The sequence below is a fragment of the Anabaena lutea FACHB-196 genome (assembly GCF_014698305.1).
Taxonomy (GTDB): Bacteria; Cyanobacteriota; Cyanobacteriia; order Cyanobacteriales; family Nostocaceae; genus Anabaena; species Anabaena lutea.
Genome location: NZ_JACJST010000011.1, coordinates 57,672 through 115,342 on the forward strand (window position 1 = coordinate 57,672; position 57,671 = coordinate 115,342).

Here is a 57,671-nt window from a genome sequence, read left to right on the forward strand (position 1 = left end):
TCTGTTCCAGTCCTTGCTGCAAGCGACCTTGGTCTTGAAACATCCGTTTTTGCATTGGGATGTCACCTTTTTTTAAACCAGCATAATCACTGGCAAAGGACACAGGTGATTGTTGGAGAAGTTGAGCAACTTTTTCATAAACTTCTGCTGGCTTTGTCTGGACTGCATACATGATATCTAACCAGGCAGACAAAAACTTAATTAGTTCTGTTTTCTTAGCCTGGACGTTTGCTTTACGAGTCAGCAGTGTATCAATTACCAGGCTGTCCACTTCCTTGGTTGTATAAATAATATTTCCCTGAGCTTTCTTCGCTGTCTCACCCAAAAGTGGTTGCCAAATCACGGCCGCATCAAGCTGTTTTTTTTCTACCAGTTGAGCCGCTGTTTCATTAGCAACATCTGCTATTTGTACATCCGTGGGTAACATTTTATGTTGCTGGAGGGCTTCCAACAAAATTAAATGGTTAACCGTACCCAGTTTGGCTCCAACTCGTTTTCCTTTTAAATCTTTTACCGTTTTGATGGGGGCTTGGGCGACAATACCATCAGCCCCATAGGAAATATTGGTGACCAGGACAATCACGGGTTTATCGTCTCCCGCATCGACCTGTACTGCATCCCAGAGAGCCACAAATGCAGCATCTAGTGAGCCTCGCATGACTGCCCTGGAAGAATCTTGCTGATTTTCAAACCGGACTAGATTTACATCCAAACCCCGACCCTTGAAGATGCCGGTGGCTTTGGCATAGAGAACAATATCAAATCCAGGCCAGGTTGTGATTCCTATCGTTAGTGGTTGTAGTTGGGTTTTGGGAATCAGGAAGCAACTATGCAATATTAAACTGAGACATAAAGTCACACCAAAGATGACACCGAGGGATTTTTGCACTTGTTGTCTAATGTCAAAGATATTAGTTAAAGCAGGAAACAGAAGTATCAATTCCAAAAAAGCCTTGCCCAGCGATGCTTACGGCGTATCTTTCCGGTGAATTAAGCTACGCGTAGCCTCCGTCTACGACACCCTCCGGGAACGTAGAGAAGAGAGCGGTGCGATCGCACCTACTTTACCCATAAGAGAATTGCCATTGTGATCATTATATAGTAATCCGAAACCATTTCTGATTAAATACGGAGATGAAAGTCCTTGGTTGACAAGCATAATGATTCCTATGGCTGATATAGTTCCTTTGGATCTGATTGAGGCCGCAGATCAAGCCCTTGATCAAGCAAAAGCACAGGGGCGTAATCGTTCGTTTGTTAACCCGATTCAATTTTTCAATACCTTTGCCATTTTTTTTAGATTGGGGTGAGCGTAGCAAAACCCAAAGCATTTGTTGGGTTATGGCTGATGCCGACTGCACGCTACCGTGCCTCAACCCAACCTACGAATCAAGGCTTTTTCAATTTGGCAAAGGTATTGATTTTTATAAATTCATTGTTTAGCAACCTTTGGGAGAATTTCATTCAAATGGAGAACTCAACAGGATTACCGCCTATTTATGCTAATACCCCAGTGGAATTAGTACCAGCCCAAGTTATTGCTTCATTCCCAGTTAACACCTTCCTAGAAAATCTTGTCATTGCTCCAGATGGAACTATCTTGGTGACGAATCATGAAATAGGTAAGATTGTACGTATTTTACCGGATGGTAGCCAAGATATTCATGCTAGTGTTGATGGCAAAGTTAGTGGACTGGCTTTCACTACTAATGGTGATTTGATAGCAACTGGATGGAATGCTGATTCTGTATCGGCAATTTTTCAGGTGAGTGCAGATGGCATTGTGGAAACTTTAATGACATTGCCAGATGCAATTTTCCCTAATGGCATTACACCACTCTCCGATACACAGTATTTAATGGCAGATTCCTATCGAGGTGCAATCTGGCTGATTGATATTGCCCAACGCAGTGCCTCAATTTGGCTAGAACATCCTTTGTTGGCTCGCAACAGTCCAGAAAGCATAATTCCGGCTGTAAATGGCTTGAAGTGGTTTAATGACCAGCTTTATGTTTCCAATACTGATAAACAGCTACTGTTGCGGATTGCGATTGACACAGCAAATAAACCCAGTGAGCCGGAAATCTTCGTTGAGCAGACTAATATTGACGATTTTGCCTTTGATGTGGAGGGCAATCTTTACGGGGCAACTCACGTTTATAACAGTGTAGTCAAAATTGCGCCCGATGGAACTACAACTATTATTGCTCAATCGGAGCAGAACGTAATTGGTAGTACAGCAGTTGCTTTTGGTCAACTAGAGAGCGATGCCTTCGGCGAGCGCAGCTATCGCACTGCCATTTATGTTGTCACAAATGGGGGGATGTTTTTACCTCCTCCCACTGGTGTTGTAGCCGCAACGGTTGTTCGGCTTGAGGTTGGGAAAGCTGGATATCTACGGTGATAGGCAAAAAGGAAATTAATGGATGGAAACGGCACAAGAGGATCAATTGGTAACGGTTGTAATTTCGCAACTTGTCAAACCAGGCAATGAAGTAGCTTATGAGGCTTGGGTGAAAGATATTACAACTGTAGCCAGAACTTATGCAGGTCATCTGGGTACAAATGTGATTCGTCCCCAACCGGGTGTCAGAAATGAATATGTGATTATCTTGCGATTTGACGGTTATGAAAATTTGAAAACATGGATGACATCACGCGATCGCCAATACTGGCTCACTCAAGCTGAATCTTTGGTGGAATCTGAACCTCATGTCCAGCAAATGAGTGGATTAGAAGCTTGGTTTTCTATTCCTGGTCAACCTTTAAAAACACCACCACGCTATAAAACTGCATTACTTACCTGGGCAGTTGTGTACACATTAATTAATCTTTTGAGTATCTTTCTTAGTCCTCTACTCCGTAGTTTACCTCCGTTGATTATTTCGTTGATCACTTCTGGTATTATGGTGGGACTGCTAACTTACGTGATTATGCCAAGAATTACCCGTCTATTTAGTTTTTGGCTATATGCCAAATCACGAGTTTAGAATAATTAAAAATTTTCTAGGGTGGTCATCGGCTTACCCTAGAGAATTATTCATAAATTTATAATTGCAACTTGTTATGGTCTTTCAAGAAATTAAGTTTTTTATATGTAATTTCATAAATTCTGATATTTTAAACTAAGGAACAATGCAAACCAACATTTATTCAGATTCATCTATCATCGGTTTTTGAGCAGCGTGTCTCACAAAAAGAATCTGAACATTATCATCAACAATTGTAAAAATAATCCGATAGGAGGTTCTTCCTTTACCATATATAAGTTGTCGAAGTTCTTGTTCAAAAAACTCATTTTCAAATGCTAGAGAACAACGATAAGGCATTTTTCTAGGGATAATATAGATTTATATAATCCCTCTATCCATGTTCTAGCCTTATAAGGAGAAATATTACTAAACCAGAAATAAGCTTCTTCTAGAGAAAATACAGACATTCCCACAGTTATCAACGCACCTCAACTAAAAAGCAAAATTCCCCAAATTAAAAAGCATCTGCAAACAGAAAATATTGCTTTAATTATCAACAACTGCGAACCAAATCAAGAAATGATCAAATTCTGCAATAAACTAACAGATGTGTTAAAAATTGTCTTTATCACAGAACAACCATTAGACGCACCATTGAAAGGTTTTCCACAAAATCAACCAAACTTACTCAGTGCAATTCAAAGCTGGATTAATGAGATAGGGTAAAAAACTAAAATTCAATTACAAGTATTTTTCCATTAAATAGTTTGTAAATAAAACGCCTCGACGTTCTACTTGTTGTTCCTTAACTATGGTGAATCCATGATGTTGAAAAAATGATTTTGCGGTAATACTAACCTCTGCATATAGTCGCTTAATTTCTCGTGATTTAGCTATATTTTCTATGTGCTTTAAAAGTTTTGAACCAATCCCCTTTCTTTGGTATTGACTGTGACAATAAAAACAATCAATATGTCCATCGGGGTCTAATTCTCCAAATCCAACGATTTCACCGTTATTTTCCGCAATATATGGTGATTTGTTCTGTAACCTTTTATGCCAAAATTCGTAATCCATAGTTTCCGCAGCCCAAGCTTTAACTTGTTCTTGAGTGTAATCACGAATATTGATTTCATGAACTGTATCATAAAACAATTTCATGATCATCTCGGTGTCAGATGGTTTATATTCTCTGATGTGGAGATTAAATGTACTTGATTCATAAATTTCTAATGGCAAATTGTCAGGGTCTTTAAAAAAGGTAAATTTTTTACCTGTAATTTCATCAATTCTAATATTTTCAACTTCGATATGATGCGATTTTAAGTAATTAACACTTTCCTCAATATTCTCAACTGCAAAAGCTAAATGTCTTAAACCACAGGCTTCAGGATTACTAAATCTTTGGGGAGGATTAGGAAAAGAGAATAATTCAATTTGGATATTTCCTACTTGTAAATCTAATTTATAGGAATTTCTAGCGCTGCGGAATGTCTCGTGAATAATCTCAAATCCTAAAACTTCAACATAAAAATGTTTAGATTTTTGGTAATTAGAACAAATAATAGCAACATGATGAACACCGGAAATTTTCATAAAAGTATCTCTCTTATTTTATTACTTTTTAAGTTTCTCTAATAATTTTTTGATTTTTTCTGCATACTTCAAAGCTTTTTTTGCATTAGCACTCAACGAATGGAAAGGTATTTCATCTTCATAATCAACTTTATTTCTCAAATTTCGCAGACTACGTAAATCCTTACCTAAATTGATAAAATTAGTATCTTGACTAATTAATAGTATTTTGTTAATTATATGATTATGTACATCATGCTTGAGATTAATTAACTCACTATATCCCTCAACATCACGTAAGTAGTTTCTCACTAGACAAAAAGATGAATAATACGCCCTACTAATACAAGAGCGTATTTTAGCTTCATTGATTGATGCACTATTTGCCTGATTTGAGGTACTAATTACTTCATTATATAAAGTTTGTGCAACCTCTAAATAACTTAACCAGTCGAATTTCATTCAAACTCCAAATCTATAGAGAGGTTTACAGCAACTCCCAATGAAGCATTTATCCACCAATTTTCATCAAATTCATTTTGTTTATTTAAAGCTTCATCTACAGATTCTGGACTCACGCAGATAGAAATAATCAGATATTCCCATTGAGAAGATTCAGGATCAACATACAACTTCAATCGTAATTTCTCTGTTGGGAAATACTTTCTTATTTGTGGATAAGCTTCCAGAATTACATCTATCAGATTTGAATGATTTTGCAAAAATCTGTTGACATCAAGAATGTTTTCTATTGTGTAGAATTTAGAAATTCTGCTGAACTTATAAGATTGTTTACTATCTTCTGTTAGCCAGTTATTTTCTGTATGTTGAAACCAATCATCGGTACAAAGTTTTTTATGTTTAACAAATGTATGAACCAAAAAACTAGTTTTTAGTAAATTGTGTTTTTCTTGATTTTTGAGAGCCATTTTTACTCCTTACTTGGAACTAGAGTTAGGATCTAAATAAATGACATCGGCTTTATTTAGCATAGCCTGAATAACTTCAACTTCTAGTAGAGATTGAGATAATTGTTCTTGTAACTTTTGCACATCCGTTGAATCTAAAGCCACATAAAACTCTCTTGAACCACTTGCATCTTGGTACGCAATTTTTAAGGTGTGAACTACTAAAGCACCTGCAATTCCTTCGTTTTTTTCTGCTTTGAAAACGGGTCTTACATCGGTAAGTATCCGGGAATTTAAGAAAATACTATCATACTCTTGTAACAAACTTATCGCTTGAGAAGAAATACTAATAGAGCCATCAATTGCCAATAACTTCGTTAGTCTTTGTTTAAAATGTGCTAATTCTTCAGAAGATAATTCTGAAAAGGTGTCATTACTAGAAACAGCATTAACTAACCCTGTAATTATTTCAGTATTTTTAAGATTTTCTTGGATACGAAGAGAGTAAATTGAACGAATAGCTTTTAAAATTTCTTGTAGATCATTAATAGAGACTTCCTCTATTTTTGGAGAAATTTCCAATACTAAACTATCTATATCTACAAAAGGATGAACTTCTGTTATTGCACTTAGTAGGCGATTAAATAGAGATTCATCAATTTTTATAATTAATGTAATACCTAATTGATATTGTTCTGGAATTTTTAGACTTTTCATTGCCATTAAAGTTGATATTTTGGCTTTTCCAAATTAATCTATATTTAGACTAGCATCAAAACCATTGATTTTTGACCTTCTTAAGGGCAGGCTTTTTAGCCCACCCTAATTTATTCCCGTAAAATTGTCTTTGATACAATCCTGGTTTTTTTGCGATCGCTCTCCGTTAGTTCTTCACCAGCTTGCAAGCGAGTGGCAGAGACTTGTAACACCGTAGCTGCATTGGTGTCACCGATTTGCAAAGCAGTTTTAGCGGCTGTTTGCAGCATTGTCACCGCACCAGCGCGATCGCCCTGTGACAATTTTGCCTCTGCTATTTGAGTTTGGCGATACTTAGCTAATACCAAAATCGACTGTAACACCTGGGGATTCACAGCCGGTTGATAAGTCTTGGAGATATGGGCATATATCGGTAACAGAGGGGAAAATAAACCCTCTTTGTTTTCAGCAGGATCATCATAGCGAACTTGGATATGTCCAATTACTTGTTCTCCTTCTGGTAACTGTCCCAGATAAATATTCGCCAAAACTACCCGTTCTACATCCTTCATTAAATCTCCCAACCGAACAATAAAGCTACCATTGGCTTCTATTTCCACTGGTAACTCAATGGTTTCTGGGGCGACTTGGGCGATGGGTTTCAGTTCTGCTAGTCGCACACCCGGTACTAGAGATATCAACAGATGGGCATTGGTTAACCCCACAGACTGAATGCGCTTAAACAAGCGGCTAAATTGGTTTACGGCTTGTTCTGGACGCTCAATATAAGCGAGAGTACCACCACCAGCATCGGCAATTTTTTCCAGCAAATCCTGATTCCAGTCATTACCAAAGCCGAAGGTGTTGATTGTGAGGTTCACTCTAGTGGCTTTTTGGGCAAGTTCTAGACAGCGCTTGTGGTCATTGGGGCCAATTTGCCATTTCCAGATTTTTAACCCGTTGTCACCGCGCCCATCTGTGAGTAGAAAGGCTTGGGAAACAGCGCCTTTTGTGCCTTTGAGTAATTCTGTGATTCCCAGAGATAACCCTTCAGCAATGACTGTGCCACCACCAGCTTTCAGTTTTTTGTGTAGCTGAGATTTGATGCTTTCGGGGTCTTTGACGATTTGGTTGGGGATAATCACCTCAGCAGTCCCCGCAAAAGCGACAATGGAGATGCGATCGCCTGGATTAAGTTGAGCTAATAATTGTTCTACTGCCTGAATTACGGTTTTCATCGGTTCCCCATGCATGGAACCACTTTTATCCAGCATCAGGCATAAATTCAGCGGTAAACTTTGGTCAAGCTCATTGGCAAGGGACGAAATGGAAATTGCTAGTTGACGTTGGTTACTCGATTGAGCGGCATCAACATTAGTATCATTTAGTGCCGACAGTAATTCAACTTTCATTTAGGAGGAGCATCCTGCAACACGGTTTTTGAGACAATTCTGGTTTTTTTGCGATCGCTTTCGGATAACTCTTCCCCAGCCTGTAAGCGCGTGGCGTTGGTTTGCAATACCGTTGCTGCACCTTTATCTCCCATTTGCAAAGCCGTTTTCGCTGCTGTTTGTAGCATTGTCGCTGCCCCAGCCCGATCACCCTGTTGTAATTTTGCTTCGGCTAACTGGGTTTGACGATACTTGGCTAAAGCCAAAATCGACTGTTGAACTTGGGGATTGGCAGTTGGTTGGTAAAGCTGGTTAACATCGGCATAAACTGGCATATTTAGGGAAAATAATCCGGTTTGGTTTTGGGCGGGGTCATCGTAGCGGACTTGCACATTAGCGATCGCCTGTTTACCTTCTGGCAACTGTCCCAAATAAATATTAGCCAAAATCACCCGTTCTACATCTTTCATTAAATCTCCCAATCGCACTAAAAACCGTCCATCAGTGTCTGGTTGCACTGGTAATTCAATGGTGTCTGGAGCTACTTGGGCAATTGGTTTGAGTTCAGCTAAACGCACATTCGGTAACAGTGAAAATATCAGATAAGCGTTAGTCAATCCCACTGTTTGCATCCGGCTAAACAAGCGACCGAACTTATCCATAGCTTGATCTGGTTGTTCAATATGAGACAAATTCCCCAGTCCAGCATCAGCTATTTTTTCTAAAATATCCTGATTCCAATTGTCACCAAAACCCAATGTATTCAAAGTCAAATTATAGCTGGCTGCTAATTGGGCGAATTTCAAACAGCGATCGTTATCACCATGTTCATTTTCCCCATCCGTTAACAAAAAGGCTTGGGAAATAGTATCTTTTTTACCCTTGGCTAATTCCTCAATCCCTAAACGCAAGCCTTCATCAATCGCTGTACCACCATCAGCTGTGAGAAGATTAATTTGCTTTTTGATCTGGTTTCGATCAGAAATCACCTGATTTGGGACTAAAACCTTAGCACGGTGATCAAAAACGACGATACTCAGACGATCCTCCGAACTAAGTCTATCAACCAACAAACAGGCTGCTTTTTTCACAGTTTCAAGCGATCGCCCCTTCATCGAACCGCTATGATCAAGAATTAAGCATAAATTTAGTGGTACAGTCCGATCCAGCGTTTCCCCAATTGCGGAAATCGAAATTGCTAACTGGCGTTGACTGCTTAGTTGATGCGCGTCTACATTAGCATCATTAAGAGTAAGCTGCAAATTAACCTTCATAAGCCAAGTTTCCTATCAAAGATATCTATATCTATTTATAAATAACTTCAAAAGGTAGCTTCCGGGCTACGGAAAACAGTTTTCTCAAGGTTGTCAGCAGAAAACAGGGTGCAGGAACTTCTTCACTTACACCCTTTGACTACAGCTATTTTTTGCTACTTTGCTAGTTATCTAGTTGAGACTGGTATATTCAAAACAGCTAAGATTTGAACTTTTTAGGACTTACGCAAGATGTAACTGAAAACCTGATTCTTGCGTAGTGGTAATTCATGAATTACCGCTACTTTCATTCGGTTGTGCGTAAGTCCTGCTTTTATTAAGATTACGGAAAATCCGAGACTTGTAGGGGTTTAGCAGTGCTAAACCCCTACCTATAAACTCAAACAATTAAATTATTTGAGTATAATTGCTAATCAGTAATTGGGGGAAAATTCAAAGACTCCTTTTCCCCAATCCCCATCAACAGACTACACAACTAAACTAAAATCCCTAGAACTGAGAGTGATATCAGCATTACCTAAACGAGCAGACTCAAACACTCCCACTTCACCGAAAATATTACTATTTTGGTTGTAAGATAAACTACTAGCGCCTTGATTAAAGACAATGCGGGCATTATTAGCAACAAACCCATCATCAGTAACCAGAGCAAAATCTGTCAACCCTTGTCCCGCTGCAAACAGAGAGATAGAGTCAGCACCTAGCACACTAGTAAATAACCCATCACTCAAGGCGTTATCCAGTGAATTGATACTGGGAGCGGGCGTTACCGCATTAGTAATTGTTCCCGTTACAGGCGCAGTTGTGCCAATGATGTAATTACTAGCAGGAGCTAAAGTTAAAGCCACAGTTTCATCACTTTCAATGATGCTATCTGCGGTGGGGTCAATAGTCAGAATTGCTGTTGCAGAACCCGCAGCAAAGGTAATTTTTCCACCTGTACGCGAGAAAGCGGCGGCACCAGTTTGAGTGTAGTCGGCGTTAAAGGTGGCTGTACCTCCAACTTTATAGCTCACGCTGAGGGCAGAGGTGGTGATACCTGTACGAGTGAAAGTGTAAACTAAATTGGTTGTTCCATCTTCAGTGACACTGCTGGGAGCTACCGCTAGGGTAATGGATGGAAAATCATCATTGATAATAGTTCCCACAACAGCAGTGGCCGTACCAACGTTATAACCAAATCCATTCGCTAGTCTTAAAGAAACAGTTTCATTACTTTCAATGGTAGTGTCTGCTGTGGGGTTAATAGTCAGGTTTGCTGTATTTGCACCAGCAGCGAAAGTAATGGTACCTCTTGGGGTCGTGAAAGTTGATGTGGAAATTTGTCCACCAGTTTGGGTATAGTCGGTATTGAAGGTAGCTGTACCCCCAACTATATAGTTCACGCTGAGGGCATTGGTAGTGTCTCCTGTACGGGTGAAGGTATAAACCAGGTTAGGCACTCCATCTTCTAGTACACTGTTAGGACCTACCGCTAGGGTGACGGATGTCGCCAAAGAATCATTATCAGCAATGGTGGCAGTCGCACTGGTTGAACCACTGATAGTGTAGCCAGTGGGAGCCGTGATGGTGGCGATGATGGTTTCGTTAGGATCGACAACAGCATCATCAATAGTTGGTAAGGTGATGGTAGCTGTAGCTGAACCTGCGGCAAACGTGGCTGTTCCTGCACCAGAGTTGGTATAGTCGGAACCAACTGTAGCTGTACCACCCAGACTATAATTGACGTTTAAAGCTGCTGTCAGATCGCCTGTGCGAGTGAGGGTAAAGACGCTACTAACAGATCCTGTTTCTGCACCATCTGTGGTTTTGACGATGGATAGTGTTCCAATATCATTATCAGCAATGGTGGCAGTAGCTGTATTGGAACCAGTCGTGAAGTTAGTTCCAAAAATATTCAAGCGCCAAGAATTCCATGTTCCTACATCTTGAATGAATCGGTCAGAAACATTAAGAGTCCAATTACCGAGCGAGGATTCATCCCAATCACGTTTCGTGGTGAATTTCCAGCTTGAATAATTATCATTGGAGTCATTACGATCTTCAGCCAGGCGAGAAACTGTCCCACTTGGCGAAGTTAAGCTGATAACTAAATCTCCACGGTAGGTGTGAGTTGCATCAAAAACAATTTCTACTGCTTCTACCTTGAGATTTTGTGTTATGTTTACGGTTCTGGAAATACCTGTTACATTATTATCTGGAATTGCCGCACCCACAGTTTGAGTGCCGGATGTAGTTGATATTTCTGGACCAACATTGACCCAAGTTTTTGCCAAGTTCACAGCAGCTAAGGCATCAATTTGCCCAAAACCATAGTTATGATTGACATCATGACCTGCACTATTCACAGACCAATCGGAGTTAGTAGGGTCATTTTTCTCAGCACTCCGAACTAGAATATGCTGTACATCTCGCCAAGTTAGGTTAGGGTTCGCTTGTAGCATCAGCGCAACTACACCGGAAACCAAAGGAGTAGCTGAGGAAGTACCACCAAAATTATTTGTGTAGTTTTGATCAGCAAGACCGTTATAGCCATCTGCACCAGTAAGATCGGTGGTGACAATACCCAAGGTACCACCATTGGAAGGTGCTGTCACCAATAGATTTGCACCTGGCTCGCTGTACGAAGAAAAAGCACCATTGGCATCATTTCTATTGGCAGCAACAGCAATTACATATCTGGAGTTGGCATAACCGTCATAATTTGAATTGTCATTATTTGCTCGGCCATTTCCGCCTGCCCAAGTATAAATGCTGCCTTTCCCTCCTCGACCTGTAGTCACTCCAGTTTGAAGGGCTGCCAGAGTTAGAGGACCTGGACTTGCAAGTGAGGTACCAGTGTCTGAAGGCCCCCAACTGTTGTTGTAGATATAATTTCCTTGGGACTGATAGGTTAAGGCATTTGCTTCTTGTTGGTCTGTAGTAGCGGCAGCAGTTAGGCGAATTCCAGATAGATTAGCACCAGGAGCAGCACCGGAGACACCAATGCTATTATTTCCTCTGGCAGCAGCAACACCTCCAACAGAAGTCCCATGTCCATCTGTTGAAGATGGTGTCGGATCGCTATCATTGGAATTAAAATCATAACTCAAGGATGCCTGATAACCAGGGCTGATATCTGGGTGTGAGATTTGCAATCCATCATCAACAACTGCAATCGTTACTCCAGTACCACGAATAGGTGTGTTTAAAGTATCAAGAACATCCCAAGCGGGGATTATATTGGCATCAACTCCCAGTGTGCCTCCACCTTGTCCTGTGTTGTTTAAATGCCATTGCTGGGAGAATAGAGGATCGTTGGGGATAAAGCGTGCTTGCTGCTGACGAGCCACAAGAGGAAAGAAAAAGTCTAAGGTAGTACCTATTTTACTTTTAAGGATTTGGGCAATCTCTTGAGATGATTTGGTATTAGAAAATTCAAAAACATAAGTTCCAGGAATAAATCCTGTCAAACCTTTATTTGTTGCACCTAAAAGAGTAGCTAAGTTTTCTGGAGATTGTGTTCCAGATATTCCTATTGCCCACTGTCTAGTTTGGGACAATTCTTCCACTGAATAGCTACTCAAAATTGTTGCTCTTTCAATGGATTGCTTGATATCATCAGATAAATTTCTGGCTGCTCCACTGATAGCATCTTGACTAACAATGGGAACAGAAGAAAGAGAAGAGGTATTCGACTGGTTGAGTTTGGTAATGTTAGTGCTGAAGGTGGGAGTTTCTCCAGAGGTTACTCCATTGATAGTCTGTGCTGTTTGATTAGGAATAGCAATGGTTGAACCACTGATAGTGTAGCCAGTAGGAGGAGTAATGGTGACGGTGATAGTTTCGTTAGGATCGACGACGCCATCATCAATGGTTGGTAAGGTGATGGTAGCTGTAGCTGAACCTGCCGCAAAGGTGGCTATGCCTGCACCAGAGTCGGTATAGTCGGAACCAACTGTAGCTGTACCACCCAGACTATAACTGACGTTTAAAGCTGCTGTCAGATCGCCTGTGCGAGTGAGGGTAAAGACGCTACTAGCAGGTCCTGTTTCTGCACCATCTGTGGTTTTGACGATGGATAGTGTTCCAATATCATTATTAGCAATGGTGGCAGTCGCATTGGTTGAACCACTGATAGTGTAGCCAGTGGGAGCCGTGATGGTGGCGATGATGGTTTCGTTAGGGTCAACAACAGCATCATCAATGGTTGGTAAGGTGATGGTAGCTGTAGCTGAACCTGCTGCAAAGGTAGCTATGCCTGCACCAGAGTCGGTATAGTCGGAACCAACTGTAGCTGTACCACCCAGACTATAACTGACATTTAAAGCTGCTGCGGTGTTTGTGCGAGTGAGGGTAAATACGCTGGCAGTGCCTGATTCAGCACCATCTGTGGTTTTGACGATGGATATAGTAGATAGAGAAGCGATCGCAGCATCTACTCTAATTAATCCACTCCCGGTGAGAAAGTCATACCCAGGAGTATTCATGTCTAATGCTGTATTCTTCAAGGCGTTGTAAATCTGGGTATTAGTTACGCCTGGAATTGCCTGACGGATTAAAGCTGCTGCTGCGGCTGCTGATGGTGCGGCTGCTGATGTACCGCTGAAATTGGGTTTACCATTACCATCTCTATCTTGCCCAAAGAATGTAGTATCAACACCATCTGGTGCTGTAATAGCAGGCTGATTGCGAATAACTGGTGTTGCCAGTCTATTTCCTGCTGTATCGAATAGGATAGGAGTACCACCTAAAGAGGTGAATGACTCAGCAACAGGCGGCGTTACCCCAAATGCTGGTGTTTGTTGATAATATGCAGCCGCTACACCTTGACCGTTAGCAGATTGATTGTGTCCAAAGGAAGTTGAACTATTGGTGGCAAATTGAAATGTATTATTAGCAGAACCAAAATCAATATATTTGATTATGGATGGGTCTGGTCCGCCGACTGCGTTACGTTTGCCGATCGCTAGGTATCCTGTTCCAGTTCCAGTTACGCCCAAAAATTCAAATGGATCGGCATTTAAGTTATTGTTTGTACTAGAGGCAAAGATAGTGCTTGTAAAGCTAGGAGCCGCGAACAAAAACAGATCCAAATCGCTTTGAGAACCTGCCCCGCCAATGCTGGCAGAAGCAAAGGGCTGATCCCATTGGAAAGCAGCTCTAAATGAACCGTTGATAGTAATTGCTTGGAAATTATTTACTGTCCCACTGGGATCAAAATCCTGAAAGGTGTAGGATCGTCCGCCAACAGTGGCAGTGCTACCTACCACGAATGGGCTTTCATAGGAACGACGGGCTTGATTACTTGCCGAAGAAAAATAGGCAACGCCAGTTGCAGCTACTTGGTCTACTGCTTGGGTGACAATACCATCCTGAAAAAATGGCTCGGCGAAATAAACTACATCATCGACAATCACACTTGCCCCTGCCCCACCATTAGCTACGGGTTTTGCCAGATTCACAATTCCATTGGCAAAGCCAGCTTGTCCACCAACGGAGGCAGTATTGAAAGCGAGTGTCGCTCCTGGGGCTACGTCAGCGACAATTTGCAACATTGCCCGACCTTCGTCAGTACCACCGGAAGCTAAATCTTGCAGTACAATTACCCCTGATGGCAAATCCCCGGAAGTAACATCAGTAGCAGCACCACCTAAGTTATTGTAACTATCCGAGAGAACACCAATGGTGATACCCGCTCCATTGACACCATATAGTGAACGAGCAATGTCTGAACGTTGAGCTACGTCGCCCTGACTAGTAACGGAACCAACATTTGTCACAACTTCGTCAGACGGACTGCTGACCAAGCCGACATTTGTTGCCGGGGTGTCAGTATTATTTGTGATTGGCTCGTAAGCGGGACGAACTAAACGCAAGCTAGACAATGCAGCTACTTTATCTAGTTCTGATATGGGAATCAACCCGGAAACTACACGCCCAAAAGCAGAAACTTGTTGTAGTCCTAGTGCTTGTAAGTCAGACAATAATTGAGCGGGGTCACTATCTGCTGTGGCTTCAATGGCAATATTGTCACCGATTATCTGTAGTGATGACTGATTCGCAACAAGACCACCAGTTAAGCCATTTACCTGTAAAGATGACGGATTAATGCCTGTAAATAGGGTTGCGAGATCTGAGCTAAGTTTTGCTAGTGGTCCATTTGTCACCGCAAATAAGTTAGACAAGTTTTGCTGTGTAAGTGGAACTACTGACAGTTCTGAATCTGCTGATGAGGTGTTTTCGACGTTGGTGAGTTCGTCATTGGTCAAATCGGACAATGGGTTGATGTTGCTATCCATAGAATTGATTAATTAGGGTAAATGGTTGTCTGAAGTTTTTAGTTGTTACTCAGAGGTTGTCTGAGAAGTTCAATTGCAATCAACTAGTACCGCTTTCTCGGAATTAAAAATTAGGCTTTTTCGGTATTTTTAATGGTTGCTTAACTTCCGCCGCGTTGTACTAGTGTTAAGACGGTAGGAGGGAAGAAATCCTGAATAGTAAGCTTTGTTAAGCTTTTTTAACTGGATAGTTACACCAACCACCAAGGTAGTTAGGACATTAACTGTAGTGCTAACGCCAACGTCTCAACGTATCGTAGGTATTGATAAAATTTAGACACAAAAAGACTTTCAACCCTGTCTCCTGCTATATTTCCGCCGTGCCGCACTAGTGTTGATTTGAAAAGTATTACCAGCAAGAACTGATATCAAAAGCTCAAGAATATTAATTTTGTCGTATAATATACAAAAAATAATTCTTGCATACTGTAGCACTGATGTCAGATCCAGATTCTGGATACAGATTTTCCATTTATGTACATTTGATCTAGAAGAAGTTACCCAACCTAGCTCACTTCAGTAAAGCAAACAGCAGAAATCGGTAAGGGCTTTGGGTCATGTGAGTGTTTAATTCCTACTTATCGTGTTTTTACCCATACGTATATTGGTACTTCCAATTCATCATAGTCACAGAATCATTTATGAGTAAATACAGAAAATTCAGGCATTAATATATATATTTGTATAAAATTAATATCAACAACAGATTTCTGCACAGGGTAAAAGTTTAGCTATGAATAGTGAAGAAGCATTAAGCTTAGTATGCAAACTATTTGCTACTAAGTACGAGATACCCTTGACTCCTCTTGAACAAGAGATTATTCGTCAAAGCTGGGAGGGTAAGGAATATAAAGATATGAAAATTGCTGGCTATTCTTCTGCTTACGTTAAAACTAATATTGCACCAGAATTGTGGAAAAAAATCTCTAAGGTTTTAGGAGTGACTGTAGGGAAAAAGAATTTACGGGTAGTGTTACATAATTTACAACGGGAGAAGTTGTCAACTAAATTAGAAACTCCCAGGGAATTTTTTCATAAACTAGAAGCAGTTAATAGTATTTCTGCACAAAATTGGCAAAATATGTCCGATTTAGAAATATTTGGACGTGGTGAGGAATTGGCAATTTTGCAAAAGTGGATTTTACAAGATCAATGTCGCTTGGTGGCAATTTCTGGAATGGGAGGAATGGGTAAAACCACATTAACTGGTAATCTTTTGAAACATTTAGTGAGTAATCAAGCGACTAGATTTGCAAATATTATTTGGCTTTCGTTGGAAAATGCGCCAACATTAGAAAGTATTTTGAGAGAAATTATTGATTTGATTTCATCTCAACAGCATTTAGTTCCATCTATTGAAAATCTGCTGGACAATTTGCGTTCAGAACGCTATTTAATTATTTTTGATGCTCTAGAAAATATATTTTCTAAAGATAGTTTAGCAGGTAAATATCGTCAGGGTTATGAATCATATAGCAATTTATTCAAACAAATAAGTACATCTCAACATCAAAGTTGTTTATTATTAACGAGTGTTGAAATTCCTAGAGAAATTAGTATTTTAGTAGGCAAGAATAGTCTTGTACGCTTATTGCCACTTCAAGGTTTAGCAATTCAGCCAGCTAAACAACTACTCCGCAACAAAGGATTAACTGAAGAAGAAGATTGGGAAAGGCTAATCAACTTATATCGCGGTAATCCTTTAGCATTAAAAATAGTGGCGACAATGATTTTAGAATTATTTAATGGTAAGGTCAGTGCTTTTTTGGCAGAGAATACTATATTTATTGGTCAAATTGCTGAAATTTTAGATAAACAATTAGTGCGATTATCTGATTTAGAAATCCAACTACTTTACTGTTTAGCTAGTATAAAAGAACCAGTGAAATTTGCTCACTTATGTGTATATTTTGAGCAAAAAAATATATCTAAGTCCCAAATAATAACAGTTCTGGAGTCTTTAATCATGCGATCGCTCATCGAGAAAAATATTGAACACGGCGAATTTATGTTTACTCTTCAGCCTCTAATTCAAAAGTATGTTCAAAAGTATTACACTAAGTAATATATCGGTAACAAAATTAACAAATACGTGCATTTTTAGGTCGAGTATGGATTGATTAAAGATCCATTACCCACCCCTTATTCGCCTAAAACATAGCATAATATTCAAAATATCCATCCTAGCAACCTAGCTTTCTTGACCATAAGAGAGAAATCCACACCCTAAATCACCCAAGCATCGCGTTAGGATGTAGTACATTAACGGCATAGTTTCAGGCGATCAGTTGCTATGGACATTTCCCCCATCAAGGCTGTTCAATCCCCTTATTACGGCGATAATTTCTATCGGACACCTCCACCAGATTTACCTTCCCTACTTTTGAAGGAGCGAATTGTCTATCTAGGAATGCCACTGGTTCCTTCTGTTACGGAATTGATCGTCGCCGAATTGCTTTATTTACAATCCGACGATCCCGAAAAGCCAATTAAAATCTACATCAACTCCACAGGAACTTCTGGTTACAGTGGCGATCCTATCGGTTTTGAAACCGAAGCCTTCGCTATCTATGACACCATGAAATACATCAAGCCTCCCATCCACACCATCTGTATCGGTTCGGCGATGGGTATGGCGGCAATGCTTCTTAGTGCTGGTACACCCGGTTGCCGTGCTAGTTTACCTAATTCCAGCATTATCTTACATCAGCCCAAGAGCTACGCTCAAGGACAAGCCACCGATATTCAAATTCGGGCTAAGGAAGTTCTGGTCAACAAAGCAGCAATGGTTGATATTCTGTCTTTCACCACTAAACAGTCATCAGAAAAAATTAGCAAAGACATGGATCGCCTTCTCTACATGACACCCTACCAAGCCAAAGAATACGGTTTGATTGACCGAGTTTTTGAAAAAGAAGAACTTGCTAATCCCCCACTCCCTGCAAGTGTGCTTTAAGGAGGCAGGAGGCAGGAGTCAGGAGTCAGGAGGTTATTCTCCCTATCTCCCCAATCCCCAATCTCCAGTCCCCAGATTAATAACTAATTACAAAAGGAGTACCGAAAATGCCTATAGGCGTTCCTAAAGTTCCTTACCGGATGCCCGGAGGACAGTATACAGATTGGATTAGCATTTATGACCGCCTCTACCGGGAAAGAATTATTTTTCTGGGACGGGATGTTGATGACGAAATCGCTAACCAAATTATTGCGGTCATGCTTTATTTGGATTCAGATGATCCAGGTAAGGATATTTACTTGTACATCAATTCCCCTGGTGGCATGGTTACGTCTGGATTGGCGATTTATGATACCATGCAACACATCAAATCTGATGTTGTCACCATTTGCGTTGGGCTAGCGGCTTCAATGGGGTCGTTCCTGTTAGCAGCTGGGACTAAGGGTAAGCGGATGGCTCTACCTCACTCCCGGATTATGATTCACCAACCTTCCGGTGGTACTCGTGGCCAAGCCTCTGATATCGAAATTGAAGCCAGGGAGATTCTGCGGATTCGCCACCAACTCAATCAGATTTATGCTAACAATACTGGTCAAGCTTTAGCCAAAATTGAAAAAGACATGGATCGTGACTTTTTTATGTCTGCTCAAGAAGCTAAGGAATACGGCTTAATTGACCGTGTGATTGAAGAAAGGATCTAAATAGGGCAAAATAAATTCAAAATTTGAAGTTGAAAATTCAAAAGTAGAAATTCTTCATTTTGAATTTTTAATTTTGAATTTTGAATTGGAGCAAAGCAACATGGATTTGGGAGATTGTTACCGTTTATTGGGATTAAGGTCGGGAGCCTCTTTTGCTGATATCAAGGCATCTTACCGCCGACTGGTGCAGCAATATCATCCCGATATGAACCCCAATGATGAAAAAGCTAAAGATAAATTTATTGCTTTGACAGAGGCTTATCGATTCCTGCAAACGGTAGTACCATCTGAGGAAATAGCCCTAAAATCAAATAGTTCATCTAGTTCATCAAATTCTGTAAGTAGTTACACGGAGGTAAAAGCCCAAAGTTCAGCAACGGCAACTACTGTAATGCCTCACCCACCGACCTTGGAAGATATAGAACAACGGTTAAAGTGGAAGACTTATGAACAGTTACAGCGGTTTTTGCAAGAAAGACGTTTTCCTCAAGCGATCGCTCTCGTGGAAGCTTTAGCTGCTAGATTACCAGAAGATATAGAAGTACGCCAATGGCAAGCGATCGCTTATCAAATCTGGGGAAGGGCGCTAATTGCTGAAAAACAACTGCCTAAAGCCAGAATTTATCTCAAAAAAGCTTTAAAGACAGATCCCCACAATAAAACTCTTTTGATTGAAGTTCAGCGGGATTTCCAGCGCTTGGGTCAAAAATTCTAACAGTTATCAGTTATACTCAAAACGGCTGAGATTTGAACTTTTATAAGATTACCGAAAAAATGGGTTTAAAGCCATTTTTTCGGTAAAGCTGGTAAAATCAGATTATTCAAATTTTTATTTTTCCGCATGGACATAGTCCACAAAATAAAATTTAGGGACGAGCCAAAATTTCAGCCAAGAATAAGCTCCCAGTCCCAAAAGTGCTGTAATTACTAGTGGTAGTCCTAGCTGGATACGTAAAGCATCAGGCAGAATCGCCACACCAGAAATGCTGATCACAAAATATGCTAAAAGTGCTATTTGCAAACGTCGTATATTTTTCAGTGCATTGCGACAACTACTACAATGCTGGGTATGTTGTTTGTAACGATCCAACATTACTGCACGATTGTCATTGATTTTCGAGCTTTCTGGAAAACTAATTCCTGCCTCATTCCCAGGTAACTTTCCCTGACAATACTTATCAAACCAATTCCGAAACTCAATTACTAATCTATCTGCACTTGTAGGTAATTTATAGGCAGTTTTCCAACTTTCACTTAATTGTTTTTGTTGCAGAAAATATTCTTGTTGATGTAAAAGAATCATATCTCCATCTAACACTAAATTTCTCTCATCAATATGATTCCACCAACGTGGTGTAACCCGATGTAATGTTTTAGCAAAGTTTTGAGCAAATTGAGCAACAATTCTGCATTTACCAGGAGATGTCGGTAAACAATAAAAAATTAGACCTAATTGTTTACCAGTGTTACCAATACTAATTGCATACTCTAACCGACAAGGTGGTTCAAAAGTGATTTTTGTTAATAAGCCTCTGACCATAGAAGCTTCAATTAAATTTGCTGTTGATTGGATAATATCTATTTGTATGGGTGTTGCTTTTTCTCGATCACCCTGCACTCCATGATGAGCAAAAGGTACATGACTGGGATCTACGAGATTTTCTACTAGGGTTTGCCAATTGTATTCTAAATCACGAACATAATTGCGCCACACAAAACCTTTGTTAGTATCTACCTGTGGTGATAAAGGTAGTGGTGTAGTTGCAGCTAGTTCTGCTGTTTTGGCATCAGGCCAAACCCAGAGTAATTCATTTTCTTGACGCACTGGTAGAGAAACTACACAGAAATTTCGTTGATTTTTTGCTACTAGTTCGGGATTTTCAGCTTGGGGAATATGAGTACAAACACCTTGTTCATCAAATTGCCAACCGTGATAACTACACATTAAGTTACCCGTCTTATCGTCAATACGTCCCTCACTTAAGGGAGCAAGACGGTGAGGACATTGATCTAAGAATACTCGGTAATCCTCAGATGACTTAGGCTTCCAAATCACTAAACGGATTCCCAACAAAGTTACGGGAACTGGCCGCTGTGGATCAAGGTCTTCAACTGGTGAGAGGGGATACCAGTGCTGAAAAAAATTGAATTCAGCTTGCATTTAACTTCTTCTAATAACGAAATAAATCAGGGTGTATAAAAATTGTATGTCGAAATCTGCAATTACCATAACCGTTAAATTGTTCGCTGCCTATCAAGAGGCTTATGGCGTGAGTGAACTAGTGCTGGAATTGCCTCATGGTACACCAGTCAAAGCGGTATGCGATCGCTTCATCTCTGAACACCCAGAACTCGCACAATGGCGTAACGTTACCCGCTTTGGCATTAATCTCATCTTTGTTGAACCAGACACCCTACTAAAAGATAGTGATGAAGTCGTGCTAATTCCACCGGTTAGCGGCGGCTGAGGATTGAGTACCGAGGATTGAGTACCGAGGATTGAGTACCGAGTACCGAGTGATTGACTCGGATTTACACTCGTTACTTATCACTCGTTACTTTCCTGTTCTTATCCCCCTCATCTCCCCCACCTTAATCCCTTATAAAAACAATATCCGACAAAAATAGTCGGGTATGTTTGACGTGTATTTTAGGGCGTGTTAGAGTAATCCAAAGTTGACGGACATACGGGGAAAGCTAGTTTATGACTCAGGCGATTGCAAACCTAAACCAAGCAAACACTTCCATACTAAAAGCCTTGAAGTGTAAGGAATGTGGAGCAGAATATGAACTCAAAGCTAGTCATGTTTGTGAGTTATGCTTCGGTCCATTGGAAGTTAAATATGACTACAACGCTTTACGCCAGTCCGTCAGCCGAGAAAAAATCCAAGCAGGGCCAAATTCAATTTGGCGCTACCGTCAATTTTTACCCGTCGCTACCGATAATGTGATCGATGTAGGAACGGGGATGACTCCCCTAGTGCGATCGCACCGTCTTGCCCGTCGCCTGGGATTAAATAAACTTTATATTAAAAATGATGCCGTCAATATGCCCACCCTGAGCTTCAAAGATCGGGTGGTATCAGTTGCACTGAGCAGAGCTAGAGAATTAGGTTTTACAACAGTTTCTTGCGCTAGTACAGGTAACTTAGCAAATTCAACCGCTGCGATCGCAGCCCATGCAGGTTTAGACTGCTGCGTATTCATCCCCGCAGACTTAGAAGCTGGTAAAATATTGGGCAGCTTAATTTACAGTCCCACCCTCATGGCTGTAAAAGGCAATTACGATCAAGTTAATCGTCTCTGCTCAGAAGTTGCCAATACACACGGATGGGGTTTTGTCAATATCAATTTACGCCCTTACTATTCCGAAGGTTCCAAGACATTAGGCTTTGAAGTAGCAGAACAACTAGGTTGGGAACTACCAGATCATATTGTTGCTCCCTTAGCATCTGGTTCCCTGTTCACCAAAATCTATAAAGGTTTCAACGAATTCGTAGAAGTCGGTTTGGTAGAAGGCAAAAACGTTCGTTTCAGCGGCGCTCAAGCTGAAGGCTGTTCCCCCATTGCCAAAGCCTTCAAAGAAGGACGTGACTTTATCCAGCCAGTGAAACCAAACACAATCGCTAAATCAATCGCTATTGGTAATCCAGCAGATGGTGTTTATGCTGTAGAAATAGCCCAGAAAACTGGCGGTAACATTGAATCAGTCAACGATGCAGAAATTATCGAAGGCATGAAGTTACTGGCAGAAACCGAAGGTATCTTCACCGAAACAGCTGGCGGTACAACCGTTGCCGTCCTGAAAAAATTGGTAGAAGCTGGCAAAATTGATCCAGATGAAACCACAGTGGTTTACATCACAGGCAATGGTTTGAAAACCCAAGAAGCAATCCAAGGCTACGTTGGCGAACCTTTGACCATTGATGCCAAACTAGATAGTTTTGAACGGGCGCTAGAAAGATCCCGCACACTTGATCGCTTAGAATGGCAACAAGTGCTTGTTTAGTCATGAGCCAATGGTCATTAATCATTAGCAAGTGACCATTGAGCATTGACCACTGACAACCGACCACCGAGAATTGATATATAACTAAAGATGGCTGTAAAAGTTTTAGTTCCCACAGCACTGCAAAAATTTACGAATAACCAAGCTACCTTAGAATGCAGTGGTAGCAATATTTCTGAGTTATTTGAGTCCTTAGAAGAAAGCTGTCCTGGGATCAAATCACGTTTGTGCGACGAAGCCGGAAAACCCAGACGGTTCTTAAATTTGTACGTCAATAGCGAGGACATCCGCTTTTTGGAAGGCACAGAAACCGTGCTGAAAGATGGGGATGAAGTCAGTATTGTTCCAGCCGTTGCCGGTGGTTGAGATATCTTAAATTAGCGAACTGATTCTGGCTAGGCGCTGGTATGTCAAAATGAAGGTAACTGACTACCCCAAGGTGAGCAACTCGCTCCAAAAGCTAGATATAAGGATTGACCTGAGCAATGGCAGAAGAAACCAATCAAAATCAGGCGGGAGAAGTGGCTCCCAGTGCTGCTGGAGAAACCGTTCCTAGTCGTAACGAACCAGTAGCTACAAGCCTTCCTACAGCAAACACACCAGATCCGAAAACAGCAAACCCAAAAGTTAATCCCAATGCTGCTGCACCTGCTAAAGAAAAACCTGATGCAGCCGCTAAAGCTCCCAAAAAGGAAAAACCTCCAGCAGTTGAAGACAAGCCTTTTGAAGAGTTTATGCAGCAGGAATACTTACCAGCTTTGCAACAGGCAATTGTTGCCGAAGGAGTACCAGATGTACAGCTAACTTTTGCCAAGCAGAAATATCCCATCACTGGGTTTAACTTTGCAGAAGAATGCTGGCAAATTATCGGTAGTTGGCAAAACGGACAGCGCCAATTTAACGTCTATTTCCCCGATGCAGATATTCAAGGTAAAAAAGGCTTTTCCTGTAACGAAGGTAAAAAACCTAGTACCCTTGAGTCATTCTTAATCGATGAGCGCAAAATTACCCTAGATTTGCTGGTATCTCGGTTAGTATATCGCTTAAACGGTCAAAAGTGGCTGGGGAGAAATTAATTATTGGTCATTAGTCATTAGTCATCGGTTTTGGACAAATGCCTACTGACTTTACAATTCGTGGAAATGGTAGGTAACGGCTCCAGTCATGGGGTCGTTATCTATTCTGACATAACCTGATTGCAGCATTTCTTTGAGAACCTTTTCCACTTCCGCAAAACTGGCTCCCGTTGCTTTCACCCCTTGAGTCACAGTTAAATTACCCCCCTTGCTTTCTGCGGCTTCCAGCAGTTTAACCATCAGTTGGTTGCCAGTTGGTTGGTAAACTTGGGAATTAACTACTGCTTGATTTAGCGGTACACCCGAAGGCGATAAACCTGCTTTGAGTCTAAGCTTCTGTTCATACTCTTCAGTCATACCAGGGATGAGGAATAGATCCACTATCTGCCCTATGTACAACAAACCACCAGTACACAACCACAATACACCAGTTCCTATCTTGCCATTGTATAATCGGTGCAACCCTCCCAAGCCTAATAATCCACCTGCACACAAGAGATAAGAGATCAAAAGACGGTCTTTATTTTGATTTTTTTCCACATTCATCTTGTTTTCAGCCCCTTAGAGTAGCTCTTGTTTTTTTGAGATTGTTAGTTGCTGGCTGCACTTTAGGCACTCTTCCTTTAAAATAACCTACATACTAGGATGCTAAAGGCTGAACACTATAGCTGACTACCGATTTTCAAGCAGCAATTCCGTAACTACTAAAGTTTTGTTGCAACTCTTAATGTTTTATTTGCCATTTTCCCGGCAACACCTTGGTAGACTGAATTTTATACATAATGTAATTATTGTCCTTAGCTGCACCTTGTGAGAACATAAGCTTTGGCTCTCTGGTGTACTCAAACATAAGAAAAACATTCATGGCAGTCAAAAAATGGTAGATTCCCTCAAAAAACCAGGCTTTGAAGAAATGCGGCCCGGGGTTAAAGTCCCGTCAAAAGAAACCCTCTTAACACCCCGCTTTTACACAACAGATTTTGACGAAATGGCGCGGATGGACATCTCCGTCAACGAAGACGAGTTAAGAGCCATTCTGGAAGAATTTCGCGTTGACTACAACCGCCATCACTTTGTCCGAGATGCCGAATTTGAGCAATCCTGGGATCATATTGATGGGGAAACTCGCCAATTGTTCGTTGAATTTCTCGAACGTTCCTGTACAGCAGAGTTTTCCGGCTTTTTGCTCTACAAAGAACTCGGTCGCCGCTTGAAGGATACAAGCCCTCTATTAGCTGAATGCTTTAACCTGATGTCACGGGATGAAGCACGTCATGCTGGTTTCTTAAACAAGGCAATGTCAGACTTTAATCTATCTCTAGATTTAGGGTTTTTGACCAAGAGCCGTAGTTATACCTTCTTTAAGCCCAAATTCATCTTCTACGCTACTTATCTTTCTGAGAAGATTGGTTATTGGCGCTATATCACCATTTATCGCCATTTAGAACAACATCCTGAAGACCGGATTTACCCAATTTTCCGCTTCTTTGAAAATTGGTGTCAGGATGAAAACCGTCACGGCGATTTCTTTGATGCCATCATGAGAGCGCAGCCACAAATGCTCAATGACTGGAGAGCCAAACTATGGAGTCGGTTCTTCCTGTTGTCAGTGTTTGCGACAATGTATCTCAATGACATCCAGCGCAAAGATTTTTATGCTTCTCTAGGCTTAGATGCGAGAGAATATGACATCCATGTGATCAAGAAGACTAATGAAACCGCAGGTAGAGTCTTCCCACTCATGCTAGATGTAGAAAATCCAGAATTTTATCAGCGTTTGGATATTTGTGTCAAAAATAACGAAAAATTGGCAGCAATTTCCAAGTCTAACAGTCCTAAATTCCTGCAATTCTTCCAAAAAGCGCCAATTTACCTATCTCATGGTTGGCAGTTGTTAAAGCTGTACTTGATGAAACCCATTGATGCGGTTTCTGCTCAAGGTGAAGCTCGCTAATTTAGCGTAGTTTGACAATAAAAAACTTTGGTGGTTCTGTGATGTACAGAGCCACTTTTTTTGTTTTCATCAGTATATTTAGGGAGCAAATTACAGAAAGTCAGCGTCAGCAGTGGTATAGCAATCCTAAATTCTTTTCTCGTTCCCATTTTCTCGTTCCCATACTCTGTATGGGAATGAACTTTAGAAGGCTCTGCCTTGGCGTGATAGTAGAGTCTGAGCCTCTGTGATAGCATTCCCAGTCAGAGACTAGGAACGAGATAAACGAGATCACAAATTTTCTCGTTCCCATACTCTGTATGGAAATGAACTTTAGAAGGCTCTACCTTAACGTGATAGTAGAGTCTGAGCCTCTGTGATAGCATTCCCAGTCAGAGACTGGGAACGAGATAACAAATAGCAGTTCCATATAGCAAGTAAAAATTTATGTATAATTCTACATACAAAGTTTTTAGGAGTAAATTGCCACTCCTGTTGACTTTTTCCCTATTTACTAACTTTGTACCTGCCTCTGCTTCAGTTTTATGTCCAGCAAACCCCTCTGCAAAAGACCATAAGATAGCTGATAGCTATAACAGAGATGGAGATAGAGGAAGCAATGGACGCGCTGGTCGAGATGGTCGCAGTGGTCAAAATCAAACTATATCTGCTGATGGTTCACCTGTAAATCTTGATTTGTCGGGTCAAGATGGTGAAGACGGGGAAGACGGAGAACGTGGTTCTCGACCTCGCTGTAGAGAAGAACGTGAAAACGTCAACTACAACATCAATGCACCAGATGGTGGTGTTGGTGGTGCTGGTGGTAAAGGTGGAGATGGGGGTAATGGTGGCTCTCTCACCGTCTATTACAGCAATTTGGCAGATTTAAAGAAAATTTTGGTTCGCGCTGTTGGGGGACAAGGTGGACGCGGTGGACAAGGTGGTAGAGGAACAGCAGGTTGTAACTGTCGTCGCCGGAGTTGGGAAATCAAAACCTGTACAGGAACTCCCGGTAGTCCTAATTATAAGTGTACTAATACAGTTTACAGATGTTACAACGGCAGCGATGGACGTGATGGTAGTTATGGTCAGGACGGTAAGCTAGGACGCTTAGGAAGTTTAAGTCTAATTAACAGCAAAGAACCTTTGAGGGATGATACACCAACTTTAAAATTAGCAATTGGTGAATTAGCAAATAAACAGTTTAATCTCTCCAAGAATAAATGGCAGCAGCGACAAGGAGCAAATTCTCTGTTAGCTGTTGGTTCTGTAATTGCTGATGAATATCGAGAGTTTGAAAAGCGACTAGAAGGGACTTTTAAATTAATTTGGCAAGAAAAACAACCTATTGCTAATTTTGCTAATCAAACTGCAACGTTAAATTTAAATGACAGTGAACAAGTAGAAGTTACTTTTCCTGAAGATTTGTGGGTTGATGGTAATGCCACAAATCAGGGGCAATTAACAGAGTTTACTGTTAATTATGCTATTCCTAAAAAAGAGGTGACGCGGTTAGCAGTAGCTGAGTTTGTAGATGCGGGACAAAACCTCAATTTGAAAATAGTTGATTTAGCTGCCAAATCTAATTTAATTAATACTCAATTTCGGGTTAAATATCGAGCTAGAGAGAATTTTTCTGGTTCTTTTGACTACCAAACTTTCTATGAAGGGGAAATTCCGGCAACACTTGTAACTCGTGATCATAACCGTTTTACCCTAGCTTTAGGTAAGCTCAAAATTCCTAGGGAGGCGCTGCAATCGGGTACAAATGTGGATATTCAATTAGTGGCAATTCGTTCTTTAGGGGGACGTTCTGCACAACAAACTCTTAACTGGCAAGGTGCAATTCGTAGGGCTAAATAATTGCTAACAATTTGATGTTTGAATTGTTTAGGATGATTGTTTTTTACCTTTATCTGTAACCATTTGGGAGAGAATATAACCTGTAAAATCCAGCAACTGATCGAACAAAACGCCAATAATAGCGATATAGAGTATGGACTCAAGAATGTATTTAGAGTTGCTAGTTTTATAAGCATTCCAAGCCAGAAAGCCCAGCCCTTTTGAACCGATGAGCATTTCTGTGGCAAGGACTGTAAACCAAGCTATCCAAAGGCCGATTCTCAGAGCTTTAAATACATGATGGATAGCTACACGAAAGTTATTATCTTGTTTGCGAAATTGTTGGATACCTGTTGCTGTTTCAATGATAATTGACCAGAAGACACCAAAAAAAACAACGAATACAGCGGAAGGTTCTTTCTCTTTAAATAGGATAAGAGCTAGAGGTAAAAATGCTATGGCAGGTATGCTATTGGGTATTTGAAATATCCGCGTAAATAGCTGATAAACTATACGATTAATACCAATAACAAAACCGATAAACAGACCCAGCACAGCGGCTGGAATATAACCTACAAATAACAATTGTAGGCTTGCTAAAACGTCTAAAAATATGCTATTTTCCATTCCTGAGTTACTATTTGAAACGTCTGGAAATACTAGAGCAATAATACTCAATAGCTGCGGAAAGGAAAACTAAAAAGCCGATGTGAAAACCTAACTAAAATTTATCATTAAAGAAAAATTTAATAAAAAAAATAAATAATATTTCAATAATTCAATGTCATGAAAATAATACAAACGTAAATCTGTACCTGATTTAACAAAATTATGTAAAAGCAATTATTAATAATATAGCAATCCTAAATCATGCATAAAAACCAGTCTTTATTTACTCTGTGTCCTTGGCATCTCTGCGGTTAGTTAAACAAAAATAATTTCCACACACAAAATAGAACAGCTATATATAAATTATCAAATATGAAATTGTCTCATTGAGATTTCATCCTTCATATTTTGGGAATTATTTCCCTAAATTACGTTTCATTTGTTCCAACTCGTCTTGAGTTTCCCAACGCTGAAATGTATTTTCTAAATCGTCAAAACTACTAGGTGGAGTTTGCCAAGTATTGGTTTCTAAACGCTGCGGAGTTTGAGCTTTTGCACGCGCTGTCTGTGCTGCGGTGGCTTTAGCTTGTACTTCTTGACGACGCTGCTGAATTTTGCGTAGAAGTTCCTGAGATTGGATAATGCGTTCTTTTAAACCCTGCATTTGTCCCCAACGCTGATTTCCTTCGCGCAGAAGTGCGTCTTCTCTATCTTGCGCTGCTGAGGCTAAATCCTGTCTACCTGCGGCTTTGGCTTTTTGTACGCGAATGTGCCAACGTTGGATTTCTTGGGCTGTGGAGAGAATATCATCTTGCGATCGCTTCTCCTGTAATTGTAACTCAGCAATCAACTTTAAAGTATCTTCTTCTTGCTCTCGCAGCTGTTCTAACAGCATTTCTAATTCCAAATGGGGATTATTACGCAAGAATTCTTCTAAACGTTCTTCTAAAAACCGACTTAAATCATCAAATAAGCCCACTGTCAAAACTCCAAATGTCGGGTGTGTAACTATTTTATTGTAGTAAATTCTCTTGGCTGTTTGCATGATCAGCAACTCCTGCTTTAATACCGTCTAAATTTAAGGTTGATTTGATACAAATCGATAGAGGCATAAACGCAGAGATTCATTTGTAGCTTTATATTAAGTTGTGAAAATTTGTATCATCTTTATATAAATTTCATGAAATTTATATTTTCTACCTATGATTAGCAAGGGTGTGAGATTGTGCAGTATCATACAATCCATTTTGATCTTAATTATTAATATAGAATTAGAGATAATAGCGGTGATTGAGATATGCGATATCAAGTCAAGTTAAATAAAATAGATAAAGTCTATGCTATCTGGTGTCCTGCTTTACCTGGATGTTGGACAGTTGGAGAAACGGAACAAGAGGCTTTAGATAAGATGAAATATGCTATTCAAGCTTACTTAGAAACTGCTGATGAAGTTAGTAAAAATTCTGAATTTTATTATGTAGAAGTTAGATAATACTAATTAGCAGAAATACGTATTCATTAATTCGATAATTACCTAAAGTGGTGTCACCCAATAGGTAATACCGTTAACAGTTTTATTCCTCAAACCAAACTTAGGTAAATCCTCTTCATTCCAACCAAGATAAGTCCAATGAGGAAGATCATTTTCAACAGTCTGAAACCAACCATTTTGATTTAATGCTTGTCTCTGTGCTTGATTAGATACCCCTAAATCAATAGCTAATCCCCAGAGGTGTTGTGAAGTTCCTGGGGGTGCAACTGTACCCAGAATTTTTGTTTCTTTACCTTGTTGTACTTGTGATAAAGTTTGACTATTAGTGTATTTTTGCCAAAATCTTAAATTAGTAGCAAAACTGCGAGTACAATCACCAGAATATCCAGATTTAAGAGAAATATTTTGCAAATGTCTAGCTTTATTAAAAGCTTCAGCGGCAACTTTTTGTAAATAACATTCTGTAGTTCCCTCCACTAAATCTACTCGCATATTACCCTGATATTCTTGGGTTTGTTGTTCGTTGTCTAAGATAACTTTTGGTGGTAGTTTAATTTCTGGTTCTTGATTTATAAATACTGTACCGTAAGCACGCAGGATGATATATTCAAATGTATTAGGTTGGGGAAAATTTGCTATTTGGTGAGTAATTGTAGCTAAAAAACGTTGTTGTTCATCTAATTGCTGATTGGGAATAAATGGTGTAGATGGTGTTGTGTTGACATTATTTATAACTGCCGTATTTTCTAATGATTCATAGTAGTTAATGTCACTACTGCCAACTAGAGTAAAAAATAGGAAGGTAATGATGGTAATAAAAGTTATCTTTCTTAAACGGCGTTTTAGTTTGGAATAACGTTTCATTAAAAAATTGATTGACTTGACAACTTGGTTTTAATTATATTACAGATTTTCAGAATGTTTCTTGTATAAATTTTGCGATTTCCTAGAACCCAGTTTCTAAAGCAAACATAATAGATACACAAAAAATAAAAAATTGTGTTAGTCTAGATGTAGAGTATGACAAGGTGTCCCGAACTGCACGGGAAGGTATGGTGCGGTTGAAACACCGTGCGCCTGTCAGAATAAGCTTTTACGCATTTACTTTTTTCCGCAAAAGCCTTTATACAATGACTCTAGGCTGCTAAATATTAAATTTAGCTGCGTAACAGCTTACAAGGTGTCCCGAACTGCACGGGAAGGTATGGTGCGGTTGAAACACCGTGCGCCTGTATATAGATTAATAAGGAAACACATAGAGTCTGTGATTTCCAAAAGCCTAGTCTAAACATAAGCCCACAACTATTACAGTAGTTGTGGGTTTAGCATTAAATCCTTTTACCAGTTTTAAGGAATTTCAACTAAATGAATTTTTTCTTGAAGAATATCGAAAGCTTTTAGAAATTCGACATTACGATCATCTTTCTGTATATCCTGTGTCTTCAAACTAATCAAGTAAGCAACGTAATCTGCTAATTGTAGACCTACATAAAATTGTGAAGCACCTAACCAGGGCTGTTCCACAAAATTACAATCATATTTTCGTGAATTTACCCAGTCTCGGTAAGCCTTGACTAAACGATCATCCTGTTTACTTGTGCTGTGTGTTGAACGTGAGTCCAAAAATAAAATTCCACTTTCATTGGAGGATTTTAGAAAACTATCTAATTCTTCTAATAAGCGATGGAACGTAAAGCGGTAAAGTATAACATCATCTTTCATTCCTTCTCTATTCTCAAAGAGTAATTTTTTATTGACTACAACAGAAAATATATGACATGGAATCTTATTCAGGGTTTCTGAGATACTTAAAAATGTACGAACACGAGCTTCAAAATTCCAGCCCTTAAAGAGTTCCTTTCCTTTACAAAGTTCGTTACCTTTTAACTCCCAATCTTCAGGTTCTTTCGTTTTAACGATATTTCGTTTGAGCAAAGAAATTTGTTCATAATTTTTAGAGTAATTTTTTTCATAAATAGCAAGACTAGCTAAAACAAAATAATTGGTTCCATTATCCTTTGCTCCAGTGCCACTTTCATCAATATAAAATAGAAACATATTGCGGTTTAGAAAATACCAAAAACTTCTACTGTATCAATTTGATGACAGCAGAAGTTTATAGGAGGTTAATCAAGATATCTTACCGTAGTTGGTAATATGACTAATAAACAAAGTAAATTTAGTTAAAGAGCTTTTATTATTTAAAATCTTCTAGTAACTTTCCTCACCCCTTCACCACCAAGCAACCACCAATAAACCCCTGTATCCGCTAAAATCAAATAATGACTCTCAACTAATGACTCTCAACTGGCTCATTCTGTAACTAAGACCATGCACAATTCTGTTGAATTCCAAGACGCATTTGATGTGATAGTCGTCGGTGCAGGTCACTCCGGTTGCGAAGCAGCTTTAGCTACTGCCCGCCTCGGTTGTCGGACTCTGCTTTTGACCCTTAATCTAGATAGAATCGCTTGGCAACCTTGTAACCCAGCAGTAGGTGGCCCAGCCAAATCTCAATTAACCCATGAAGTTGATGCTTTGGGTGGAGAACTTGGCAAAGTCGCAGACCGCACCTATCTACAAAAACGCATCCTCAACTCTTCACGAGGGCCTGCGGTGTGGGCATTACGGGCGCAAACCGATAAGCGCGAATATGCAACAGTCATGAAGACAATTGTCGAAAATCAAGAAAACTTGACAATTCGGGAAGGAATGGCCACCGACTTGGTGCTGGGTGCTAACGATGAAATTATCGGTGTAAAAACTTACTTTGGCATGGCGTTTCAATGCAAAGCCTTAATTATCACTACCGGCACATTCTTGGGTGGTAAAATTTGGGTGGGTAACAAGTCAATGGCTGCTGGACGTGCGGGAGAATTTGCGGCTGAAGGATTGACACAAACTCTCAATCGCTTAGGATTTGAAACGGGAAGATTAAAAACGGGAACACCGGCGCGGGTAGATAGACGCTCGGCAGATTACAGTAAAATGGAAATTCAGCCGGGGGATAAAGAAGTCCGCTGGTTTAGCTTTGACCCCCAAGCCTGGGTAGAACGGGAACAAATGCCTTGTTACATGACCCGAACTACGGCGGAAACTCATCGTTTGATTCGGGAAAATTTGCACCTATCACCGGTTTATGGTGGTTGGGTGGAAGCAAAGGGACCGCGTTATTGTCCGAGTATTGAAGATAAGATTGTCCGCTTTGCAGATAAAGAAAGCCACCAAATTTTTATTGAACCAGAAGGAAGAGATATTCCCGAATTATACATCCAAGGCTTTTCCACTGGTTTACCAGAAAATCTGCAATTGCTGATGTTGCGGAGTCTTCCCGGTTTAGAAAATTGTGTAATGCTGCGTCCGGCCTATGCGGTGGAATATGATTATATACCTGCAACTCAGTGTTATCCGACGTTGATGACGAAGAAGGTAGAAGGGCTATTTTGTGCGGGACAAATTAATGGGACAACCGGTTATGAAGAAGCTGCTGCTCAAGGTTTGGTAGCGGGAATTAATGCAGCGCGATTTGTCCGGGGTGAAGAAATGATCATTTTCCCTCGTGAGCAAAGTTACATTGGCACTTTAGTTGATGATTTGTGTACAAAGGATTTGCGGGAACCTTACCGTATGCTCACGAGTAGGTCTGAGTACCGCTTGTTACTGCGTTCTGATAATGCTGACCAACGGTTGACCCCTTTAGGAAGAGAAATTGGTTTAATTGATGACCGTCGTTGGGATTTGTTTACCAGCAAACAAGAACAGATTACGGCGGAGAAAGAACGCTTGCATTCTACCAGAATTAAAGAACTTGAGGAAGTGGGGAGAGCGATCGCACAGGATACCCAACAAGTCATTAAAGGGTCAATTACCCTGGCTGACTTATTGCGTCGTCCAGGAATACATTACGTTGATTTAGAAAGGTACGGACTAGGTAACACCACCCTCAACCAAGCCGAAAAAGAAGGTGCAGAAATTGACATTAAATATTCTGGATATCTAGTCAGACAGCAAAACCAAATCGAGCAAACTGCACGTCAAGCAAACCGCCAGTTACCAGCTGATTTAGACTACACAACAATTGATACTCTTTCTAAAGAAGCCAGAGAAAAGCTCAACAAGGTAAAACCCCTCACAATTGGTCAAGCAGCACGAATTGGCGGAGTTAATCCAGCTGATATCAACGCCTTACTAATTTATTTAGAAATACGTAAAACCAAAACCGAGCCAGATTTTTCGGTATTAGTTTCCACCAAATATCACCAAGGGTGAGTATAGTATAGGTTAGGGGATCAGTATGATCGATGACATAGATTTTTGAAGTGATATTATCAATCATTTCCAAATCATTGTAGAATTTAATACCACTGCTCAATCAACTTTTTTCTCTGGAATTAAGTGATTAGCTGTTTGATTAAAACAACGCGATTTCCCGGCCATCTAAGTGTCGTTTCCCCGTCCTAGCAGCTACAACCGAAGAAGTCTATGATACCAGAAGCCAGCACCCATCTCACTATTTCGGAAGCATCAGAGGACTTAATCACCAATGAGCCTTGGTCGATAGAGACTTACGCTGAAGGCTTGATGGATGATATCTTCACCGATATTGATGACATTCTGGACGGTCGAAGGAAGCGGCCTGCCAAAACTGTGAGGACAGAATACCCCTCTATGCAAACAGTTACAGTGAAGATGCCAGAAGTTGTTTTACCACAAAGAGTACACCAAGCAGTCAAGGCGCTATCGCCAAGCAAAAATCAGCCAACGAGTACATTGATCCTCAATGCTCCCTCTGTGACTGCAATTAGTCCCAGGAATGAGCAAAAAAATCGTGGTTTAGATAAGCTGCTAATTCTGGGAGCGTCCTTCGGCTTGGCAATTGTCGGTACAGTCTATCTAACAGAGTCGGGATTATTAACTAACCAATTGACTTCCCAGAGTCTGCCAACAGACCAACTAGCATCACCAGTAGTAATAAAGCCAGACCCGCAAGCCGAGTTGGTTAATTATATGTTGGAAGCCCTGGCAGTGATAGACCAGCAAGGAGTAACCAATAATCAGACACCTGCTAAACCTGGATTTCCCGATGTAAATCTGAATCAGACAAACGCTTTGCCTTTGCCAAGTACCCAACCAGTGGGGACTCTACCACCACCTTTGGCTGCTAACAATGTCCCACCCGTGCCGAGTCGGACAACAAATGTAATCGAACGGATTTATATCCCCGTTTATCAAGCGCCTCAACCTATGCGTCCCTTACCACCGGTTCCGCCAATTCTTCCACAGGGTTCTGCACCTAATACTGTACAACCAGTAGCCAAGCCAATACCGGAAAAAGTGTCAACTCCATCTGTGAAAACCCCAGTGACAGCTGCCAAGCCAGCGGTTAATCCTCAGCCACTGCGAATATTACCACCAAAACTACCTACGACTAAAGCAACTATACCAACAGCAGTTATAGAAAAAGCCCCAACTACTATCCAGCAACAGGCATCTTTACCTGCCTATTCCGCAGAGTTAGAGGGATTGCTAGAATTGGGTAACAAATCGGCCGCTTTGTTTAAAATCGATGGCGTGACTCGCCGGGTTAACCTGGGAGAGAGTATTGGTTCTAGTGGCTGGACGCTAGTAGAGGTGAGTAACGGTGAGGCTATTATCCGTCGTAACGGTGAAGTGCGATCAATTTACGCAGGGCAGAAGTTGTAAAACTCCTCCTAATAGTCTGTCAACCCAAAAATGACTGGTGAAGGGAGGTAGAGGAAGCAGGGGAAGAATATATAGCAGGAGTCAGGAGACGCTTCGCAGACCTATCGCTTACGCCACGCTGCGCTATCGGTTCAGGAGACGCTACGCAGACCTCCGGTTCAGGAGTAAAACTGGCGAATGTGTATAGGTTTCAATTTTGATTCTGTACCTAATTGATCTGCAATATGCTGTAAATGCATACTTCTAGCAATCCTAAAGTTTTATACTCAACACGGCTTAATTATTTGATTCTGCGGGTAGGGGTAAAGCGCAGTGCTAAACCCTTACAAATCTAAGTTTTTCGTGATTTCACAAAAGTCCATGTCTCAACCGTTTTGAGTATATATAGGATTGCTATATATTTTCTCTATCAACTTGGTCTTGCAACTATAAATTTGTAAGATTCACATTTACAAAAAATGAGAGTTTGAGAGATTTTTTGCGTTAGGGATTTTTTATTTGGAAGTCCCTTAATCATAATCATATTCTGATTCATATATCTCAAGATCTACTGAAACCCTCGTATCAGATAAATCTAAAGCATCATCTGTGAGGCGGACGATTTCCCCAGAAAAAAAAGTTGCCAGACTTTTAGCCGCATTTGCTACTTCATCATGATCCCAATTTGTCCCAGGTGCTTGAATTGGTGACGGAGACAGGGTTTGTACTGGGGCTGTATTCGTCGCTAAGGGTTCAGTTTTTGTTGGTGCAGGTGCTGCTTGGGTTGGTTGTGGTGGGGGTGCTGGTGCTGGTTCTGGAGGTTGAATTTGCTGGTTATAACTAGGGACTGGTGGCTGTTGGACGCGAGTAGAATCTTGTGGGGGAGGATTTTTTCTGGCTGAGGTAAGTGTTGAAGAAGTTAATTTTTCTAGACATACCTGGATTTCTCTCTGGAAAGTTTGCTGAAAAGCAGAGGTAATTATAGGCAGATCAGATTTACCTTTCTCATACCATGCTTGTTTAATAGCAATACGTGCTACAACACCATCAAAGTCCATAAGTTGGCTCATTTGACGCAGCATTTCCCTCCTTGAGGCTGGTTGAAGGTTAGCTAGTACCTGTTGCCAAACTTGAGTTAAGTCATACTGTGATCCTGCCACAACTTCTTGTGAGGGTGCTGTGGAAATTGTTACAGGTGGTGGAGTATGTACAGGTTCTGGTGGTGGTGAAGATACTGTATTAGGTGTTGAGTTGTGATTGGCTGGGGTATAAGCTGGCGCTGGTGAAGATACTTGTGAATTATGATTTGCTTGAGTATAAGCGGCTGGTTGTGGAGTAGCTGGTTGGTAAGAAGTTGGAGATACTACAGGCGTATTCACTTGTTGAGGTACACTTGGCGCTTGCGGTTGAATATTGGCACTAGGTAACAATCCCAGTAGTGTGACTTCTAACCACAAACGGGGCTGGGTTGTGTTTTTAAGTTGGACTTCTGCTGTCCGCAGGTGTTGCTGTCCGCGCAATATTGTAGTTATATCTAACCTTTGGGCAGAGTTAACTAGTGCAGTCCAGGTTTGCTGAGTACAAGCAACTAAATCTTGACGATTTGGGGCAGTTTTAGCAATTAGTAAATCCCGATAGAAAGCAGCCAAATTTTGGAGAATGGTGAGGGGTTCTCTACCTCGATCTAGGATTTTTCTGGTAGAGTCTAGCACGACTTCAGCATTATCTTGTGCGATCGCATCTAACAAACCTAACAAATCCTGTTCACTAACTGAACCCACCAAATCCCAAACTTGTTCTGGCGTAACTTCTCCAGCCACCAGTGCTAATTGATCAAGTAGACTTTCTGCATCTCTTAACCCCCCTTGAGCAATTTGTCCCACTAAGGTAAGAGAATCATGGGCAATATTAATGCTTTCTTTGGCGGCAATATGGGTTAAATGCTTTACCATCGCCTCTAACTGAATACGTCTAAAATCAAACCTTTGACAGCGAGAAATAATTGTTGGTAATACCCGCTGCGGGTCTGTTGTCGCTAGAACAAAAACAACGTGCTTTGGTGGTTCTTCCAGTGTCTTTAGCAACGCATTAAAAGCGGCGGTACTGAGCATATGACAGTTATGAACCAGAAGCCCATTAGCTATAAAGTTATGGTTATCCTCAACTTCAATATCATAGACTCGTTCAACTCCAGCGAGGTGAACAGATTCGACCTTCTCCAAACTTGTAGTCCATTGCGGGTATGGAATATCGTTTAAGGTCTGCCAACCATTTTCGACTGGTACTTGCTCCCATCCATATGTAGTTGTACTGTTTCCCTGTGCTACTTCTGGTGTAAAACTTTGTTGCTGCTGGGTATCCCATTGCTGTAAGCCAGGTAGCAATAAGTTGATTTTCTGTGGCTGAGAATCCTTCTGTATGTAGTTGAATTTGTGGGCTTCCTTCTGGACTGAGGCTGAGTGATCCATCATCACAAAACCACCAAGCAAGTCCTTCTGGAGTAATTTTATTGAGCCATTCCATTGAGACAATTTTTTTATCCCTACTCGGTTTAACGATGTCAAACACTTCTTGGAGTTGGGGATGACAACCTGTGTTGCAGGTAACTGAGATTTTACCGTATCCTTGATTTGCTGTAACTCGTAACTTTGGACGCAGTTCTGCAAGACGAAAGGCTTTGTATTCCAACCAATCTTGTTGACTTTCTGCGTGTGTCCAAGACAATCTAGGGAATCTACTGTGTTTGTTGGGGTAGCCGATAGAGCAATCTCCCAGTAACGTTCCGTAGATGAGTCCGAGTGCATCAGGTTGTATAAAGGCTGTATTAGCAAGGAAATTCTCTGTTCTGAGTTCCCAATTTCCGTGTCCTTTTTTGTAAGGATGTCTTGTCCAGTGAGATTGGATGCTGGTAATTCCCTTTCCCTTTTGTTGTAAAAAATTTGGGATATCAAGTTTTTCTCCACATCCACAAGCACAGAACGGTTGAAGTAATTGGGCTTGTTTGATAATTGATTCCAAATCGTATGATTTTTGCCCGTATGTATTGCCTTTAAACTGGTGTCCGTTAACGAATCTTCGGATGCGTCCATCAATGCCAAATTTGTAAATGAGAGCGCCGCATCCACACTCACAGGGGATAGTATCTTCACACCTTCTTTTACGTCTCTTGCTGGTATCCATCCCTGCTCTGTTCTGATTAAATGATTATCTGTACATCTGATTTCTCGGTTAGTGGTTTTGATGATTAAGGTTTGCTTTTCTCCTTGGTCTAACCAACGGACAATTTTCTTAAATTCCCACTTGCCAGATGAATCATTGTAGCTAAGGGCTTTTTTACCTTTGATACTGGGGTTATCAATACGGACAAGTCCTACATCAGTTAGAACTAATGAATCTCCAGTTAGGCACTCGTCAATTACATAAACCTTATACCGACACTGCACAGGAGCAAACTGCGCCTTTTCAATCAATTCGCGGATATTATCGACACCAGTGTTACTGGCTGCATCTATTTCAATTACGTCCAAAGAATAACCTTTAGTAATGCCTTGACAACTATCGCAAACTCCACAGGGTTCAGCAGTTGGGCTGTTACTTTTAAGACAATTCAAAGATTTGGCTAAAATCCGGGCGCTAGAAGTTTTACCCGTACCTCTGGGGCCAGTGAACAAATAGGCAGGAGCGATTTTAGAGGAGCTAATCGCATTGGTGAGGGTGGTAGCGATCGCCTCTTGTCCCACCAGTTCAGCAAAATTCTTGGGGCGATACTTGTGGTGCAGGGGTTCGTAAGACATGGAGAGCAATTTCAATGCCTTGGTTTAGTTGATTTGTAGCACCCAGTAGAGTTTGGGGTTTCACTATTTTAGCAACTCATGGCAATTTCCCTTGGGAAAAATAATTTTCAGTATATTTACAGATTAGCAACTAATTAATGTTATTTTTTAATATTTATCGAAACAATCGGGTCTAAATCCCCGGTACAAAAACGGCCTCCTGCCTTCGTTAACATCCCTAAACTGTAATCCCCAATGAATAGCCGCTTGTCACCGACATCGCTAAAATTTTAAAAAGCAACACTCAATGGTGCAGAAGATGCTCAAGCGGCTAATTCAGTGGCTCAGAAAATTTTGTCAGCGCTTGTTTGGTAGCAAAAAAAATCCCATTCCAGCGAAAGAGAAGGTAGATAGAAAAGTAGCACCACCCCTAACTGATACGGATCTAGAATTTCTGTTCACAGAACTTTTAGCAGGCGTTCAGCAAGCCAGAGGTCAGGCTTGGGCGCAAAACTGGTTACATAAAATTGAGCATCGCGTCAGTACCGAACGGTGGATAGAGTGGTTAGAGCGCTTTGGTAAGAGATTATTAGAATCTCGTACACCCAATAATGAATTAGCTGCGAGGTTAGTGTATTTAGGCGAATTGGGTGTGGGACAAATTGGAGACCTTGCCTATGATATTGGTATGCAACTGTTGACACGCAATCAAGGCGAACCCATTTGGGAATATGACGGGCCAGATACTATTAGCCAAATTATCTCAGCACCAATCATCTCTCCTGCACCAGAAGAAGCGGATGATGAAAATTTGCCAGAGGGAGAATACCAAACTGTCACCTTGGATGAATTGTTTGTCATGTTGCAGCAAGATGAAACTCTCCGCCAGCAAATTGCCCAACAACTAGAAATTGAAACAGATGATCCACAAGTTATTATCCAGATGTTGATCAACCAATCCCAGATAGAGGAGTGATATCTAGGGAAGGTTAAACACTTATAGTTAGGGAACCGCGCGGTGATGAGAGGGACGGGTCGAGTTTGTTGATATAGCAGATTGCAGATCAATGAGGCACAGAATCTAAATTGAAACCTAGACACATTCGCCAGTTTTACTCCTGAACCGGAGGTCTGCGAAGCGTCTCCTGACTCCTGAATTCTGCTGTAAGTAGTTAAGCGAACATAATTTGAATTCTTTCTGACCAGAAATTGAGATGAACAGCCGGAAAAATCCAGGATTACTGAAAACTTTTTGTATAGTTTTTTCGCCTTATGAACATGGTCTTACCCCAATTGCCTAATCTGTTAAGTAATTCATGATTTTTTTTGACACAACGATGGCTACAATCTAGGAGAGAGAAAATCCAAGAATGTGGCAAATGCTCAGGTGGCTATTGCAGTGGCTTAACAGTTTTTTGAAGTACCCCTTTAACAGTCGTCGGACTCATGATTCCCACGCTGCTGAGGGACACAAGGTGGTAGACCCCCCACCGGAATTAACCAATGCCGATCTGGAACTTTTGTTTAACGAGTTGCTAGAAGGTGTGCATCAAGCACGAGGGCAGCAATGGGCGCTGAAATATTTACAGCGGATGGAACCTCGAATTACAGTGGAGCGTTGGCTAGATTGGCTGCTGATATTTGGTGAAAAATTATTAGCTTCACCTGCGCCAAATAGTCTAATTGCCACGCGAATGGTGCAACTGGGTGAACTGGGTATCGGCCATGTTGGCGAACTTGCTTATGACATTGGTATCCAGTTATTGAGGCGTAACTTCGTCCAAGAGTATGAGGACAATCCAGCCCCAGTAGAGGTAGAAATCAAGAACCCAACAGAACCACTGGGAAATACTCCTGGTCAACAATTGCTGCGCGATTTTGGTGAAGAGCTATGGGAGCATGATCACCAAGAAGCTGTAAATATCACGCCAGTATCCCCCAACTTGGAAGAAGTATGGACACTGTTGAGTCAGGAAAATCCAGAACCAGATCTATCTGTAGAGTTCTCTTATGAGTATTCAGAAGATGATAGCCCGATAAATCTTGAGGATTTAGAGCAAGTTCCAACTTCTTCCTTGACAGAGACTTGGGATCAGTCGTTGGTGAATATTGAACCGAAGGTAGCTCAAACCCTAGATGAGTTGGTGGTAAGGTTGGAGCAAAGTACCAATTTAGTCCAGCAACTTGCTTCGGAACTAGCAATCCGCGATAGTCAAGCAATTATTGAGCGACCATCATTTCAACTGACTGTTACTAATCAGGCTCAAGCATGGTTTTACCAAGGTTTACAGCAAGCTAAATCTGGGGATTTGTTGGGGGCGCTGGCTTTTTATAATCAAGCTACTAAACTGGAACCGGAATCGCACGAATATTGGTTTAACCAAGGCTTGACGCTGTTTCATTTACAACGTTTTGAGGAAGCGATCGCAGCTTATGATCAAGCTGTTTCCTTAAAACCTGATTTCTACCAGGCTTGGTACAATCGGGGCGGTATTTTGGGTGAGTTTGGCGACTTTGAACAAGCTGTTAATTCTTTTGACAAAGCGATCGAATTTAAGCCGGATTATCAAGAAGCCTGGTCTAGTCGCGGTCTGGCTTTGCTGAAGTTAGGACTGATTTGGGAAGCAATTTCCAGTTATGACCAAGCCCTGAATCTCCAACACCAAGACCAGGAAACTTGGTATTATCGGGGGGTAGCTCTGGCTGTATGTGAGCAATATGAAGATGCGATCGCAAGTTATGACCGAGCTTTAGATATCCAACCCGACTATCACGAAGTGTGGATTGACCGGGGTGTAGTATTGTTCAACTTAAATCGCTGGTTAGAAGCGATTGAGTCTTGGGATCAAGCCCTCTCAATTCAATCTGATTTCTACTTAGCCTGGTATAACCGAGGTATAGCCTTGGAAAACTTAGGAAGACGTGAAGAAGCGATTACTTCCTATAAACAAGCTATCAGCATCAAACCGGATTTTCACCTGGCCTGGTATAACCAAGCAGTAGCCCTATTTTATTTAAATCGATTTTCAGAAGCGATCGCTTGTTATGATCACGCTTTAGAAATCAAACTCGACTACTGGGAAGCTTGGCTCGGTCGCGGTGGAGCCGTGGGTAGCTTAGTAAATGACAAATTATCTCTGATTTTACCCAGTAGTATCGCTACAGCCAATCCTGCCCTCAATCAGCGCGGTTATGAAGGCAAATTAGCTACCTATGAAGAAGGTTTAAAATATCTCCGCCCAGATACTCACCCAGAAGGTTGGGGTAGATTGCATATTGCGATCGGTAATACACACTACGAACAAGGTAAAAAACAATCTTCACCCCGCTATTTTTGGCAAAAGGCAGTATCTGAATACCAACAAGCCCTATTAACCCTCACAGCCGAAGATTTTTCGGAATTGCATCTAGATGTTTTACAATCTCTCACCAAAGTCCTTGTCGGTTTGGGACAAACATCACCAGCCCAAGAATTACAACAACATGGACTAGAATTATTACAACAATTACTTAATCAAACAACCCGCTCTGAGCAAAGTAAAAAACAACTAGCTCTGAAATTTGCAGGATTAAAACAATTAGGAGTTGATTTAGCTGTCAATGTCGGTGATTTAGTCGAAGCTTGGGAAATTGCAGAAGAGAGAAAAAACACCTGTTTAAAATTACTAATTTCTGGCTGGGATGATGACATCGATAAAAGTCATGAAATTGGACAAAATTATTCCTCCAGTTATGATGCAATTCAACAACTACTAAATTCCACAACAGCAATAATTTATTGGCATCTTAGCCCTATTGCCTTACACACCTTCATTATTAAAGATGCAGCTCCATCACCCATCTTGCTATTATCACCCATACAAGATGTAGAAGCCATACCCGAAGCAGTACAACGCTTAGTTCACTTTGAGAATTGGCTAGAAGATTGGCATCAACAATACCAGGAATATCGCCAAATTGATGATATAGAAAATCAACATAACCATTCCTGGAAATTGGAAATGGAACAGAGGTTGTTACATCTGGACAACATCCTGAATATTTCCACAATTGTTCAGGAACTTGAAGGTATCACCAAGCTGATTTTAATTCCCCATCGTGATTTAAATAGATTACCTATTCACGCACTTTTTCCGCTTTCACAGCCAGATTTACAGGTGAATTACACCATTAATTATCTACCCAGTATCCACATAGGACTTTCTCGAAAAACAGAGTTATTATCAAATTGGCAACAGCAGAAATTCCTCAGTGTTGAAAATATAGAAAGCCTAGATAATAATGAGAGAAAATCTGCTGATTTTACATCGGCAATTGTTAGACAGATGTTTGATTATGCCCAACATATCCAGGGTAAACAAGCCACAAAAGATAATTTAGAAAATGCTTTAGTGGCAGATTACAACATCTTTCATTTTACTGGTCATGCTATCAACAATTTGAACGAAACCCAAAAATCTGCTTTAGTATTATCAGGTGAAGATAAGATCACTTTAGAACAACTTTGTCAGCACACTTTTACAAATTACCGTCTTTTTACCATTATCAATTCGGAAATTGTCAGCAACAATAGTCAGAATAACAGCAGTGAATATGTGGGTTTAGCGACTGGGTTGTTAAAAAGTGGTATTCCCTATGTATTAAGTACAATTTGGAATGTAGAACCATCTGCGACTGCTTTAGTAAGCATAGAGTTTTATCGCAGATTACTTTTCCACACTTCACCGGTTATCGCTTTAGCTGAAACCACAACTTGGCTAAAAGAAATAACGGTTGCAGAACTCATCACCTGGTATGAAAACTTACTGAATAATTTGCATCCCAATGAACTCCGATTTAGGAACTATATATCCACACAAATTGACACAAATAGAAAACTAGCACCTCACAAACAGCCCTACCATCATCCTTATTATTGGGCAGCATTTATCATTACAGGATGCGATTGAATAATTTGGGACATATCGAAATTAGGTGCTGCTGATTTTGGGAATGAAAATGATTTTGCATAAATCTCAAACCCTTGCAGAGACGTTTCATGGAACGTCTCTACACTTAAAAAACATCCTGCACTTATGCAACGCCCGCAATTAAATGTAAGAAAACCTCTGCGTACCTCTGCGCTAACCTCTGCGTACCTTTGCGTTAAAAAAGTTAGGATTTGGCGCAACTTCACAAAGAAACGGTATAAATCCTAAAGTTTTATCATCATCATTCAACATTTTTGGTGTGCGGGTAAATTGCGATACAAAGAATTGCTTTCTATCTATTTTCTCCCCTTACTATCTATGTGTATCAAATTTAAAGTAAAACAGTATCGGTATGTAGACGATTTGTAGTTTGCGATTTTGCGTGATAAAGGGCAAAGATAAGTCATACTTGAGTTTTTTGAAACTTTGCGTCAATACCATAGAACGGGTATTAAAAATATTAATGTTAGGTAAAAATCTACTCCTTGCTTATAAAAATTAAATAAGGCTAAAATGTGTGCAACGTATACAAATAGTATTTTATGACTACTGTAAGTACAACTGATTTAACTAGCGTTACGGCCACGCAACTTGTTAACACTTTACTCGGCGCGGGTGTTACAGCAACCAATATAACTTTTACAGGTGCAAACGTTGCTGGAGGTACTTTTACTGGAGGGATAGGGGCTGGTATAGGCATAGATAGCGGTATTATTCTTAGCACTGGAAACATTGCTTTTGCCCAAGGTCCAAATAACACAGGTAGCAGAAGCGGAAACAATAGTAGACCAGGTGACACGGATCTAGATACCATAGTCGATCCTCTTAGCACAGAGGATGCCGCAGTATTAGAGTTTGACTTTATTCCATCGACGAGTACTATCAGCTTCTCCTATGTATTTGCTTCTGAAGAGTATCCCGAGTTTGTAAATACACAATTCAATGATGTCTTTGCCTTTTTCTTAAATGGTCAAAACATTGCCCTCATCCCTGGTACGACAACCCCTGTTTCTATCAATACCGTCAATGCTGGTAGTTCATTCACTCCAGGAACGGGACCGAACTCGTCGTTTTTCACTCCCAATTATGGAACTACGTTTGATCTACAGTTTGATGGTTTTACAACTGTATTAAGTGCAACGGCAACAGGTCTCGTCCCTGGTGTTACTAATAGAATCAAGTTAGCGATCGCAGATACTGGTGACTCGGCTTATGACTCTGCCGTTTTTCTGCAAGCAGCCAGTTTTGGTAATGCAACTTCTGTCAGGGTAACAGCTACAGATAGTGACGCGGGAGAAGGAACAACACCTAATGTGGGTGTATTTACTATCACTCGGACAGGTAGCACCTCTAGCGCTCTCAGCGTGAATTACACAATTTCGGGAACTGCATCTGCCACCGACTACAATACCATTCCTTCTACCATAGTTATTCCTGCTGGACAGGCTTCAACCACTGTTACTATCACTCCCACAGACGATACTCTTGTCGAAGGAAATGAGACCGTCATCCTGTCATTAATTGATACTAATAATTACGATTTGGGAACACCAAATAGTGCAACAGTGATCATTTCTGATAATGAAGTTCAGAATACTGTTGTCAATCTATCGGTTTCTCCTGCCAGCGTCTTTGAAAACGGAACAACCAACTTAGTTTACACTTTCACTCGTGAGGGCGCTACTACCAGTTCTCTAACCGTTAACTACAGTGTTGGCGGTGCTGCTACCTTAAATAGTGACTATACTCAAACAGGTGCGAGTAGCTTTAACGCCACAACAGGAACAATTACTTTTGCCACAGGAGCAAGTACAGCAACCCTAACCATTGATCCTACAGGAGATACCGACATTGAAAATAATGAAACCGTTGCTTTAACCTTAGCTGCTGGAACTGGTTACAGTATCGGTACAGCCACTGCCGTCACAGGTACTATTCTTGATGATGATGCTCCTGTTATCACTTTAACTGTCAATCCCACTAGCGTCCTTGAAGACGGGGCAACAAATTTAGTTTACACGTTCACCAGAACTGGAAATACAGCTACAGCCTTAACTGTGAACTATGGAGTTGCTGGCACAGCTACACTGAACACTGACTATGTTCAAACTGGAGCAGCAACCTTCACAAACACAGCAGGAAGCATTACCTTTGCATCGGGTGCAAGTACAGCAACTCTAACCATCAACCCCACAACCGATACCACAGTAGAGTCCAATGAAACCATAGCTTTAACCTTAGCTCCTAACGCAAATTATGCGATCGGCACAGCCACTGCCGTCACAGGTACAATCATTGATGATGACTCCCAGGCTCAACCAGTAATTACAGTTGTCGCAACAGATGCCAGTGCAGCGGAAACCGCAACAGGTGTAACTGCTAACCCTGGAGTCTTTACCCTGACTAGAACAGGTAGTACAACCAGCGGACTGACTGTTAACTACACCCTTGCCGGCACAGCCAGCAACGGCACAGACTACACCACCCTACCCGCAACCGTTACTTTTGCCGCAGGTTCTGCAACAGCCACGGTGACAGTTAACCCCATTGATGACACCCTTGTTGAAGGTACAGAAACAGCAATCCTTAACTTAGCCACTGGTACAGGATATACCTTGGGTGCTGCTACAAGTGCCACTGTCAATATTGCTGATAACGACTTCCCACCTCTACCAGTAATTACCATAGCCGCAACAGATGCCAATGCAGCGGAAACCGCAACAGGTGAAACCGCAAATCCGGGAGTATTTACTCTCACCAGAACAGGTAGCACAACTGATGCTCTAACTGTTAATTACACCACCGCAGGAACCGCTACCAACGGCACAGATTATACCAACCTACCTGCAACTGTGACCTTTGCCGCAGGTTCTGCAACAGCCACGGTGACAGTTAACCCTATTGATGACACCCTTGTTGAAGGTACAGAAACAGCAATCCTTAACTTAGCCACTGGTACAGGATATACCTTGGGTGCTGCTACAAGTGCCACTGTCAATATTGCTGATAACGACTTCCCACCTCTACCAGTAATTACCATAGCCGCAACAGATGCCAATGCAGCGGAAACCGCAACAGGTGAAACCGCAAATCCGGGAGTATTTACTCTCACCAGAACAGGTAGCACAACTGATGCTCTAACTGTTAATTACACCACCGCAGGAACCGCTACCAACGGCACAGATTATACCAACCTACCTGCAACTGTGACCTTTGCCGCAGGTTCTGCAACAGCCACGGTGACAGTTAACCCTATTGATGACACCCTTGTTGAAGGTACAGAAACAGCAATCCTTAACTTAGCCACTGGTACAGGATATACCTTGGGTGCTGCTACAAGTGCCACTGTTAATATTGCTGATAATGACTTCCCACCAGTCACTATTAACCTGAGTGACAACCAAACCATAGTTGAAGGACTTACTAGTCCTCAAAACGTTGCCTATACGGTTACTCTTTCCGACATCAGTAACCAAACCATTACTGTCCAATATGCAACTACTAGCGGTACAGCCATAGCTGGTTCAGACTATAGCAACACTACAGGAACATTAACCTTCAACCCAGGAGTAACAACTCAAGTTATCAATATTCCTATTCTCAATGATTCCATCAATGAAGCGAATGAAACCTTTACTCTGACCCTGACATCTCCCACCAATGCCAGCTTGGGTACGAAAACAAGCACCACCACAACCATAACCGATACCCTCGTTGCTTCTGTTACTACTACCCTACCTACCAACGTAGAAAACCTTTCTCTAGCAGGAACAACTTCTATAAACGGTACAGGTAATGCCGGAAATAATGTCCTGATTGGTAATCAATCCAATAACATTTTATTTGCTGGATCAGGCGCTGATACATTGAAAGGAAAGGCAGGTGATGATACTCTCAGCGGTGAAGCAGATGCTGACATTTTTGAATTTGGTGGTCAAGCTTTAGCTGTAAATCCAGAAACAGGGTTTTTGGAGGAAATAGGAGCAACTGTAGGGTTTACAGGTCCAAAAAATACTTACATTGGCAAGGATACAATTACGGACTTCGCCACTGGAGTAGATAAAATTTGGCTGGATATTAGCACCTTTACATCTATAGGTCCGGCAGGTTTAGATTTATCATTGATTGCTAATGGTTTTTCCTTAGTTAACCAAGCTACCAATGCTGGTATTGACACTCAGAATGCGTATTTAGTTTACAATCAAGGAACTGGAGACTTGTTCTACAATGTCAACTTGTCGGCTTTTGGTAATGGTGGCGGCGGAATCTTTGCTAATTTGGGAGTCGGTACTGTCTTAGCTGCGACAGACATATCACTCATTGGCGATAATGACTTATCACTAATACCTGTAATTACCGTGGCTGCTACAGATGCCAATGCAGCGGAAACCGCAACAGGTGTCACTGCTAATCCTGGAGTATTTACCCTGTCCAGAACAGGTAGCCTAACTAATGCCTTGACTGTTAACTACACGACCGCAGGAACCGCTACCAATGGTACAGACTACAGCAACCTAACGGGAACTGTTACCTTTGCCGCAGGCAGTAGCACTGCAACTGTGACAGTTGACCCCATTGATGACACCCTTGTTGAAGGTACAGAAACAGCTATCCTCGACTTAGCCACTGGTACAGGATACACCCTGGGTACGGCTACAAGTGCCACTGTGAATATTGCCGATAATGACTTGCCATTAGTCACGATTAACCTGAGTGACAACCAAACCATAGTTGAAGGCAGTACGAGTTCTCAAAATGTTTCCTATACGGTGACTCTTTCCAACACCAGCACTCAAACCATTACTGTCCAATATGCTACTGGTGACGGTACAGCCATAGCAGGTTCAGACTATAGCAAAACTTCAGGAACTTTGACCTTTAATCCTGGTGTTACCAGTCGCGTCATCAATATCCCCATTGTTAATAATTTCATCAATGAAGCAAATGAAACCTTTACTCTGACCTTGACATCTCCCACCAATGCCAGTCTGGGTACAAAAACCAGTGCCACTACAACCATAACTGATACCCTGACTGCTTTTGTCACCACCACCCTACCAGCTTTCGTAGAAAACCTTTCTCTAGCAGGAACAACTTCTATAAACGGTACAGGTAATGCTGGAGATAATGTCCTGATTGGTAATCAAGCCAATAACATTTTATTTGGTGGATCAGGCGCTGATACCTTGAAAGGAAAAGCAGGTGATGATACTCTCATTGGTGGAGCGGGCGGTGACATTTTTGAATTTGGTGGTCAAGTTTTAGCTGTAAATCCAGTCACAGGGTCTTTGGAGGAAACAGGAGCAACTTTAGGGTTGACAGGGCCAAAAAATACTTACGTTGGTAAGGATACAATTACTGACTTTGCTACTGAATTAGATAAGATTTTCCTGGATGTTAGCACTTTTACAGCTGTAGGACCGGCAGGTTCAGATTTATCATTGATTGCTAATGGTTTTACTCTAGTTAACCAAGCTACCAATGCTGGTATTGACAGTCTGAATGCGTACTTAGTTTACAATCAAGGAACTGGAGACTTGTTCTACAATGTCAACTTGTCGGCTTTTGGTAATGGTGGAGGCGGAATCTTCGCCAATTTGGGAGTCGGTACTGTCTTAGCTGCAACAGACGTATTACTCATCGCTTAATAGCTGTGCTTGACTTATAGTTAAGCATCTTGCAAAAGTAAGAGTTAATACTTACTATTCAGATCCCCGATTTCTTTGAGAAGTTGGGGATCTCATTGTTTTTAGGACTTACGCAAGATGTAACTGAAAACCTGATTCTTGCCTAGTGGTAATTCATGAATTACCGCTACTTTCATTCGATTTTGCGTAAGTATGAGTATTCTCAACAGATATGTCAGTTGCTGGTAAAAATAAAACTGGGCTAAGATGTGCAGAACATATACAAGCCTGATTTTATGAATACTTTACTCAACTCTGCCCTGACGCTGACATACAGCCAATTGAGCGCTTTTTCTGGTTTAGATAACTTCTGGCAGGTTTTCGACACTACATTTGGCACAGCATACAACCGCAGTGTAGCGGAAATTCTGCGTTTACAGTGGCAAGCTGGTGATTTTAGTCAAATTCCGCAAATAGAAATTATTGATAGCAGCATTCTGGGAACTGCTAACGGCGCTTATGCCAGTAGCACCAATAAGATTTATCTATCAGATACCTTTGTTAAGGCTGCAACATTGGAAGCCATTAGTACGCTTTTGTTAGAAGAAATTGGGCATTTTGTGGATGCTCAAATTAATCAGACGGATAGTGTTGGTGATGAAGGAGCAATTTTTGCTGAGTTAGTACAGGGTAATAGTCTAGATGATGCCACCTTACAAGCTTTGCAAGCAGAGAATGACCACGCAACAATTACTGTAAATGGGCAAACTATTCAGGTAGAACAGCAGGATTTCACCGGAACATCAAGTGGTGAGGAGATTAAAGGAACTTCTGGTGATGACACTATTGAAGGCTTAGGTGGTAATGATACACTTTTGGGAGAAGGTGGAAATGATCAATTATTCGGGGGAACAGGTTCTGATACCCTCACAGGTGGAACAGGACTAGATCAATTTGTCTTTGAATATTTCGATGGTTCTAGTTTGTCCCAAGACTTAGATGTAGTCGCTGATTTTGTCAAAGGACAAGACAAAATTGACCTCAGAAATGTTGGTATTGCTGACTATCAAACACTTTCATATCTCATCAGTGATGATTCTCTAAGTAATGCCGTCATTGCTGCCCGTTATAGCAACTCTTCTAATCCCATTTATGGCTATAGATTGAGAATCAATGGCTTGAGTAGCAGTCAACTAGCAGCCACTGACTTTATTTTCAGCACATCTGTTGTTAATGACACCATCACAGGTACTGGCGGCAGTGATGATTTGTTTGGTGGTTTGGGCAACGATACTCTACAAGGTGGTGCGAATCCCGACCGTTTATTTGGTGAACAGGGAGATGATCGATTCCTGGGAGGATCAGATTCTGATACCTTCTATGGTGGAACAGGACTAGATACATTTGTCTTTGAATATTTCAATGGTTCTAGTTTGTCCCAAGACTTAGATGTAGTCGCTGATTTTGTCAAAGGACAAGACAAAATTGACCTCAGAACTGTTGGTATTGCTGACTATCAGACACTCTTAACTCTTATCAGTGATGATTCTCTAGGTAATGCCGTCATTGCTGCCCGTTATAGCAACTCTTCTAATTCCATTTATGGTTATAGATTGAGAATTGATGGCTTGAGTAGCAGTCAACTAGCAGCCACTGACTTTATTTTCAGCACATCTGTTGTTAATGACAATTTCACAGCAACTAACAGCAGTGATGATTTGTTTGGTGGTTTGGGTAATGATACTCTACAAGGTAGTGGAGGAAATGACCGTTTATTTGGTGAACAGGGTGATGATAGATTCCTGGGAGGAACAGATTCTGATACCTTCTATGGTGGCACAGGACTAGATCAATTTATCTTTGAATATTTCAATGGTTCTAGTTTGTCCCAAGACTTAGATGTAGTCACTGATTTTGTCAAAGGACAAGACAAAATTGACCTCAGAACTGTTGGTATTGCTGACTATCAGACACTCTTAACTCTTATCAGTGATGATTCTCTAGGTAATGCCGTCATTGCTGCCCGTTATAGCAACTCTTCTAATTCCATTTATGGTTATAGATTGAGAATTGATGGCTTGAGTAGCAGTCAACTAGCAGCCACTGACTTTATTTTCAGCACATCTGTTGTTAATGACAATTTCACAGCAACTAACAACAGTGATGATTTGTTTGGTGGTTTGGGTAATGATACTCTGCAAGGTAGTGGAGGAAATGACCGTTTATTTGGTGAACAGGGAGATGATAGGTTAGTCGGTGGTGTTGGTAATGACAGCCTTTATGGTGGTGTAGGAAGTGATACTGCTGTTTATTCAGGTACTCGTTCCCAATACCAAATTAGCAGTAATGCAGGAGTATTCACAATTACTGATTCCGTAAGTAATCGTGATGGCATAGATACATTGTATGATGTCGAAAAAGTACAATTTTCCGATCAAATCATCACTATTGGTAATGTAGCTTTACCCAGCATTACCCTAGCTGTATCTCCTGCCAGCGTCACGGAAGATGGAACAGCAAACCTAATTTACACTTTCACCCGCACAGGTAGTACAACCAATGCTTTAACCGTCAACTATAGCATTGGCGGTACAGCAGCTAGTACAGACTACACTGGTGCAACACCTGGAACAGGAAAAACCATCACCTTTGCCGCAGGTTCCAGTACAGCAACATTAACTATTAACCCCACCGCAGATACCACTGTTGAAGCTAATGAAACCGTGGCTTTAACTTTAGCTACAGGTACAGGTTACACCGTTGGTACAACTACTGCGGTAACGGGAACTATTACGAATGATGATACTTCGTCAGCTATCACCATCAACCTCAGTGCTGACCAGACCATAGTTGAAGGTCTTACCAGTCCACAAAACGTCAGATATACCATTACTCTTTCCAGTTCCAGTACCCAAAGCATTACTGTGAACTATGCAACCAGTAACGGTACAGCTACAGCAGGGTCAGACTACACCACCAAAACAGGAACTTTGACCTTTGCCCCTGGTACTACCAGTCAATTTATAGATATCCCCATTGTCAATGATGCCAATAATGAACCGAATGAAACCTTTACTCTGACGTTGAGTTCTCCCACTAACGCTAGTTTAGGAACGAAAACCACCGCTACCACAACCATTACTGATACTCTGAATGCTTCTGCTACCACTACTTTAGCCGCAGGTGTGGAAAACCTGACTTTAACAGGAACAGCGGCTATTAATGGTACTGGTAATGCTGGTAGTAACGTCCTCAGAGGTAATAGTGCCAATAACACTCTTGCAGGTGGAAATGGTAATGACACTTATGCTTTCCTAGCTAATACTGCTTTAGGAACGGATACGATTACGGAAACTGCAACAGGTGGTACTGATACTCTTGACTTTACTGATACTACTGCTGCCGTCAAAGTAAATCTTGGTACAACTACTACACAGACTGTCAATAGTAATCTTAAACTCGTTCTTTCTGCGAATAATGTCATCGAAAACGCCACAGGTGGTAACGGTAATGACCGTCTGACAGGTAATTCATTAAATAACCTGCTTGTTGGTGGTGCTGGAAATGACCTACTGCAAGGGTTAGCAGGAAATGATACTCTCTGGGGAGGTAATGGTGATGATATTCTTACCGGAGGAGTTGGTGTTGATCAATTTCGCTTCCAAGGTAGTGGAGTTTTTAATGCTAATTTAGGTGTTGATTACATTACTGATTTTACGGTTGGACAAGACAAGATTGCTTTGAGTAAAGCTACATTCAATGCTATTACTAACGCTGTCGGACAGGCGTTAACCAATTTTGCCGTGGTTGCAAATGATGGGTTAGTAGATGCTAGTACTGCCCGTATTGTTTATAGTCAAGAAACTGGCAGTATTTTCTATAATCAAAATGCTAATGTTTTGAATGCAGCGGCAGTGTTTGAGTTCGCTTATTTAAGTAATCCTGATATCACTCTCAGTAGCAGTGATTTTGTTTTGATTGCTTAGAACATCGATATTAAAGAGGGTACAAGCCCCCACCAAATCAAAGATTTGGTGGTCTTCAATCAGTGGTGGGTTCAAACCCCCATTGATTGCAACTACGAATTATGTTGACTTCCATAATACACTGAAAGCTTTTTAACTATTTTGATCATATTTCCGAAATCTGGCCTTGACACAAGCAAAAATTTATGTCACTTTTGTGAAAAAATTATCATTGATTTAGGTGTCACTTTCAGACATCTTCTTAGTACCAAATAATTTACCCACTTAATCAAATCTATGAATACCGTACTCAGATCAGTTCTTGCACTGACCTACGACCAACTCAGCATATTTGCTGGTTTAGAAAATTTCTGGAATCTATTCGATACTACATTTGGCACACAATACGACCGTACCGTGGCTGTAACGCTTCGTTCTCAATGGCAAGCTGGTGATTTTAGTCAACTTCCCCAAATTGAGATTCTTGATAGTAGCATTCTTGGTAATGCTAACGGCGCTTATGCGAGTAGCACGAATAAGATTTATTTATCAAATAGCTTTTTAGCAAACGCTACACCAACAGCGGTTAGTGCGGTGCTGTTAGAGGAAATTGGGCATTATGTGGATGCTCATATTAATCAGACGGATAGTGCTGGAGATGAAGGGGCTATTTTTGCTGAGTTAGTACAGGGTAACAGTCTGGATACAGAGACTTTACAGACTTTGAAAGCTGAGGATGATCACGCTACGATTACGGTGGATGGACAAGTAGTTGCTGTTGAGCAGAATTCGGGAACTATAGCCTTTAGTGCAGCAACCTACAGCGTTAATGAAAATGGTACACCTGTAACTGCTGTTACCGTAACTCGTACCGGGGGAAGTATTGGAATAGTCAGTGCAACCCTTAACCTAACAAATGGTACTGCTAGTGCACCTTTTGACTATCAAAATACCCCAATTACCGTTAATTTTGCCAATGGAGAAACCACAAAAACCGTTAATTTTAGTCAGGTAAGTCAAGGATTATCTTTTGATGGAGTTAATGATTATGTCAATGTCGGTGCAAAATCAAGTTTAGAAGTTTCTAATGCGATAACGATTGAAGCATGGATTAATCCTACAGGTGGTGGAAGCGAAATTCTGGCAGGTGGAATTATTGTTAACAAGGAAGGAGAATATGAAGTTGCCCGTTTTTCCGATGGTACTATTCAATGGGCATTTGCTAATGATAACCCAAGCTGGACATTTATTAATACAAATTATGTTGCTCCCTTAAATCAATGGACTCATATTGCTGTAAGTTATGATTTAGGAGTAATTAAAACCTATGCTAACGGGGTTTTAGTCCATACCTATAATGGTTCAGGAAATTTAGGAGATATTCACGTTAATCAAGATGATTTTCGGATTGGTGGGAGACAGGAAGAGAGCCAATTCTTCCAAGGCTCAATTGATGATGTTCGTATTTGGAATAGAGCTAGAACTCAAGCAGAAATCCAAGCTAATTTGAATAAGGAACTAACAGGTGCTGAGAGTGGATTAGTTGGCTATTGGAATTTTAATTCTATTAAAGGTAATACAGTTGATGACTTAACCAGTAATCAGAATGATGGCACAATAATCGAGGCTCAAACTACCACAGGATTTGGTGCTATTGCTGGGACAATTCCTATCATTAATGACAACCTAATAGAAGGTAATGAAACAGTTAACTTAACCCTAACTAACCCCACTAATGGGGCTACAATAGGAACGCAAAATCAAGCAAAGCTGACCATAGTAGATAACGATATCCCCAACATCGGTAACTGGAAAACAGTGACGAATGGGGGATTTGAAACAGGGGATTTAAATGGTTGGTCTAATACCTCTGGGGAAAATTTATGGACGATAACAAGCGATCGCTCCATTTCTGGTAATTTTAGTGCTAAGGCAATTACAAATACTGCTTTCAATGGTCCTGGATATGCTTTGCAAAGAACAGTTACAGGATTGATAGCAGGAGAAAAGTATGTGTTAAGTGGTTTTATTTACACAGGGGGGCTAACAAGCGGAAATACTTATCTCGATTTAAACGATATCGCTAACGATCCAAACGTTGGTGCTGGTGACAGTTCTCAGACTTCACTCAATATCCAGTATAATCTGTTCTTAACTTTCTTAAATGGTATTGATCAATGGCAATTTGTTTGGAAAGAATTTGTTGCGCCTTCTAACCAGGTTACAGTCAGATTGGTACGAGATGGCGAAGTTAAAGCAGGAGAATCTGCCTACATTGATGACGTAGCAATTACACCTATTAGCCAATTTATTCCTCTTATTTCATCAGGGGTTTTAGCTTTTAGTAACACAACTTATAGTCTTAAGGAAGATGGCACTGCGATCGCCTCGGTGACAGTTAATCGCACTGGAGGAAGTAATGGGGCTGTAAGTGCCAGAATTAACTTTAAAGATGGAACAGCGAAAGCAACAAGCGACTACAATAATACTCCTATTACCGTGAATTTTGCCGATGGAGAAATCAGTAAAACCATCACTATTCCCATCGTTAATGACACGACACCAGAACTAGATGAAACCCTCCAATTAACCTTAACTAACCCAACCGGAGGGGCAACTATTGGACAACAAAATTCTGCAAGTCTGACTATCATTGATAATGATGCTACTTTGTTAATTACCGGACTTCCTCAAGGTTCATCAGGAAGTAATAAAGGTCAAACAACAATCGTTATTTCAGGACAGAATTTTGCACCCAACGACCAAATTAGCTTAATTTCTCCTACTGGGACACCAACCACTGCTAGTAAAGTTTATTGGGTGAATGAAACCGAAGCTTGGGCAACTTTTAACTTACAGGGATTAGCTACTGGAAAATATGATGTTAAAGTTACCAATGGACAAAATAGTTCTGTTGTTAACGATATTTTCACAGTTACAAATGGTGCAGTAGGCAATATTCAAACTCAGTTGAGTTATCCAGCAAATGGTGTAGTTACAGTTAAATATACCAATGTCGGACAAACAGATGTCGTTGCACCTTTATTCAGAATTACTCCTACAAATGCCCAGGTAACATATCCTGAAGAAAATACCGTTAGTGCTACTCTCCGTCAACTGCTGAACTTATATTTAGGAACAAGTGAAAATGGACCATCAGGAATTTTAGCCCCTGGTGAAAGTGGGGAATTTTCCTTTGCTTATACTCCCAACGGTAATGGTTTAATTAACTTTGCTGTTACCCAAGTTCAACCCAATGAAGTAATTAATTGGGCAAGTATTAAAACCGAAACCCGCGCAGATTATAGTTTTATTGATAATGCGGCTTGGGATGCAATTTGGAGTAATTTAACAGCTAATTTAGGCACAACTGCGGGACAGTTTCAAACTGTCATGACGGAAAATGCAAATTATTTAAGTCAACTGGGACAGGAAACCAGTGATTTAACTCGGTTATTTGCCTTTGAATGGAAACAAGCAGTTAATACTCTTACTAATGTTAGCTTAATCAGCACTACAGATGTAGTTGATGCTGCACCTGGACTATCTTTAACCTTTAATCGCACCTTCTATCAATCTATTGCTGAACGCTACAATTTAGGCAGTTTAGGACGGGGTTGGGCAAGTCAGTGGGATTTACGCGCCACAACAGATAGTAAAGGTAATGTTATTATCCGTAGCGTGGGAGATTTACAGCGCGTTTTTGAGAAGCAAACCGACGGTGTTACTTACCTTGAAGATGGTGGTGCAACTTTAACAATTACCAATGGTCAGTATCGCTTAAAAGAAGCTAATGGTTTAATCTCATTATTTGGGACTGATGGCAAACTCAGCTACGTTCAAGATACCAACGGCAATAAAATTACCCTGCAATATACCAATAATCGCCTGACTAAGTTA

General features: G+C 40.9%; 39 protein-coding genes and 1 pseudogene (2 of these 40 cut by a window edge). 22 read left to right on the plus strand and 18 right to left on the minus strand.

Going from position 1 to position 57,671, the window contains the following annotated elements; genetic code table 11:
* Nucleotides 1-946 carry the 5' portion of an ABC transporter substrate-binding protein gene (locus H6G59_RS13395; protein ID WP_199332028.1) on the minus strand. It extends 107 nt beyond the left edge of the window, so only the first 946 of its 1,053 coding nucleotides appear in the window; it begins with the start codon at nucleotides 944-946; the stop codon falls past the left edge of the window.
* 66 nt (nucleotides 947-1,012) lie between these two features.
* A complete protein-coding gene (locus H6G59_RS13400; protein ID WP_190715143.1) occupies nucleotides 1,013-1,159 on the minus strand; it encodes a hypothetical protein in 147 nt (48 codons plus the stop codon).
* A gap of 10 nt (nucleotides 1,160-1,169) precedes the next feature.
* Here H6G59_RS13400 and H6G59_RS13405 point away from each other — a divergent pair, with 10 nt between their 5' ends.
* The 3 genes from H6G59_RS13405 (at nucleotide 1,170) to H6G59_RS13415 (ending at nucleotide 2,990) form a co-directional block, all read left to right on the plus strand.
* Nucleotides 1,170-1,310, plus strand: coding sequence for a hypothetical protein (locus tag H6G59_RS13405; protein WP_190715144.1), 141 nt, complete (start codon nucleotides 1,170-1,172; stop codon nucleotides 1,308-1,310).
* 158 nt (nucleotides 1,311-1,468) lie between these two features.
* Nucleotides 1,469-2,404, plus strand: a complete 936-nt coding sequence (locus tag H6G59_RS13410; RefSeq protein ID WP_190715336.1) for an SMP-30/gluconolactonase/LRE family protein — start codon at nucleotides 1,469-1,471, stop codon at nucleotides 2,402-2,404.
* Between the two features lie 22 nt (nucleotides 2,405-2,426).
* A complete protein-coding gene (locus H6G59_RS13415) occupies nucleotides 2,427-2,990 on the plus strand; it encodes a putative antibiotic biosynthesis monooxygenase (RefSeq protein ID WP_190715146.1) in 564 nt (187 codons plus the stop codon).
* 159 nt (nucleotides 2,991-3,149) lie between these two features.
* Here the strand turns inward: H6G59_RS13415 and H6G59_RS27360 are convergent, their stop codons facing one another.
* Nucleotides 3,150-3,329 carry a hypothetical protein gene (locus H6G59_RS27360; protein WP_242038869.1) on the minus strand — a complete coding sequence of 60 codons (180 nt, stop codon included), beginning with the start codon at nucleotides 3,327-3,329 and terminating at the stop codon, nucleotides 3,150-3,152.
* A 108-nt stretch (nucleotides 3,330-3,437) separates the two neighbouring features.
* Here H6G59_RS27360 and H6G59_RS27835 point away from each other — a divergent pair, with 108 nt between their 5' ends.
* A complete protein-coding gene (locus H6G59_RS27835) occupies nucleotides 3,438-3,698 on the plus strand; it encodes an NACHT C-terminal alpha/beta 1 domain-containing protein (RefSeq protein WP_422602420.1) in 261 nt (86 codons plus the stop codon).
* A gap of 15 nt (nucleotides 3,699-3,713) precedes the next feature.
* On the opposite strand, the gene H6G59_RS13425 is transcribed toward H6G59_RS27835, so the two are convergent.
* From H6G59_RS13425 to H6G59_RS13460, 8 genes and pseudogenes are all read right to left on the minus strand, one after another.
* Nucleotides 3,714-4,211: a GNAT family N-acetyltransferase gene (locus tag H6G59_RS13425; RefSeq protein ID WP_277924635.1), complete on the minus strand. Its 498-nt coding sequence runs from the start codon at nucleotides 4,209-4,211 to the stop codon at nucleotides 3,714-3,716.
* Nucleotides 4,188-4,568 (minus strand): annotated as a pseudogene (gloA2, locus tag H6G59_RS13430) (SMU1112c/YaeR family gloxylase I-like metalloprotein); the annotation flags it as partial. The pseudogene gloA2 and the gene H6G59_RS13425, both read right to left, overlap by 24 nt.
* A 21-nt stretch (nucleotides 4,569-4,589) precedes the next feature.
* A complete protein-coding gene (locus H6G59_RS13435) occupies nucleotides 4,590-5,009 on the minus strand; it encodes a HEPN domain-containing protein (RefSeq protein ID WP_190715148.1) in 420 nt (139 codons plus the stop codon).
* Nucleotides 5,006-5,476 carry a hypothetical protein gene (locus H6G59_RS13440; protein WP_190715151.1) on the minus strand — a complete coding sequence of 157 codons (471 nt, stop codon included), beginning with the start codon at nucleotides 5,474-5,476 and terminating at the stop codon, nucleotides 5,006-5,008. The genes H6G59_RS13435 and H6G59_RS13440 overlap by 4 nt, the downstream gene beginning before the upstream one ends.
* A gap of 9 nt (nucleotides 5,477-5,485) precedes the next feature.
* A complete protein-coding gene (locus H6G59_RS13445; protein WP_190715153.1) occupies nucleotides 5,486-6,172 on the minus strand; it encodes a hypothetical protein in 687 nt (228 codons plus the stop codon).
* A gap of 110 nt (nucleotides 6,173-6,282) precedes the next feature.
* Nucleotides 6,283-7,563 (minus strand): vWA domain-containing protein, encoded by a 1,281-nt coding sequence (locus tag H6G59_RS13450; protein ID WP_190715155.1) that lies wholly within the window; start codon nucleotides 7,561-7,563, stop codon nucleotides 6,283-6,285.
* Nucleotides 7,560-8,816: a vWA domain-containing protein gene (locus H6G59_RS13455; protein ID WP_190715157.1), complete on the minus strand. Its 1,257-nt coding sequence runs from the start codon at nucleotides 8,814-8,816 to the stop codon at nucleotides 7,560-7,562. The genes H6G59_RS13450 and H6G59_RS13455 overlap by 4 nt, the downstream gene beginning before the upstream one ends.
* 467 nt (nucleotides 8,817-9,283) lie before the next feature.
* On the minus strand, nucleotides 9,284-15,097 hold the full coding sequence (locus tag H6G59_RS13460) for a S8 family serine peptidase (protein ID WP_190715159.1): 5,814 nt from the start codon (nucleotides 15,095-15,097) through the stop codon (nucleotides 9,284-9,286).
* A 772-nt stretch (nucleotides 15,098-15,869) separates the two neighbouring features.
* Between H6G59_RS13460 and H6G59_RS13465 the strand changes: the two genes are divergently transcribed.
* The 4 genes from H6G59_RS13465 (at nucleotide 15,870) to H6G59_RS13480 (ending at nucleotide 19,508) form a co-directional block, all read left to right on the plus strand.
* The gene (locus H6G59_RS13465) at nucleotides 15,870-17,201 is read left to right on the plus strand and encodes a helix-turn-helix domain-containing protein (RefSeq protein ID WP_190715161.1); all 1,332 of its coding nucleotides are present in this window, start codon (nucleotides 15,870-15,872) and stop codon (nucleotides 17,199-17,201) included.
* A gap of 228 nt (nucleotides 17,202-17,429) precedes the next feature.
* Complete coding sequence (locus tag H6G59_RS13470) at nucleotides 17,430-18,092, plus strand: ATP-dependent Clp protease proteolytic subunit (protein ID WP_190715163.1); 663 nt, start codon at nucleotides 17,430-17,432, stop codon at nucleotides 18,090-18,092.
* Nucleotides 18,093-18,199: 107 nt separating this feature from the next.
* Nucleotides 18,200-18,793: an ATP-dependent Clp protease proteolytic subunit gene (locus tag H6G59_RS13475; protein WP_127055078.1), complete on the plus strand. Its 594-nt coding sequence runs from the start codon at nucleotides 18,200-18,202 to the stop codon at nucleotides 18,791-18,793.
* Between the two features lie 100 nt (nucleotides 18,794-18,893).
* Nucleotides 18,894-19,508: a J domain-containing protein gene (locus H6G59_RS13480; RefSeq protein ID WP_190715165.1), complete on the plus strand. Its 615-nt coding sequence runs from the start codon at nucleotides 18,894-18,896 to the stop codon at nucleotides 19,506-19,508.
* Between the two features lie 114 nt (nucleotides 19,509-19,622).
* On the opposite strand, the gene H6G59_RS13485 is transcribed toward H6G59_RS13480, so the two are convergent.
* A complete protein-coding gene (locus tag H6G59_RS13485) occupies nucleotides 19,623-20,954 on the minus strand; it encodes an aromatic ring-hydroxylating dioxygenase subunit alpha (RefSeq protein ID WP_190715174.1) in 1,332 nt (443 codons plus the stop codon).
* Between the two features lie 46 nt (nucleotides 20,955-21,000).
* On the opposite strand from H6G59_RS13485, the gene H6G59_RS13490 reads away from it, so the two are divergent.
* The 4 genes from H6G59_RS13490 to H6G59_RS13505 all read left to right on the plus strand — a co-directional run bounded on the left by H6G59_RS13490 (nucleotide 21,001) and on the right by H6G59_RS13505 (nucleotide 23,878).
* Nucleotides 21,001-21,261, plus strand: coding sequence for a MoaD/ThiS family protein (locus tag H6G59_RS13490; protein WP_190715176.1), 261 nt, complete (start codon nucleotides 21,001-21,003; stop codon nucleotides 21,259-21,261).
* A 236-nt stretch (nucleotides 21,262-21,497) separates the two neighbouring features.
* Complete coding sequence (gene thrC / locus H6G59_RS13495; protein WP_190715178.1) at nucleotides 21,498-22,802, plus strand: threonine synthase; 1,305 nt, start codon at nucleotides 21,498-21,500, stop codon at nucleotides 22,800-22,802.
* Nucleotides 22,803-22,892: 90 nt separating this feature from the next.
* On the plus strand, nucleotides 22,893-23,168 hold the full coding sequence (locus tag H6G59_RS13500) for a MoaD/ThiS family protein (RefSeq protein ID WP_190715180.1): 276 nt from the start codon (nucleotides 22,893-22,895) through the stop codon (nucleotides 23,166-23,168).
* 119 nt (nucleotides 23,169-23,287) lie between these two features.
* Nucleotides 23,288-23,878 (plus strand): DUF2996 domain-containing protein, encoded by a 591-nt coding sequence (locus H6G59_RS13505; RefSeq protein ID WP_190715182.1) that lies wholly within the window; start codon nucleotides 23,288-23,290, stop codon nucleotides 23,876-23,878.
* A 51-nt stretch (nucleotides 23,879-23,929) separates the two neighbouring features.
* On the opposite strand, the gene H6G59_RS13510 is transcribed toward H6G59_RS13505, so the two are convergent.
* On the minus strand, nucleotides 23,930-24,424 hold the full coding sequence (locus H6G59_RS13510) for a TM2 domain-containing protein (RefSeq protein WP_190715184.1): 495 nt from the start codon (nucleotides 24,422-24,424) through the stop codon (nucleotides 23,930-23,932).
* 331 nt (nucleotides 24,425-24,755) lie between these two features.
* On the opposite strand from H6G59_RS13510, the gene acsF reads away from it, so the two are divergent.
* Both acsF and H6G59_RS13520 read left to right on the plus strand, forming a co-directional pair.
* The gene (acsF, locus tag H6G59_RS13515; protein WP_190715187.1) at nucleotides 24,756-25,832 is read left to right on the plus strand and encodes a magnesium-protoporphyrin IX monomethyl ester (oxidative) cyclase; all 1,077 of its coding nucleotides are present in this window, start codon (nucleotides 24,756-24,758) and stop codon (nucleotides 25,830-25,832) included.
* Between the two features lie 426 nt (nucleotides 25,833-26,258).
* Nucleotides 26,259-27,674, plus strand: a complete 1,416-nt coding sequence (locus H6G59_RS13520) for a collagen-like protein (protein WP_190715189.1) — start codon at nucleotides 26,259-26,261, stop codon at nucleotides 27,672-27,674.
* Nucleotides 27,675-27,701: 27 nt separating this feature from the next.
* Here the strand turns inward: H6G59_RS13520 and H6G59_RS13525 are convergent, their stop codons facing one another.
* Together H6G59_RS13525 and H6G59_RS13530 are read right to left on the minus strand one after the other, a co-directional pair.
* Nucleotides 27,702-28,280 (minus strand): ABC transporter permease, encoded by a 579-nt coding sequence (locus H6G59_RS13525; protein WP_190715340.1) that lies wholly within the window; start codon nucleotides 28,278-28,280, stop codon nucleotides 27,702-27,704.
* 397 nt (nucleotides 28,281-28,677) lie between these two features.
* Nucleotides 28,678-29,241 carry a TIGR04376 family protein gene (locus H6G59_RS13530; protein WP_190715342.1) on the minus strand — a complete coding sequence of 188 codons (564 nt, stop codon included), beginning with the start codon at nucleotides 29,239-29,241 and terminating at the stop codon, nucleotides 28,678-28,680.
* A gap of 318 nt (nucleotides 29,242-29,559) precedes the next feature.
* On the opposite strand from H6G59_RS13530, the gene H6G59_RS13535 reads away from it, so the two are divergent.
* Nucleotides 29,560-29,754 (plus strand): type II toxin-antitoxin system HicB family antitoxin, encoded by a 195-nt coding sequence (locus H6G59_RS13535; RefSeq protein ID WP_016951989.1) that lies wholly within the window; start codon nucleotides 29,560-29,562, stop codon nucleotides 29,752-29,754.
* A 42-nt stretch (nucleotides 29,755-29,796) separates the two neighbouring features.
* On the opposite strand, the gene H6G59_RS13540 is transcribed toward H6G59_RS13535, so the two are convergent.
* Both H6G59_RS13540 and H6G59_RS13545 read right to left on the minus strand, forming a co-directional pair.
* Nucleotides 29,797-30,618: a D-alanyl-D-alanine carboxypeptidase family protein gene (locus tag H6G59_RS13540; protein ID WP_190715191.1), complete on the minus strand. Its 822-nt coding sequence runs from the start codon at nucleotides 30,616-30,618 to the stop codon at nucleotides 29,797-29,799.
* A gap of 483 nt (nucleotides 30,619-31,101) precedes the next feature.
* Nucleotides 31,102-31,812 carry a DUF3800 domain-containing protein gene (locus tag H6G59_RS13545; protein WP_190715193.1) on the minus strand — a complete coding sequence of 237 codons (711 nt, stop codon included), beginning with the start codon at nucleotides 31,810-31,812 and terminating at the stop codon, nucleotides 31,102-31,104.
* Between the two features lie 273 nt (nucleotides 31,813-32,085).
* On the opposite strand from H6G59_RS13545, the gene mnmG reads away from it, so the two are divergent.
* Together mnmG and H6G59_RS13555 are read left to right on the plus strand one after the other, a co-directional pair.
* Nucleotides 32,086-34,023, plus strand: coding sequence for a tRNA uridine-5-carboxymethylaminomethyl(34) synthesis enzyme MnmG (mnmG, locus tag H6G59_RS13550; RefSeq protein WP_190715195.1), 1,938 nt, complete (start codon nucleotides 32,086-32,088; stop codon nucleotides 34,021-34,023).
* Between the two features lie 213 nt (nucleotides 34,024-34,236).
* Nucleotides 34,237-35,457, plus strand: a complete 1,221-nt coding sequence (locus tag H6G59_RS13555) for a hypothetical protein (RefSeq protein WP_190715197.1) — start codon at nucleotides 34,237-34,239, stop codon at nucleotides 35,455-35,457.
* A gap of 509 nt (nucleotides 35,458-35,966) precedes the next feature.
* Here H6G59_RS13555 and dnaX read toward each other — a convergent pair.
* A complete protein-coding gene (dnaX, locus tag H6G59_RS13560) occupies nucleotides 35,967-39,230 on the minus strand; it encodes a DNA polymerase III subunit gamma/tau (protein ID WP_190715199.1) in 3,264 nt (1,087 codons plus the stop codon).
* Nucleotides 39,231-39,516: 286 nt separating this feature from the next.
* On the opposite strand from dnaX, the gene H6G59_RS13565 reads away from it, so the two are divergent.
* The 5 genes from H6G59_RS13565 to H6G59_RS27080 form a co-directional block, all read left to right on the plus strand.
* Nucleotides 39,517-40,185 carry a hypothetical protein gene (locus H6G59_RS13565; protein ID WP_190715201.1) on the plus strand — a complete coding sequence of 223 codons (669 nt, stop codon included), beginning with the start codon at nucleotides 39,517-39,519 and terminating at the stop codon, nucleotides 40,183-40,185.
* A 394-nt stretch (nucleotides 40,186-40,579) separates the two neighbouring features.
* The gene (locus H6G59_RS13570) at nucleotides 40,580-44,158 is read left to right on the plus strand and encodes a CHAT domain-containing protein (RefSeq protein WP_190715203.1); all 3,579 of its coding nucleotides are present in this window, start codon (nucleotides 40,580-40,582) and stop codon (nucleotides 44,156-44,158) included.
* Between the two features lie 563 nt (nucleotides 44,159-44,721).
* Nucleotides 44,722-49,827, plus strand: a complete 5,106-nt coding sequence (locus H6G59_RS13575; protein ID WP_190715205.1) for a Calx-beta domain-containing protein — start codon at nucleotides 44,722-44,724, stop codon at nucleotides 49,825-49,827.
* Between the two features lie 275 nt (nucleotides 49,828-50,102).
* Complete coding sequence (locus H6G59_RS13580; RefSeq protein ID WP_190715207.1) at nucleotides 50,103-53,792, plus strand: M10 family metallopeptidase C-terminal domain-containing protein; 3,690 nt, start codon at nucleotides 50,103-50,105, stop codon at nucleotides 53,790-53,792.
* A 276-nt stretch (nucleotides 53,793-54,068) separates the two neighbouring features.
* On the plus strand, nucleotides 54,069-57,671 hold the 5' portion of the coding sequence (locus H6G59_RS27080; RefSeq protein WP_199332029.1) for a Calx-beta domain-containing protein. It continues 5,436 nt past the right edge of the window; the window shows 3,603 of its 9,039 coding nt (coding positions 1-3,603); the start codon lies at nucleotides 54,069-54,071; its stop codon lies beyond the right edge, outside the window.

Coding starts and splice junctions, on each gene's coding strand:
- H6G59_RS13400 (WP_190715143.1), bottom strand. CDS start 1,159: ATGCTTGTCAACCAAGGACTTTCATCTCCGTATTTAATCAGAAATGGT.
- H6G59_RS13405 (WP_190715144.1), top strand. CDS start 1,170: ATGGCTGATATAGTTCCTTTGGATCTGATTGAGGCCGCAGATCAAGCC.
- H6G59_RS13410 (WP_190715336.1), top strand. CDS start 1,469: ATGGAGAACTCAACAGGATTACCGCCTATTTATGCTAATACCCCAGTG.
- H6G59_RS13415 (WP_190715146.1), top strand. CDS start 2,427: ATGGAAACGGCACAAGAGGATCAATTGGTAACGGTTGTAATTTCGCAA.
- H6G59_RS27360 (WP_242038869.1), bottom strand. CDS start 3,329: ATGCCTTATCGTTGTTCTCTAGCATTTGAAAATGAGTTTTTTGAACAA.
- H6G59_RS13435 (WP_190715148.1), bottom strand. CDS start 5,009: ATGAAATTCGACTGGTTAAGTTATTTAGAGGTTGCACAAACTTTATAT.
- H6G59_RS13440 (WP_190715151.1), bottom strand. CDS start 5,476: ATGGCTCTCAAAAATCAAGAAAAACACAATTTACTAAAAACTAGTTTT.
- H6G59_RS13445 (WP_190715153.1), bottom strand. CDS start 6,172: ATGAAAAGTCTAAAAATTCCAGAACAATATCAATTAGGTATTACATTA.
- H6G59_RS13450 (WP_190715155.1), bottom strand. CDS start 7,563: ATGAAAGTTGAATTACTGTCGGCACTAAATGATACTAATGTTGATGCC.
- H6G59_RS13455 (WP_190715157.1), bottom strand. CDS start 8,816: ATGAAGGTTAATTTGCAGCTTACTCTTAATGATGCTAATGTAGACGCG.
- H6G59_RS13460 (WP_190715159.1), bottom strand. CDS start 15,097: ATGGATAGCAACATCAACCCATTGTCCGATTTGACCAATGACGAACTC.
- H6G59_RS13465 (WP_190715161.1), top strand. CDS start 15,870: ATGAATAGTGAAGAAGCATTAAGCTTAGTATGCAAACTATTTGCTACT.
- H6G59_RS13470 (WP_190715163.1), top strand. CDS start 17,430: ATGGACATTTCCCCCATCAAGGCTGTTCAATCCCCTTATTACGGCGAT.
- H6G59_RS13475 (WP_127055078.1), top strand. CDS start 18,200: ATGCCTATAGGCGTTCCTAAAGTTCCTTACCGGATGCCCGGAGGACAG.
- H6G59_RS13480 (WP_190715165.1), top strand. CDS start 18,894: ATGGATTTGGGAGATTGTTACCGTTTATTGGGATTAAGGTCGGGAGCC.
- H6G59_RS13485 (WP_190715174.1), bottom strand. CDS start 20,954: ATGCAAGCTGAATTCAATTTTTTTCAGCACTGGTATCCCCTCTCACCA.
- H6G59_RS13490 (WP_190715176.1), top strand. CDS start 21,001: ATGTCGAAATCTGCAATTACCATAACCGTTAAATTGTTCGCTGCCTAT.
- thrC (WP_190715178.1), top strand. CDS start 21,498: ATGACTCAGGCGATTGCAAACCTAAACCAAGCAAACACTTCCATACTA.
- H6G59_RS13500 (WP_190715180.1), top strand. CDS start 22,893: ATGGCTGTAAAAGTTTTAGTTCCCACAGCACTGCAAAAATTTACGAAT.
- H6G59_RS13505 (WP_190715182.1), top strand. CDS start 23,288: ATGGCAGAAGAAACCAATCAAAATCAGGCGGGAGAAGTGGCTCCCAGT.
- H6G59_RS13510 (WP_190715184.1), bottom strand. CDS start 24,424: ATGAATGTGGAAAAAAATCAAAATAAAGACCGTCTTTTGATCTCTTAT.
- acsF (WP_190715187.1), top strand. CDS start 24,756: ATGGTAGATTCCCTCAAAAAACCAGGCTTTGAAGAAATGCGGCCCGGG.
- H6G59_RS13520 (WP_190715189.1), top strand. CDS start 26,259: ATGTATAATTCTACATACAAAGTTTTTAGGAGTAAATTGCCACTCCTG.
- H6G59_RS13525 (WP_190715340.1), bottom strand. CDS start 28,280: ATGGAAAATAGCATATTTTTAGACGTTTTAGCAAGCCTACAATTGTTA.
- H6G59_RS13535 (WP_016951989.1), top strand. CDS start 29,560: ATGCGATATCAAGTCAAGTTAAATAAAATAGATAAAGTCTATGCTATC.
- H6G59_RS13540 (WP_190715191.1), bottom strand. CDS start 30,618: ATGAAACGTTATTCCAAACTAAAACGCCGTTTAAGAAAGATAACTTTT.
- H6G59_RS13545 (WP_190715193.1), bottom strand. CDS start 31,812: ATGTTTCTATTTTATATTGATGAAAGTGGCACTGGAGCAAAGGATAAT.
- mnmG (WP_190715195.1), top strand. CDS start 32,086: ATGCACAATTCTGTTGAATTCCAAGACGCATTTGATGTGATAGTCGTC.
- H6G59_RS13555 (WP_190715197.1), top strand. CDS start 34,237: ATGATACCAGAAGCCAGCACCCATCTCACTATTTCGGAAGCATCAGAG.
- dnaX (WP_190715199.1), bottom strand. CDS start 39,230: ATGTCTTACGAACCCCTGCACCACAAGTATCGCCCCAAGAATTTTGCT.
- H6G59_RS13565 (WP_190715201.1), top strand. CDS start 39,517: ATGGTGCAGAAGATGCTCAAGCGGCTAATTCAGTGGCTCAGAAAATTT.
- H6G59_RS13570 (WP_190715203.1), top strand. CDS start 40,580: ATGTGGCAAATGCTCAGGTGGCTATTGCAGTGGCTTAACAGTTTTTTG.
- H6G59_RS13575 (WP_190715205.1), top strand. CDS start 44,722: ATGACTACTGTAAGTACAACTGATTTAACTAGCGTTACGGCCACGCAA.
- H6G59_RS13580 (WP_190715207.1), top strand. CDS start 50,103: ATGAATACTTTACTCAACTCTGCCCTGACGCTGACATACAGCCAATTG.